Here is a 56313-nt window from a genome sequence, read left to right on the forward strand (position 1 = left end):
CGAGGCCGCGGGACCGGTCGCCGGGACCCGGCCGCGATTGGGGCCGTACCCGCGCCGTGGGCGGCGCGATCCGGCACGGCGGTTCCGGGGTGCGCCGTACGACGGCACACGCCCCACAGCTGCTGGTGCAGTGCTCTCACAGGCACGGCGGCCTCCTCGGGCTGAGGGGTGTCGACTCACGGCAAAAGGGGTGAGCCGACCCGAGTGATGATAGGGCCAACGTCACCCATGTGCGGCAAGTCCGTTACACAGAGCCAAAGTATTTCCGAAAGCCACCCGAACGGGGCGCACAGCTTGTGCGTTGTCAGATGCCTGACAGTGCGGTAGCACGGGCTCTGAGCAGGGAAAATGTGGAGACACGCCAATGCGCGGCGGGCCTTGGGCGTGCCGCCGCGAACGTGTTAGAAGCAGTCGACCGCTCCGGGTCGTCGATATCCGAAACCCGTTACGGTCTGCTGGACGGTACCCCGGGCTCGTGGACAAGTCGAGAGAAGTTCCACGTCGAGGGAAACTTCCACGCCATCGGCGTACGGGCGTACCGGTCGGTCCGAGATGGCCGGTTGTGCGATGGGTGGACGTCCACGTGGCGGTGGAGTGCGCGTCGGGCCCGGCGCTGTGCCAGACTCATCGACCGTGCAGGATGGACCGGACACCTCCACCGAGCCAGCCGTGGTCACCCTGGCCGACCGGGTACGCCTGGCCGCCGCCAGCCGACCCGACCAACCCGCGCTGCTCTGGCCGCACGGGGTACTGAGCTGGGCCGAACTGGACGGTGCGGTGGACCGGGTCGCCGCCGCGCTGCGCGACCGGGCCGGCGAACCGAGCGACGGCCACCCGGCGCGGGTGGCGATCGCCCTGGCCAACTCGCCCGACTTCGCGGTGGCGTTCTTCGGCACCCAGCGGGCCGGCCTGGTCGCGGTGCCGGTGAACCCGGCGCTGACCGGCCCGGAGCTGCGGCACGTGCTGGCCGACTCGGCGGCGAGCATCCTGATCTGCACCGAACAGGTCCGGTCGGCCGTCGACGGGGTACGGGCCGAGCTGCCGGCACTGACCGAACTGCACACCGCACTGTCGAGCCTGACCGAGCCGTCGGCCAGCGAGGTGAAGGTGGGCAGCACCAGACTGAGCGCGGCGGGGCCGGGGGTCGACCCGGCCGACCGGTCGATCCGGACAGACCCGGAGGCGGTGGCGGTGCTGCTCTACACCTCCGGCACCACCGGTGAGCCGAAGGGCGCGATGCTGTCCCACCGGGCGCTGCTCGCCAACCACGAGCAGATCGGCCGGATCTCCCCGCCGGTGGTCGGGCCGGACGACCGGGTCCTGCTCGCCCTGCCGCTCTTCCACGCGTACGGGCTGAACGCCGGGCTGGGCGCGGTGGCGTACCACGGGGCGTGCGGGGTGCTCGTCGAGCGGTTCGACGCGGCCGGCGTACTGGAGGTGGTCGCCCGGCACCGGGTGAGCGTGCTGGTCGGCGTACCGTCGATGTTTCTGGGGTGGACGATGCTGCCGGACGCGCCGGCGGCGGCCGGGGTGCCGGCCGGGGTGCCGGCAGGCTCGGCGTTGCGTGAGGCGATGGCCTCGGTGCGGGTGGCGATCTGCGGCGCCGCCCCGCTGGCCGTCGGCGGCGCGACCCGGTTCGCCGAGGCGACCGGCCGGCAGATCCAGGTCGGCTACGGCCTCACCGAGACCGCCCCGGTGCTCACCACCACACTCTCCGGCCCGGCGGCGAAGCCGAACTCGATCGGCCGGCCGATCCCCGGCGTCGAACTCCGGCTGGTGGCCGGCGACGGCGAGGAGCTGTGGCGGGACGGCTCCACCGTCGAGCCGGCGGACGACGGGGACGACGACGAGCCCGACCTGGAGTTCTCCTCGCCCGGCACCGACCCGGGCGAGATTGTGGTCCGGGGTGCCAACCTCTTCTCCGGGTACTGGCCGGACGGGCGCGGCGGCCCGGACCCGGACGGCTGGTGGCGGACCGGCGACGTCGCGTACGCCGACGCCGACGCGGACCTCTTCCTGGTGGACCGGATCGGCGAACTGATCCTGGTCAACGGCTTCAACGTCTATCCGCAGGAGGTCGAACGGGTACTCGGCGCGCACCCGGAGGTGGTCGAGTCGGTGGTGTTCGGGGTACCGCACCCGGTGGCCGGGGAGGCGGTCACCGCGTACGTGGTGCGGGCCCCGGAGGGTACGGTCTCGACCGCCGAGCTGGCCGCGTACTGCGCCCGCAGCCTGGCCCGGTTCAAGTGCCCGAGCAGGATAGAGTTCGTCGGGTCCCTGCCGCTCTCCGCGATCGGCCGGGTACGCAGATCGGTGATCAGGCAGAGGGGCGCGAGTGACGGCGAGTGAGCCACGGCTGACCTTGATCACCCGGCCCGGCTGTCACCTCTGCGAGGTCGCCAGGGAGGCCGTCGACCGGGTGGTGGCGGTGACCGGGGACCGGTGGACCGAGCTGGACGTCACCGGCGACCTGGAGTTGGAGCGGGAGTACGGCGACCGGCTGCCGGTGGTGCTACTCGACGGCCGCGAGCACGGCTACTGGCGGGTCGAGGAGGAGCGCCTGCTCCGCGACCTGACCGCTCCCCGCGCCTGACCCCTGCGGCACCGCCCGCGCGTCTGACCCCTGCGGCACCGCCCCCGCGCCTGACCCCTGCGGTCGGCCGAGCCCGTCGCCGATGTGACGTCGGCGACTTCCCGTCCCGCCGACCCGGCCGGAGTCGTGAGCCCGGTCGGGGGTGCCGCGTATCGTGCTCGGATGCGTGAGCACCTCGTCTGGGACTGGAACGGCACCCTGCTCGACGACCTGACCCTGGTCGTCGCCGCCACCAACGTGGCCCTGGCCGGTGCCGGCGGCCCGGAGGTGACCGCCGAGGAGCACCGTACGCAGTTCCGTCGGCCGATCGCGGACTACTACGCCGAGGTGCTGGGCCGGGCGGTGGACACCGAGGAGTTCGGCCGGCTGGACCAGTTGTTCCACGAGGCGTACCGGGTCGGGCTGGCAAGCTGCGAGCTGGCCGCCGACGCGACCACCGCGATCCGGACCTGGACCGGTACCCAGTCCCTGCTGTCGATGTGGTTCCACGACGAGCTGGTGCCGGCGGTCGACCGGTACGGGCTGACCGCCCTGTTCCGCCGGGTCGACGGGCTGCGCGGCACCGTCGGCGGCGAGCGTAAGGCCGGTCACCTGGCCCGGCACCTGGCGGCGTTCGGTGTGCGGGGAACGTCGACGGTGCTGATCGGCGACTCGATCGACGACGCCGAGGCGGCCGAGTCGGTGGGCGCCCGATGTGTCCTCTACACCGGCGGTTTCACCGATTCGGCCCGGCTGCGCGCCGCCGGCTGGCCGGTCGCCGACTCGCTCACCGAGGCCGTCGAACTCGCCGCCAAACTGGACTGACTCCCCGTCCGGCTGATCCGTGCCCCGGTGTCGGGGAGGTCGGGTGGGGTGCGAACCCCGACCGGATTCCCGGTAGGCAGGTGCCGGGGCGGGTCAGCCGCGTAGGTAGGCGAGTACGGCGAGGACGCGGCGGTGCTGCTCCTCGTCCGGCGGCAGTTGCAGCTTGGTGAAGATGTTCCGGACGTGCTTCTCCACCGCGCCGTCGCTGACCACCAGGGCCCGGGCGATGGCGGTGTTCGACCGGCCCTCGGCCATCAGCCCGAGCACCTCCCGCTCGCGCGGGGTCAGCTCCCGCAGCGGGTCGTCCCGGCGGCGCCGGACGAGCAACTGGCCGACCACCTCGGGGTCGAGCACCGTGCCGCCGCCGGCCACCCGGCGTAGCGCGTCGAGGAACTCGTCGATCGCCGCCACCCGGTCCTTGAGCAGGTAACCGATGCCACCGCCGCCGACGCCGCCGCTGGGCTTGACGGTGGCGAGCAGGTCGTCGGCGTACGACACCTCGACGTACTGGGAGAGGACGAGGATCGGGGTCCGGGGTACCCGCTGGCGGGCCTCCACCGCCGCCCGCAGCCCCTCGTCGGTGTGCGAGGGCGGCATCCGGACGTCCACGATCGAGACGTCGGGGTGGTGCGTGACGATGGCCTCGACCAGCGCCGTACCGTCGCCGACCGCGGCCACCACGTCGTGGCCGTGCTCGCTCAGCAGGCGGACCAGGCCCTCCCGGAGCAGGACGGCGTCATCGGCGATCACTACGCGCATGGTGTTGTTGTCTACCACTACCGACCCGTCCGGTGGGCATTCGCGTCCGGTTGGCGTGGCTCCGTCGGGTGCCGGTGCGGTGCCGCTCGGGGTGCCGGACGGGGTGTCGGAGCGGCTCAGCACGGCAGCTCGGCCCGGATCTCGGTCGGTCCGCCGACCGGGCTGAGCACGGTCAGGGTGCCGTCGTTGGCGCGTACCCGGTCGGCGAGCCCGGCCAGGCCGTGCCCCTTGGAGAGGTGTGCGCCGCCCTCGCCGTCGTCGATCACCACGATCCGCAGCGCCCGGTCCTCCCGGGTCACCGTCAACCAGCACTCGGTGGCCCGGCTGTGCTTGGCGACGTTGGTCAGCGCCTCGGCCACCACGAAGTACGCCGTCGACTCGATCGCCGGGTCGGGCCGGCCGTCCCGGGTACCGAGCCGGGGGTCGACGGCGAGTTCGACCGGGATCAGCCCGCGACCGGCGAGCGCGGCCAGGGCGCTGGGCAGTCCCCGGTCGACCAGGATCGGCGGGGCGATGCCCCGGGACAGTGCGCGCAGCTCGGCCAGGGTGTCCCGGGTCTGGGCCAGCGCCTCGCCGAGGGTCTGCCGGGCCGCCTCCGGGTCCGAGTCGAGCTGCTGCTGTGCCCGGCTCAGGTCCATGGCCAGCCGGACCAGCCGCTGCTGCGGCCCGTCGTGGATGTCCCGTTCGAGCCGGCGCAGCGCGGTGGCCTCCGCCGAGACCGCGGCCCGCTTCTGCTCCTCCAGCACGGTGATCCGGTTGCGCATCTCCGCCACCCCGGTCAGCAGCGCGCGGCCGAGCCCGGCCTGCATCAGCGCACAGCCCCGCACCACCACCGGCAGGGTGATCAGGAAGAACACCCCGAGTGCGGTGTTCAGCCCGATCCGGGCGGCGGCGGTGTCGCCCAGCCCGAGCAGCTCGTGCAGCCCCTCGTCGCCCGGGCCATACGGGATCGCCCAGTCGTACGCCCAGTAGAGCGAGCCGCCGATCGCACCGGCCCACCAGACCATGGTGATCACGAAGGTGCCGAGCGCCACCACCAGCCGTACCCAGCCGTGCGCGAGGTCGAGCCAGGACTGCGCGTCGGCGATGGGTACGAAGATCCGCCGCCAGGCGCTGGCACCCGGCTCGGCGGTGCGGTAGTTGGGGCGTACCCGGGGTTGCCGGAGTACCGCCGGCATCCGCAGCCGTTCGATGTCGGCGAAGCCCCGGGCGGCGTAGAGCGTACCGGCCAGGATCGGCAACCCGGTCACCGTCACCACCAGCCCGGCACTGAGCGCGACCCCGGTGACGAGTACGACGAAGCTCGCCAGTGCGAGGGGCAGGCCGAGGATCACGTAACCGGAGTCGATGGCGAGTTGGCGTAGCACGCTGCGGCCGGCGCCGGGTTCGGCGTCGGCGGCCACGCTGGTGGCGGTGGTCGTGGTCATGTTCTCGACGCTAGGCATCGGCGCGGTCGGTCCCCATCCCATCGGCTGGCCTCTTCACGGTAGGGCTGTCCCCACCCGGAGCGAAATCGTGCGGTCACCGCTCGGGAAATCCATGGCGTATCGGGATTGCTGGATCGGTCGAAAGAGTCGGCCGATCGGCCGGCGTGGTAGCGGCGAGTTGGTCAGATAAGTCGGACTTAGGTAATAATCGCCCTGACGGCTCCGGTTGGGTCGCGAAACTGATCTTGTATGTGGAGGCCCAGGTGGGGCGTTATCGCGGTCTATCAAGATCGCGATTTGTGCGTGTCTTCACAAGCGCCTACTCTGTTACTCCGACGAGCCCTGCTAGCACAACCGGTCACAGCGGTCGCCAGCGGGTGCCCCGGAACGACCCGCCGGTCCGGCTGGTCGAAGATCGCACGGCACGGAGTCGCATGAGTCAGCACCGCCCCGTAGGCACGCCCGGCCGCGCCGGTGCCGTGCCGGCGCTTCCGGATCTCCCTGAGGCGACGGTCGCCCGGCTCCCCGAATACCTCCGTGCCCTGCACAATCTCGCCGAAACCGGTAACGACACGGTCTCCAGCGAGGAGTTGGCGGCGGCGGCCGGGGTCAACTCGGCCAAGCTACGCAAGGACCTCTCGCAGCTCGGGTCGTACGGCACCCGGGGCGTGGGCTACGACGTCGCCCTGCTGATCGACCAGATCGAGTTCGTGCTCGGGCTCACCCAGAGCCGGGCGGTCGCCCTGGTCGGCGTGGGTAATCTCGGTCACGCCCTCGCCGGGTACGCGGGCTTCGCCGGTCGTGGCTTCCGGATCGCGGCGCTCTTCGACGCCGACCCGGCCCGGCTCGGCGAGGTGATCAACGGGCTGGTCGTCCGGCACATCGACGAGCTGCCGCAGGTGGCCGCCGAGGAGAGCATCGCGATCGGCGTGATCGCCACCCCGGCCACCGCCGCGCAGAGCGTCGCCGACCAACTGGTCGCCGCCGGGGTGACCAGCATCCTCAACTTCGCGCCCTGCGTGCTGGCGGTGCCCGACGGGGTCGACGTCCGCAAGGTCGACCTCGCCATCGAGCTGCAGATCCTCTCCTTCCACGAGCACCGCAAGGCGGCGCTGACCGGGCTGCCGGCGGCCGCCGGCCCGGCCGCCGGGCTCGGCTCGCCGAACGGCACCACACCCAACGGCACCACCCACGGCGGCGCCGCCACGGCAGGGCTGACGGCGCTGCCCGGCGGGCTCGCCGCCACCGGCACCACCGAGGCAACGCCCGCCGGGACACTCCGGTCGACGAACGCGGAGGCGGTCGGCTCATGAATCTGCTCGTCGTCGGTGCGTCGCACCGCACCGCGCCGGTCGCCATCCTGGAGCGGCTGGCCGTCGCCAACACCGAGCTGCCGGAGATCCTCGCCCGGCTGCTCGCCCAGCCGTACGTCGGCGAGGCGGTCGTCGTCTCGACCTGCAACCGGGTCGAGGTCTACGCCGCCGTCACCGGCTTCCACGGCGGGCTGGGCGACATCTGCGCCGTGTTGGCCGGGCACGCCGGGGCCGCCCCGGCCGAGCTGGCCAACCACCTCTACGTGCACTACGACGGCGCGGCGGTGGAGCACGCCTTCCGGGTCGCCGCCGGGCTGGACTCGATGGTGGTCGGCGAGGCGCAGATCCTCGGCCAGCTCCGCGACGCCTACCATGCCGCGAGCGAGGCCGAGGCGCCCGGCCGGCTGCTGCACGAGCTGATGCAGCAGGCCCTCCGGGTGGGGAAGCGGGCGCACGCCGAGACCGACATCGACCGGGCCGGGCAGAACGTGGTCAGCGCCGCGCTCGACCTGGCCGCCACGCACCTCGGCGGCGACATCGCGGGCCGCCCGGTGCTGGTGGTCGGGGCCGGCTCGATGGGCGCGCTGGCCGTGGCCACGCTCTCCCGGCGGGGTGCCGGCCCGGTGCGGATCAGCAACCGGGGGTACGACCGGGCACTGCGGCTGGCCGAGGCGTACGGCGCGACGGCGGTGCCGATCGCCGAACTCCCGACCGCCCTATCCACAGTGGACATAGTAGTCGCCGCCACCGCGTCGATCGAGCCGGTCCTCACCCGGGAGACGGTGGCCCGGGCGCTGCGGAAACGCGCCGCCGACCGGCCCGACCCACTGGTACTGCTCGACCTCGCCGTACCCCGGGACATCGAGCCGGCGGTCACCGAGCTGGCCGGTACGACGGTGATCGACATCGACGGGCTGGCCGCGGCCCAGCCGATCGGCCCGGCCGCCGCCGACACCGCGGCCGTCACCCGGATCGTCGGCTCCGAGGTCGAGGCGTTCCTCACCTGGCTGCGCGGCGCGGACGTCGCGCCGACCGTGGCCGCGCTGCGGGCCCGGGCCGACGAGGTGGTCACCGCCGAACTGCGCCGGCTCGCCCAGCGCCGGCCGGAACTCACCGACGACCAGCGTGCCGAGGTGAGCCACACGGTGCACCGGGTGGTGCAGCGGCTGCTGCACTCGCCGACGGTACGGGTCCGGCAACTCGCCGCCGAGCCCGGCGGTGACCAGTACGCCGCCCTGCTCCGGGAACTCTTCGACCTTGAGGTGCCGGGCACCTCACCGGCGGACACCGTGCCGGAACTGGCCGCCGCCGAACTGGCCGGGGTACCGGCCGGCAACCGGTTGACCGGTCTCGCCGGCCTGCCCGGCCTCGGTGACCTGCCGGCGATCGGCGGTCAGGCCGACCTCGGCGCCGGCCAGGCCCTGCGCGCCCCGGTGCCCCGACAGCAATCCGGAGGAGAACGATGACCGAGGTTCAGGCCGGCGGCGCCGGGTGGACCGACCTCGCCGGGCGGATCGGGGTGTCGGCATGACCGCGCTGCGGCTCGGCACCCGGGGCAGCGCGCTCGCGCTCGCCCAGTCCCGGGCGGTCGCCGAGGCGGTGACGGCGGCGACCGGCCGCCGGGTCGAGCTGGTCGAGGTCGTCACGGCCGGCGACCGGTCCAGCGCCCCGGTGCACCGGTTGGGCGTCGGGGTCTTCGTCTCGGCGCTGCGCGACGCGCTGGTCGGCAACGAGATCGACTTCGCGGTGCACTCCTACAAGGACCTGCCGACGGCCGGTCAGGCCGGGCTGCACATCGCGGCGGTACCGCCCCGGGAGGACCCGCGCGACGCGCTGGTCGCCAAGGACGGCCGTACCCTCGCCGAGCTGGCGCCCGGCGCCACTGTCGGCACCGGTGCGCTGCGCCGGATCGCCCAGTTGCACGCGCTCGGGCTCCAGCTCACGGTGGTGCCGATCCGCGGCAACGTGGACACCCGGGTGCGCCGGGTACGCGGCCCGGAGGCGGATCTCGACGCGGTGGTACTGGCCCGGGCCGGGCTGGTCCGGCTGGGTCGGGCCGAGGAGATCAGCGAAACCCTCGATCCGATGCTGATGTTGCCGGCACCCGCCCAGGGTGCGCTGGCGGTGGAGTGCCGGGTCGACGACTCGGAACTGGTCGAGCTGCTCGGCACGCTCGATCATGCACCGACCCGGGCCGCGGTCACCGCGGAACGGGCGTTCTTGGCCACCCTGGAGGCCGGGTGCAGTGCCCCGGTCGCCGGGTACGCCGAAGTCGCCGAGGGCGACGACGGCGACGAGATCTACCTGCGCGGGGCGGTGATCAGCCCGGACGGCACCCGTGACATCCGGCTGTCCCGCACCGGTACGCCCGCCGAGGCGACGGAGATCGGCAAGGCACTCGCCGCCGAACTCCTCGACCTCGGCGCCGACTCGATCCTCGGGGCGCCCAGGGAAACCGGCGCGAGGACCCAGCATTTTGGAGCTACAGAATGATCGGCACCCGTAAGCCCGCAGGCCGCATCGCGTTCGTCGGGGCTGGACCCGGCGACCCCGGCCTGCTGACCCGCCGGGCGCACGACGCGCTGGTCCACGCCGACCAGGTGGTATACGACCGCAGCGTCCCCGAGGCCCTGCTCACGGCGGTCAAGGCCGAGGCCAAGGCGGACGCGCAGTTCACCCCGGCCGAGGGGGCGCCGGGCGACGTGGCCAAGGTACTGCTCTCGGCGGCCCGGTCCGGGCTGACCGCCGTACACCTGGTCGCCGGTGACCCGTTCGGGCACGACTCGGTGGTCAAGGAGGTGCAGGCGGTGGCGCGTACCGCCGTGCACTTCGAGGTGGTGCCGGGGGTCGGCCAGGCCGAGGGGGTGGCCACCTACGCCGGGGTTCCGCTCTCCGGGGTACGCACCGCCGCCGACGTGGACGACGTCGCCGCGATGGACTTCGAGGCGCTGGCGGCGGCGGTCGGCCGTGGCTCGCTGGCGCTGGCGGTGGACGCCGGTGACCTGGCCGCGGTCCGGGACGGGCTGCTCGCGGTCGGGGTGGACGGCGCCACCGCGGTCGCGGTGACCGGGGACGGCACCGGCGAGACGCAATACACCACCACCTCGACGGTGGACAGCTTCGTCGCCGCCGCGCTCGGCTTCACCGGCCGGGTGGTGCTCACCCTGGGCGCCGGTGTCCCGCACCGGGACAAGCTGAGCTGGTGGGAGAACCGCCCGCTGTACGGCTGGAAGGTGCTCGTCCCGCGCACCAAGGAGCAGGCCGGGGTGATGAGCGCCCGACTGCGCGAATACGGCGCCATCCCGTGCGAGGTGCCGACGATCGCGGTCGAGCCGCCGCGTACCCCGGCCCAGATGGAGCGGGCGGTCAAGGGCCTGGTCGACGGCAGGTACGCCTGGGTGATCTTCACCTCGGTCAACGCCGTACGGGCGGTCTGGGAGAAGTTCGGCGAGCACGGGCTGGACGCCCGGCACTTCGGCGGCGTCAAGATCGCCTGTATCGGCGAGGCCACCGCCGACGCCGTACGCGCCTTCGGCATCCAGCCCGAGCTGATCCCGTCCGGGGAGCAGTCCTCGGAGGGGCTGCTCGCCGAGTTCTCGCCGCACGACGAGATCCTCGACCCGGTCGGCCGGGTACTGCTGCCCCGGGCCGACATCGCCACCGAGACCCTGGCGGCCGGGTTGACCGAGCGCGGCTGGGAGGTCGACGACGTCACCGCCTACCGCACGGTACGGGCGGCGCCGCCGCCGGCCGAGATCCGCGACGCGATCAAGTCCGGCGGCTTCGACGCGGTGCTCTTCACCTCCTCCTCGACCGTGCGCAACCTGGTCGGCATCGCCGGCAAGCCGCACGCCCGGACGGTGGTCGCGGTGATCGGCCCGAAGACGGCGGAGACCGCCACCGAGTTCGGCCTGCGGGTGGACGCCCAGCCGGCGCACGCCTCAGTGCCGGACCTGGTCGAGGCGCTCGCGTCGTACGCGGTGGAGTTGCGGGAGAAGCTGGCCGCGATGCCGGCGAAGCAGCGCCGGGGTTCCAAGGTCCAGGGCCCGACCGCGCTGCGGTTCCGCTAATCTCTGTCGGATTCGCGTAGCACGATCTGTTGTGAGGCACGCTCGGTTCTGAGGCACCATCGGTCCTAGGGCGCCATCGACGGCACAGGGCCGCCGGCGGCCCCGGCGGCCCGGCACCCGCCGGGTCGGGGTGGGTGAGGAGTGGTCATGTCGTACCCAGAGATCCGTCCGCGCCGGCTGCGGCGGTCCCCGGCGATCCGCCGGCTGGTCGAGGAGGCCCGGCTCGCCCCGGCCGAGCTGGTGCTGCCGATGTTCGTCAAGGAGGGGCTGGCCGAGCCGAGGCCGATCGCCTCGATGCCGGGCGTGCTCCAGCACTCCCGGGAGTCGCTGCGCAAGGCGGCGGCCGAGGCGGTGCACGCGGGCATCGGCGGGATCATGCTCTTCGGGGTACCGGTGCACAAGGACGAGACCGGGTCCGGCGGCACCGACCCGGACGGCATCCTCAACGTGGCGATCCGGGACGTGATCGCCGAGGTCGGCGACGCCACGGTGGTGATGAGCGACCTCTGCCTGGACGAGTTCACCTCGCACGGGCACTGCGGGCTGCTCGCCCCGGACGGCACCGTCGACAACGACGCCACCCTGGCCGCGTACGCCGAGCTGGGGGTGGCACAGGCCGAGGCCGGCGCGCACGTGGTCGGTACCTCCGGGATGATGGACGGCCAGGTCGGGGTGGTCCGCCGCGCCCTGGACGCCGCCGGGCACACCGACACGAGCATCCTGGCGTACGCGGTGAAGTACGCCTCCGCGTTCTACGGCCCGTTCCGGGACGCGGTGGAGTCGGCGTTGCAGGGCGACCGGCGCAGCTACCAGCAGGACCCGGCCAACCTGCGCGAGTCGCTCCGGGAGGTACGCCTCGACGTCGCCGAGGGTGCCGACATGGTGATGGTGAAGCCGGCCCTGCCCTACCTCGACGTGCTCGCCGCGGTCCGGGCCGAGGTGGACGTACCGGTCGCCGCCTACCAGATCTCCGGGGAGTACGCGATGGTCGAGGCCGCCGCGGCCAACGGCTGGATCGACCGGGACCGGGCGGTACTGGAGACACTCACCTCGATCCGCCGGGCCGGTGCGCAGATCATCCTCACCTACTGGGCCGTCGAGGCGGCCCGGATGCTCCGCGACCGCCACTGAGCGACCCGCTGTGCCGGGGCTGGGCGTTTCCGCCCTGCCCCCGCCGCGCTCAGTTGCCGGCGTCCAGCCGGTGCACCAGCTCTGCCACGTCGACGCCGTACTCGTACCACTCCCGGTCGGCCGAGAACCCGAGGTCGGCGTTGACGGCCCGCATCGCCTCGTTGGTCCGGGCGTTCCAGGTCTGCACCTCGGCGAGCTTCGGCTCGGCCGAACGCAGCTCGAAGAGCATCCGCGCCTTCATCGCCCGGTCGATGCCGTAGCCCTGGTGCTCCTGGCCGACGATGGTGTCCCACTGATCGGCCCGGGTCGGGTGCTGGGCCGGCACGACGACCTCGGTCAGCCCGGCGACCACCCCGGTCTTCTCCTCGATCGCGAGCACGATGTACGGCTTCATGCCGCGCCGGTGCAGGCAGTTCAGGCTGTCCCGGAGGCGCTGCGGATCATGCGAACTCGGCCGTAGATCCAGGTCACCGTCGTCAATGTCGCGCGTCTCGGCCTTCGCCATGGCGTACGGCTCGATCAACTCGTCCGGCGGGCCGCCCGGGCAGAACTCCAGACGGTATCCGAGGCCGATTCCCTGGGCCATCTCGCCGAGCGCGACCCAGTCGACCGTGCCGAGCCGCAGCACACTGCGGTCCTCCTCGTATTCCCGGGCGAAGCCGAGTGCCTCGTAGAAGCCGACCGCGGGCGTGTCGCCGATGACCTCGACGCCCATCGAGCGGAAACCCTCCTGATAGGTCCGTCGGGCCGCCGTGGCGATCAGCTTGCGGCCGAGCCCGCGACGCCGGGCCGCCGGGTGCACCAGCACCTCCAGCACACCGATGTCACCCAGTAGGAGTACATGGGTGTGCCCGAGGATGCGCCCCGGCTGCCCGTCGGCCGAGGGCTCGTCCTGGATGACCCAGGAGATGCGGCGTTCGCCGGGCATCACCTCGCAGAGGTACTCCCGGACCATGCCGTTCTCCCACAGGGGATCCTCCGGTATGTCGGCCGCGAAAACCGCGTTGATCGCGTCCAGGAAGGACTCGATCTCGGCGGCCGGGGCGGTCCGGGGATCCCACTCGCGCACCATCACCCGTCTAGCTTGCCGTCAACCGCAGCCTGGCGAAAGTGCCCAGTTCTTCAATGTGTCGAGGACATTACGCTAAGTTCGACTGTCCGTGCCGTACTTGTTGGCCGCGTCGAACACCGCTTGGGCATATGGCCGCACGTCATTGTAGGAAAGGATGGCGCTCCACCAGTCCGAGGCGACCGACAGGTTGCGGCCTCCCTTGCACAGATAGTTACCGGCCGCCAGAGCCGCGTCGTCGATGCTGTGCGGGTTCTTCACCCCGTCGCCGTCGGCGTCGGCCCCGATCTCCTCCCAGGTGGTCGGGATGAACTGCATCGGCCCGACCGCGCGGTCGTAGGTGGCGTCCTTGTCGAGCTGGCCGTCCTCGGTGTCCATGATCCGCATCCGGCCGCCGTTGCCGTCGAGCGGCAGGCCGATGATCTCCGGGGCGGCGATGCCGTTCACGCCCAGCACCGCCCCGTTCGCCCGCCCGTGCCCGGATTCCACCTGTCCGATCGCGGCCAGCGTGGTCCAGCGGAGCTGGCAGCCGGGAGTCGTCTGGCCGACCTGCAACTCGGCGTAGCCGTACGCCTGCATCGCGGTCGTGGAGACCCCGACCCGGGGCCCGATCTGCGCGGCCCAGCCGGCGAGTACGTCCGACGGGCGTCCACCGGTCGCGTTCCAGGGCGGCGCCGGCACGCTCGGGGTACCGAACGACGGTGGGCTCGGCAGCCCCGAGGGCAGCCCGCCCGGGCCGACGGGGAACCCGGGAGCGGTCGGCGAGGAGGGTGGCGGGCTCGTCGCGGCATCCGGGTCCGGCTGAGCCTGGCGCGCGGTGGCCGGGATCAGGAACGCACCCGCGGCACCGGTCGCCGCGACCAGGGCGAAGAGCAGCAGCGCCGGCAGGGTGAGCCGGCCGCTCGGCCGCTTGGACCAGGCGCGTACCGCCCGGGGTGACGGCCAGCGGGTGACCGCGTGCGCGAACCGGACCCGGATCCGCCGGTTCCGCCCGGCCGGCACGGTCGTCGGTACGTCGAGGTCGATCACCGTCTCGCCCGGCTTGCCCGTCGAGGTCGACCCCGCCGCAGTCGGCAGTGTCGCCGTGGTCGCGGCCGTGGAGGTCCCGGTCGTGCCGGTCCCGGAGGCGGCGGTAACCCCGGAGGTCGCCTTCGCGCCCAGTTCGGGGGTCGCGTCGGGGCCGGACGCGCCGGCACTGCCGCCCTCGGCCCCGGCCCCGCTCTCGGCCCCGGCGGTCGGCTGCGGCGTCTGCGTCGCGGCGGTGACCGGCTCGGGGCCGGTGGCGGGCTCCGGCTCCACGGTCTTCGCACCAGGGGCGGTGACGCCCCCGCCGTCCGACGTGACGGCCGAACCCGCCTCGGAACCGGCGACCAGATCCGGCCCGGAGCTGGTACCCGGCTCCGCCACGGAACCGGCGACCGGGTCCGGCTCGGTCGCGGCGGCGGGGTCGGACTCCGGCATGTCGGCCACGGAGCCGGCGACCGGGTCCGGCGCGGGGTGACCGGTCGTACCGGCTTCGGTGCCGGTCATCGAGTCAGGCTCGGACGTGTTCACCGAGTCCGGCTCGGAGGTGGTCACCGAGTCGGGCTCGGGACTGGTGGTGGTTGGTTCGGCAGGTCTGGCGACCGGCTCCGACTCGCTGCGCGGGCGCGGTACGGTCACCGCTGGTGGATCGAACTCCGGATCCGGGGCGGCCCCCGAGCTGGCCAACGGCCCGTCGAAGACCGGTGCGGCAGGCCGCAGTGGTCGAGTCGTAGAAGTTTCCTCGCGCTCCGCCACCCGTCGAGTATTACCCATCGACCGTCGAACGTCAGGTCTGGCCGTACGCTGTTGCTATGCCCCGGTACGAGTTCCGTTGCCGCGCCTGCGGCGACACCTTCGAGATGAACCGGCCGATGGCCGAGGCCTCGGCTCCGGCGTCCTGCCCTCAGGGGCACGACGACACGGTCAAGCTACTGTCGACGGTCGCGTTCACCGGTCGCGGCTCGGGCGGTTCCGCCCCGGCACCGGTCGCCCCGGCCGGTGGCGGCTGCTGCGGCGGGAGTTGCGGCTGCTGAGGTCGTAGCCCGGCTGTCCGGACCCGGCCCTCTCCCGTCCCGGACAGTGAACCTTTTTCCACCTGAACGGTGCGGCGTGTTCGCCCGGCTTTCACCTGCGGGCACGGCGCACCCCAACGGGAGGTCGGAAAGGTGCAGTGAGGACAGTTCACGACCGTGATGTCGGTTTCGTGGCACAGTCCCCGGTTAGCACCTTGGTACGGGGTCGCGCCGTCCGTTTCTACGATGGGCCGACCCGTAAATATGCGGCAGCATGAACGCGACTTCCAGGGGGCGGGAGGTTTCAGGCATGTCGGCACGGATCCACCTGCCGAGCGGGTTGGTGACATTCATGTTCACCGATATCGAAGGCTCCACGCGGCTGGCCCAGATGCTCGGTCCGGGCTACCGGCCGGTGCTGAGCGAGCACCGGCGACTGCTGCGGGCGACCCTCGCCGCCAGTGACGGGACCGAACTCTTCACCGAGGGCGACTCGTTCTTCGTCGCGTTCGCCGACGCCTCTTCCGCGCTGGACGCCTCGCTGGCCGCGCAGCGCGCGCTGAGTAAACACGAGTGGCCGACCCCGGAGGCCACCCCGCGGGTCCGGATGGGACTGCACACCGGCCAGGCCGAACCGCGCGACGGCGAGTACGCCAGCGCCGAGGTGCACCGGGCCGCCCGGATCGCCGCCGCCGCACACGGCGGTCAGGTGCTCTGCTCCGGCGCGACGGCCCGGCACGCCGCACCGCTGCCGCCCGGCGCATCCCTGCTCGACCTCGGGCTGCACCGGTTGCGCGGCTTCGACGACCGGGAGCGGCTCTTCCAACTCGTCGCCCCCGGGCTGGAGCGCCAGTTCCCCCGGCCCCGCACCGCCGACGCGATCCCGCACAACCTGCCGACCCAGGTCACCTCGTTCGTGGGGCGGCGGGCGGAGCGGGAGGAGCTGGACCAGCTCATCGACTCCCACCGGCTGGTGACGGTGGTCGGGGCCGGCGGGGCCGGCAAGACCCGGCTGGCGGTCGAGCTGGCCGGCGGCGTGGTCGAGTCGTACCCGGACGGGGTCTGGTTCGTCGACATCGCCACCGTCACGGACCCCGGACTGGTCGCCTTCGCGGTCGCCGCGGTCCTCGGGTTGCGGCCGGAGCCGGGCCGGCCGATGCTGGAGACGCTCGTCGAGTTCGCCGCCTCCCGCCGGATGCTGGTCGTGCTCGACACCTGCGACGCCCAGCCGGCCGCCTGCGCCGAGGTGATCTCACGACTGCTCGCCGGCGGCAGCGGCGTACGGGTGCTGGCCACCAGCCGGGAGTCGCTGGGGCTGCCCGGCGAGGTGATCTGGCGGATTCCGCCGCTCTCCGTCGACCCGGCGCCCGGTGGTGGCCCGAGCGAGGCGGTGATCCTGCTGCTCGACCGGACCGCTGCGGCCCGGGGCGGGCGCCGGTCCGGCCCGGCCGAGTCGGCCGACCTGCAACGGGTGGTGACCCGGCTGGACGGGCTGCCGCTGGCGATCGAGCTCGCCGCCGCCCGGCTGCGGGTACTCTCCGCCAGCCAGCTCGCCGAACGGCTGGACGACGTACTCGGTGCGCTGGACGCGGGCCGGGACGACGTGGAACCCGCCCCGGCGGCGGCCCGGAACTGGGTCGCCAACCAGCAGGACACCGTGGACCTGGCGGCGGCGGCCCGGGGAGTCGCGCCACCCGTCGGTGTCCGCGCGGTGCAGCGCTCGGCCACCCAGCGGCACGTCACCATGCAGGCCACGGTCACCTGGTCGTACCGGACGCTCGGCCCTCGGGCGGCCAGGCTGCTGCGCTGGCTGGCGGTCTTCTCCGGCCCGGTCGACCTGGCCACCGTCGAGTGGCTGCTCAACGACGACCCGCTCGATCCACTGTCGGTGCTGGTCGACAAGTCGATGATCCAGGCCGAGCCGAACGTCTCCGGCAGCACCTACCGGATGCTCGACCCGATCCGGGCGTACGCGGCGCGGCGGCTGGTCGACGCGGGGGAGGAGCAGACCGCCCGGGACCGGCACGTGGCCTGGTCACTGCACGCGTTGCAGCGGGCCTACCTGGGTCCGGACGACCGGCCGGTCACCCTCTCGCTCTACGCCCTCGACCCGCTCGCCGACGAGCTGCGGGCCGCGCTGCGCTGGACGGTCACCGGCGGCAGCGCCCGGCAGGGGCTGCAACTGGCCAGTGGGCTGGACGAGTGGTGGCGGGAGCGAGGGCTGGCCCGGGAGGGGCGGTTGTGGCTGTTCCGGCTCTACGGCCGGATCGCCGAGACCGGCGAGCAGATTCCCGAGGCGGAGCTGGCGGCGGCGTACCACATGCACTCGCAGCATGCCGGCGCGGACGGTGAGTTCGCCGAGGAGCTGCGTTTCTCGCAGCGCGCCGAGTCGGCCGCCCGGCAGGCCGCCGACGCGGGCCTGCTGATCCGGGTACTCGCCGGCCGGGCCGCGCCGCTGATCGACATGGGACAGTTCGCCGAGGCCGAACGGGTGTGCCGGGAGGTGATCGCCGAGGCCGAGGCGGAGGGTGTGGCCGGGGAGGCACTGCTCGCCGTCTACAGCCTGGCCGAGCTGCTCTGGCGCCGGGGTGCCCTGGACGAGGCGGCCGAGCTGCTCGGCGCGGCCCGGCCGGTGGAGGCGGGCCGGCCGACCGACCGTGGCAAGCGCTCTGTCGACATGCTGCTCGGGATGGTGGCGCTGGCCCGGGGCGACCTGGTCGCCGCGCACGACCACCTGGTCGTCGCGCTGCGGTCCCGGATGAGCTACGGCTATCTGGCCAGGGCCTGCGACACGGTGAACGCGATCGCGGTGCGCTGTGCCGGTGGCGGGGACCCGAGATCGGCGGCGCGACTCTTCGGCGCGGCCCAGCTCACCCGCTCGGCGATGCGCTGCACCCCGGGCACGTTCGGGGCGTACTGGCTCCAGGAGCAGACCTCGCTGCGGAACCTGATGGGGGACGCGGCCTTCGACACCGCGTACGCGGACGGCGCCGAACTGACCCTGGAGGAGGCGGCGGCGGTGGCCCTGGAGGTCGAGCATCCCGACCTGGCCGCCGGCTCGATCAGGTTCTCCCAGGTCGAGCCTCCAACGCAGCGCACCCGGGCCCGGGAGAGCGCCGACACGCCTCGGGAGGCCGAGCGCTGACCCGGACCCACGGCATCCCGCGCTGCCGAGCCTGGTGTCGCGGCCACCGCCCGGGCGCGACGATCGAGGCTTCGGCACCGGTGCGGTCGCCCGCAGGACGGCGATGCTCCCGCACCCCGAGGGGCGCGGGAGCATCGGAGCAGGGCGGCGGTCAGAGGTCCTTGGCGAGATCGACGAATGTGCGCCAGGACTCGGGGCGGAACGCCAGGACCGGGCCGGTCGGGTCCTTGCTGTCCCGGACGGCGACCACCTCCGAGAGGTTGTCCGCCACCTCTACGCAGGCACCGCCGTTACCACCGGACCGGGTCGACTTGCGCCACAGCGCCCCAGTTAGGTCCATATCTTCGACACTTCCTTGATCAATTCGAGTGACTGCTTAACGGGAAGGGCATAGTTCCGCACTACCTCCCACATTCGCGCCAGTCTAGCAATATCGCCCAGTTGATCCACAATCTGCGCCTTGAGCTGATTGTCGGCATATCCGATCCGGCTGTCGTCCGGCATCTCGGCGATGATGAACTGCCCGGCCAGCCCGAGATAGATCCCGGTGCTGGCCGGGACGACCTGCACCTGGACGTGGTCCAGTTCGGCTAGCGAGATGATCCGGTCCACCTGTTCGCGCATCAGCCCGGGCTGCTCCGGGGCCGGCCGGCGCAGTACCGCCTCGTCGATCACCGAGATGAGCTGCGGCGGGGCCTCCCGGTTGAGGATCGCCTGCCGAGCCAACCGGGAGGCGACGTGCCGGTCGATCTCCTCGGCGGTGAACCGGCCGCCGGCCAGCGTCGCCCGAGCATACGCCTCGGTCTGCAACAGCCCGGGCACGTACGCCGGCTCGAACCAGCGGAGCAGCACCGCCTCCCGCTCGATCTCGATCCAGTCCCGCAGCCAGATCGGCGCGCTGTCGAAGCTGGCGAGCTTGACCAGGAGCCGGGTGTACGCGCCCCCGGTCTGGAACGCCCGGTCCACGGCGGCCACGTAGTCGCCGGTCGGTGGCCGGTGCCGCGTCTCCACCGAGCTGACGTGGGTCGGAGAGAACTTGACCGTCCGGGCCCACTCCTCCTGGGTCATCGCCCGGGATGTCCGTGCCTCGATCAACTCCTCGACCAGGAGGTCCACAGCCGCGCCCATCACGCACCCTCCACTCGGAATCTGCCGGTATCTACGCGGCCCACTCACGACTACGCATACGCCATGACTTAACTGCGCAAAGGGGCCGTATCACCATCCACAGTAGTTACCTCTACACCAGACTGTCACCGACGGGTCCGCTCCGGGTCGTTTCCGGGGGGAGAGCGGTACCCGCGCGGGGACCGCTCGGAGCCGGCACCGCACGAGCGGTCCCCGCCTCCGGACCGAACGCGGAGGGGGTCGCAAGATGAGCTGGTTACGCCGTACGCGCGATCGACATCGGAGGGACTGGCGCCGACTCTGGCGGTACTGCCGGTGTGGCCACCGATGGAGATGTCCCGACTCGACGGCCCAGGCACGGTCGGCCGGGCCGCCCCTGTCGCCGGCCCGGATCTCCGGGGCCGTCGACCCGCCGCCCGCACCGGCCCGGGTCCGGCCGACGAACCAGCGGCTCACCTGGGACCGCCCCGTCGGTAGCCTGGCCGGCCGCGCCGGGCAGGATCCGGGCGCACGAGCGGGGCAACCCGAGAGTGTGCGCCGGACGGCCCAGTCGGCGGGCCGGTCGCGCCGCCGACAGTTGGCGCGGCGCTCGATCTGACCCGGCCGGTCCCGCCCCGGCCGAACATCCGGGCCGGGACGGGCGTCGGGACCGGCGCCGACGGCAATCGGCGCCGGCCCCGACCGGATCAGTGAATCCTTTTCAACCTGAAACCGCGTGGCGCTCAGGCACCGCGTCCGACCTTGCGGTCCGCCGGACCGCGAGGGGAGGTTGAAAAAGGTTCAGTACCGCGACTGGGGGAGTGGGGACGCGGAGGTCAGCGGGCCGCAGCCGCCCGGCGCTCGCCGTCGGCCTTGAGCTTCGCCGCCTTGTCCAGGTCGGACTGGTTGATGATCACCGAGCCGAACGCGCGTACGGCCTGGTAGTAGGTCCAGGCCAGGCTGTTGCAGGCCGGACGGACGAACGCGTTGTACGTCGCGCAGACCCGACGCAGGTCCTCGTAGAACGCGCTGTCCAGCCGGGCCTTGTTCGGGTCGAACTGGCCGACCGCCTTGTAGTTGCGGTAGCCGAAGTCGTGCCGGTAGCAGGAGAGCTCGAAGTTGAACCCGAGCGGGTTGTCCGGGCTGGACGAGCAGTAGTCGGTGCTCCAGTTGAAGGCGTATTCGGCCCAGGCGGCCTGGTTGGTGCGGGCGGCGTTCCAGGCGTTGTAGCTGCTGGCACTGGTCTGGGTCCAGCTCGACAGCACGGAGAGCTTCTGTTCGGGGGTCACCGCGGCCGAGGCGGGGGCGGCGAACCCGAGGAACGCCAGCACCGCGAGCGTACTGGCGGTCAGGGTGGTGAGCAGACGACGGGACAAGGACGTACCTCCGGATAGGAAGGGCTCCCTCGTGGGGAGGCCCGGGCGGGGACGGAGCTGTCACCGGTAGGTGATCTACGTGGTGACAGTCTCGGGGCATCGTCGCCCGACGATCTCTATCCGACCTTTATTTTCGTTGACTGGTGCCAGAACAGGCGGATGCTCCGAGGTGGCGTACTCCCCGGAGCATCCGCGCTGTCGCTGTCAGTATCGGTCGGACCCGCTCAGCGGAGTACGAACCACGGCGGGCTGGACTGGCTCTCGTTGGCCAGCCGGTCGAGGGCGGTCAGGTAGTAGCTGTACCTCCGGCCCGGCTCGGCGCTGCTGTCCAGCCAGGACTGCACGCCTCCGGCGCTGGCCCGGACGGTGCCGACCAGGTTGCCGGCGTCGGCGAACCCACAGGAGCCCGGCAGGTCGATCCCGTCGAACCGGTAGATCGCGTACGAGGTCGCCCGGCCGAACGGCCCGACCCCGTCAGCCGGCTGCCGCCAGCGCAGTTCCACGCCGCCCGCCTTCCGGGAGGCGCCGGTCAGCACCGGGAACATCAGCGGCTTGGCCGGCAGGTGGGACATGGTCGGGATCAGCGCCGGCCGGGAGTAGTGCTCCGCGGCGTAGACGTCGGTGGCGCCGAGCCGGTTGGCCCGGACCTGCACCGCGCTGAAGTGGACGTTGCCGGCGACCTGCGGATAGTCCCGGTTGAAGGTCAGGTGCCTCGACATCTCGGCCGGGTCCTGCCAGGGCGCCGGCTGCGCCGGGTCGGCGATCTTGTAGTCCGCCTGCCCGATGTAGAGCTGCACCCGGGTACCGGCGACCACCTCGGACCACCAGGGCACCAGCTTGGCGTAGTCGGCCACCGCGAGGCCGATGTTCCAGTAGACCTGCGGCACGATGTAGTCGATCCACTCCTCCTTCACCCACTTGCGGGTGTCGGCGAAGTTCGCGTCGTACGACTGGGTGCCGTTGGTCTCCGAGCCGAGCGGGTCGGCCGCCTTGTTCCGCCAGATGCCGAACGGGCTGACCCCGAACTTCACCCACGGCTTGGTCGCCTTGATCCGTTGACCCATCTCCTGCACCAGCAGGTCGATGTTGTGCCGCCGCCAGTCCGCCTTGCTGGCGAAGCCGGCACCGTACTCCTCGAAGGTGGCCTGGTCGGCGAAGTCCTGCCCGGCCGCCGGGTAGGGGTAGAAGTAGTCGTCGAAGTGCACGCCGTCGATGTCGTACCGCTTGACGGCGTCCAGCATGGCGGTCTGGACGAACTGGCGTACCTCGGGAATGCCCGGGTTGTAGTAGAGCCGCGAGCCGGCCGCGTTGACCGGGTAGGCGACGGCCCAGTCCGGGTTCTGCCGGACGGGGTGTCCCGGCGCCAGCTTGCCGACGTCGGCGCCGGCACCGTCTGGCATGGAGATCCGGTACGGGTTGAACCAGGCGTGGAACTCCAGGTTCCGCTTGTGCGCCTCGGTGACCAGGTACGCCAGCGGATCCCAGCCGGGGTCCTGGCCGCGCACCCCGGTCAGGTACTCCGACCAGGGCTCGTGCGGCGACGGCCAGAACGCGTCGGCGGTCGGCCGGACCTGCACGACCACCGCGTTGTGGTTGAGTCGCTGGGCCAGGTCGAGCCAGCCGGTGTACTCCGCCCGCTGCGCGGCGATCCGGTCCGGCGCGGTGTACGACGCCTTGGTCGGCCAGTCGATGTTGACGACGCTCGCGATCCACATCGCCCGGAGCTGCCGTTTCGGGGTGGCGGGATCGGTCGTGCAGCCGGTGTTGCCGGTCCGGGTGGGTGCGGTGGCGGTGGTGGTGGTCGCGGATGCGGCGTTCGTGGGCGCGGCGGCGACGAGCGAACCGAGCAGCGCGGCGGCCAGCCCGGCGGCTACCAGCCGATATGGCTTCATGCGGTGGTCCCTTCGTTGGGCTCCCCGGGGGCGGGGCGGCACGGCGGCCGGGCATCGGCGGTTAGTACCGCCACGCCTATGCCGCTGGAAGGAAATTTTCACACCGTCGCCACCGGGCGCAAGCCTTCGATCGACCATGGACGCTCCGCCGTACGGTCCGCCGCCGGTGATCCGCCGCGCCGGCCCGGACGACCCCGCATCCGGCCGCGCCAACAGCAGCAGCGGTACGGCCAGCGCGCAACGCCCTGCTCAGCCGCGCTCCGCGAGGGCGGCGACCCTGGCCAGCGCCTCGATCCGGCCCTGCGGCAGGCCGTCCCGGTCGAGCCGTTCGCCGACGATCCAGACCCACTCGTCCTGGTAATAGTGTGAGATGTCGTGCCGGACCTGCTCGACCCGGAGCCGGAGCGGGTAGCCGCCGTACCGCCAGTCCTCCGGGTGGAGCTGGACTATCGTCCCGGCGGCCAGGTCGGGGACTGCGGGCAGCGTGGTCACGGCACCTCCAGGCGACGGGGGAGTGTTGGGCGGCGCGGGGGTTCGGTGGGCGAATGACCGCATCTGACATCACAGCGTGCTAATTCGACGGCACCCAGCGCAACGTATCGCACCAAAATTTCGGCACGATGCATGGCCGGACGCCCGGCCACAACCCGGCTTGTCGGCCCCGATCCGGGTGCCCGGCCAACCCGGTGCGATGATCCCGGCTATGTTGTGGGCGTGCGGGCGGGGGCGGCGATGAGGCGGGATGGGCGATGATCCACTTTCCCGCCATCCGCAGGGGGCCACTGCGGGCGCTGGGCCAGCGGCTCGCCGCCGCGATCGGCCTCGTGCTGCTGATCGTCGCCGTGGTCTACCTCGGCCGCGCCGGCTACCGTGACGTCAACGAGGACGGGATCACCCTTCTCGACTCCTTCTACTATGCGGTGGTCTCCCTCTCCACCACCGGATACGGCGACATCACGCCGGTCACCCCGGGAACCCGGCTGATCAACGTACTGGTGATCACCCCGGCCCGGGTGCTGTTCCTGATCATCCTGGTCGGCACCACCCTGGAAGTCCTGACCGAGCAGTACCGCACCAACCTCCGCTTGACGCGGTGGAGGAGGAAAGTGAAGGACCACGTCATCATCTGCGGCTACGGCACCAAGGGCCGCAGCGCGATCTCCGCACTGCTCGAAACCGGCTTCGACAAGCAGCGGATCCTGGTCGTCGAGCGCAATCCGGCAGCGGTCCGGCAGGCCACCTCGGCCGGACTGGTGGTGGTCGAGGGGAGCGCCACCCGGTCGTCGACGCTGAACGAGGCGCACGTCCGGCACGCGAAGTCCGTGATCATCGCAACCGACAGCGACGAGGTCTCCGTACTTGTCACGCTGACCGTACGCCAGCTCACCGCGGGCCAGGTCCGGATCATCGCCGCCGCCCGGGAGGCGGAGAACGCCCCGCTGCTGCGGCAGAGCGGGGCGCACCACGTCATCGTCTCGTCGGCGACCGCCGGCCGGCTGCTCGGCGTCTCCACCTCGGCCCCGCCGCTGATCGACGTCGTCGAGGACCTGCTCACCCCCGGCCAGGGCATGGCGCTGGCGATGCGCTCGGCCACCCGGGACGAGGTCGGCGTCTCACCGCGCCAACTGGAGGCCCTGGTCATCGCGCTGGTCCGGCGGGGCAAGGTGGTCTCGCTCGCCGACCAGGCCGCCACCGCCATCGAGACCGGCGACATGCTGGTGTACGTCCGCGACGACCGCTCCAGCAGCGGCAACGCCACCGCCGACCAGACCCGCTGACGGCTCGTCCGGCCCTGACGGCTCGGGCAGCCCTGACGGCTCGGGCAGCCCTGACGGCTCGGGCAGCCCTGACGGCTCGGGCAGCCCTGACGGCTCGGGCCCGCCGACCGGCCTTCACCGGTCGACGGGCCCGTGATCGTCGGACGGGTTAGAGGATCGTCCAGGTGTCGCCGCTGCTCAGCAGGCCGGCGAGCTGCTCCTCCGGGGTACCGGTGCTCTTCGCCCGGGCCGCGTCGAGTTGCCCCTGGACCACGCCGTCGTAGCTGGGCCGGTCGACGTTACGGAAGATCCCGATCGGGGTGTTGCGCAGGGCGAAGCCGGGCAGCCGAGAGAGCGCGAAGGCGTACGCCGGCTCGGTCACCGTGGCGTCGTGCACCACGATCTCGTCCGCCGCCACGGAAGCGGTCTCCCGGACCTCCAGCCCGAACCCGCCCGGCGGGTGTACCACGCAGAACTGCCCCTCGGAGCCGAAGGTGATCGGCTGGCCGTGCTCCAGCCGGATCAGGTAGTCGTCCCGGGTGGCCGGCTCCTTCAGCTCGTCGAAGGCGCCGTCGTTGAAGATGTTGCAGTTCTGGTAGATCTCCACGAACGCCGAACCCTGGTGCTCGGCGGCGGCCCGCAGCACCGACTGGAGGTGCTTGCGGTCCGAGTCGATGGTCCGGGCCACGAAGGTCGCCTCGGCGCCGAGGGCCAGCGAGAGCGGGTTGAATGGCGCGTCCGCCGAGCCGACCGGGGTCGACTTGGTGATCTTGCCGACCTCGGAGGTGGGGGAATACTGCCCCTTGGTCAGCCCGTAGATCCGGTTGTTGAAGAGCAGGATCTTGAGGTTGACGTTCCGGCGCAGCGCGTGGATCAGGTGGTTGCCGCCGATCGACAGCGCGTCGCCGTCACCGGTGACCACCCAGACCGACAGGTCCGGCCGGGAGACCGACAGCCCGGTGGCGATCGCCGGAGCCCGACCGTGGATCGAGTGCATCCCGTACGTGTTCATGTAGTAGGGGAAGCGGGACGAGCAGCCGATCCCGGAGACGAAGACGATCCGCTCCCGGGGGATCTGCAACTCGGGCATGAACGACTGCACCGCGGCGAGGATCGCGTAGTCACCGCAGCCGGGGCACCAGCGCACCTCCTGGTCGGACTTGAAGTCCTTGGTGGTGAGCTTGAGGGCGACGGGCTCAGGCATTCTTCACGACCTCTTCCAGCATGGTCTCCAGCTCGGTGGCGGTGAACGGGAGCCCCCGGACCTGGTTGTATCCGATCGCGTCGACCAGGTAGCGGGCCCGGATCACCTGGGCGAGCTGGCCGAGGTTCATCTCCGGGATCACCACCTTCTCGTAGCGGCCCAGCACCTCGCCGAGGTTGGCCGGCAACGGCGAAAGGTGCCGCAGGTGCGCCTGGGCCACCGGCAGGCCGCGCTGGCGCAGCCCACGGCAGGCCGCGCCGATCGGCCCGTACGTCGAGCCCCAGCCGAGCACCAGTACCCGGGCGTCCGAGTCGGGATCCTCCACCTCGACGTCCGGTACCTTGATCGCCTCGATCCGGGCCGCCCTGGTCCGCACCATGAAATCGTGGTTCGCCGGGTCGTACGAGATGTCGCCGGTCTTGTCGGCCTTCTCCAGGCCGCCGATCCGGTGCTCCAGCCCCGGCGTGCCGGGGATCGCCCACGGCCGGGCCAGCGTGGCCGGGTCGCGCAGGTAGGGCAGGAAGGTCTTGCCGTCCTCGCCGTTCGGCGCGGTGGCGAACTCGACCCGCAGGTCCGGCAACGAGTCGACGTCCGGCAACAGCCACGGCTCGGAGCCGTTCGCCACGTAGTTGTCCGAGAGCAGGATCACCGGAGTGCGGTGGGTCAGCGCGATCCGGGCTGCCTCGAGCGCCGCGAAGAAGCAGTCCGACGGCGAACGCGGGGCGACCACCGCGACCGGCGCCTCGCCGTGCCGGCCGAAGAGCGCCATGTTCAGGTCGGCCTGCTCGGTCTTGGTCGGCATCCCGGTGGACGGACCGGCCCGCTGCACGTCGACGATGACCAGCGGCAGCTCCAGGGCCACCGCCAGCGAGATCGTCTCGCCCTTCAGCGCCACACCGGGACCGGAGGTGGTGGTGACGCCGAGCGCACCGCCGTACGACGCGCCGAGCGCCGCCCCGATCGCCGCGATCTCGTCCTCGGCCTGCATCGTGGTGACACCGAACCGCTTGTGCTTGCTCAGCTCGTGCAGGATGTCCGAGGCCGGGGTGATCGGGTACGCCCCGAGGAAGACCGGCAGCCCGGACCGGACACCGGCGGCGACCAGGCCCAGCGATAGGGCGGCGTTGCCGGTGATGTTCCGGTATGTTCCCGGGTCCATCTTCGCCGGCTTGACCTCGTAGCGGACCCCGAAGTCCTCGGTGGTCTCGCCGAAGTTCCAGCCGGCCTTGAAGGCGGCGGTGTTCGCCGCGACCAGCTCCGGACGGGCCGCGAACTTGCGCTCCAGGAACCGGATGGTCGACTCGTACGGCCGGGAGTACATCCAGGAGAGCAGGCCGAGCGCGAACATGTTCTTGGCCCGCTCGGCGTCCTTCTTCGAGACGTCGTGCTCGGCCAGTGCGCCGACGGTCATCGAGGTCAGCGCCACCGGGTGCAGCACGTAGCCGTCCAGCGAGCCGTCGTCGAGCGGACTGACCTGGTAGCCCACCTTGGCCAGGTTGCGCCGGGTGAACTCGTCGGTGTTGACGATGATGTCGGCCCCGCGCGGCAGGTCGGCCAGGTTGGCCTTCAGCGCGGCGGGGTTCATCGCGACCAGGACGTTGGGGGCGTCGCCCGGGGTCAGGATGTCGTAGTCCGCGAAGTGCACCTGGAAGCTCGACACTCCGGGCAGGGTGCCGGCGGGGGCGCGGATCTCCGCGGGGAAGTTCGGCAGCGTCGAGATGTCGTTGCCCAGTTGAGCGGTTTCCGAGGTGAATCGGTCGCCGGTGAGCTGCATGCCGTCGCCGGAGTCACCGGCGAACCGGATGACCACCCGATCCAGTTGTTGGACCTGCTTGCTCACTGCTGCACCTCGCTTCGCTCGGCCCGGTCGGACGGGCTGAGCTCAGGGGTGACCTCGCCTTGCTCGGCCACATGTCCTCCTTGAGCGCCGGTGGCGGGATGGCGGTGGTAAGGGCCGGCCCGCTCCAGTCCTTCATTGCAGAGCCTACGTCGATGGTTAGGTGGTCCTTGCCCAAGGTCCGTCACATGGGACGCTGTAATGGCAGCATTGGCGTGCTTTCGCCCCACCCCGAAAGCACAGTCGTTATCCAGATCACCGAACTCCGCAGGTCGAATTCCGCGGGGCAGAAACCCGACACCGGGCGGTAGGCTGCCGCACATGACCGGATACCTGGGGTCGTACGCGACGCTGGGGCTGCTGCTGCTCGCCAGCGTACTGGTCTTCGTCGGCGCGTTCGCGGCCAACCGGGTGCTCCGGCCGGCCCGCCCCGCCGACCCGCCCGGCAAGCGGACCAGTTACGAATGCGGGCTGGATCCGGTCGGCAGCGACTGGGCGCAGATGCAGATCCGCTACTACGTCTACGCCTACCTCTACGTGCTCTTCGCCGTCGAGGCGGTCTTCCTCTTTCCCTGGGCGGTGGTCTTCGACCGGCCCGGGTTCGGTCTCGTCACGGTGGTCGAGATGGCGATCTTCGTCGCCGTGCTCGCCCTCGGCATCCTCTACGCCTGGCGGAAGAACATCCTCCGCTGGACCTAGTGACGCCCTGACCCGCCCAGATCCGGCCCCGCCGGCTCAGGCCGGTCCGACCCCGGCTGGCTCAGGCCAGCTCGCGGCTGCGGCCCGGCAGGGACGCTCCTATGCCGCGTCAAGTGGTTGGGGTGGGGTTTTCCAGGCGTCGGTAGATCTCGCGGGCGGCGTAGCGTTTGAGGCAGCGTTTGATCTCTCGGTCGGTTTTGCCTTGGGCGCGGCGGCGGTCGGCGTAGGCGCGGGTGCGTTCGTCGCGTTGGAGGCGGGTCAGGACGATGGTGTGTAGGGCGCGGTTGAGTTGGCGGTCGCCTGAGCGGTTGAGGCGGTAGCGGACGGTTTTGCCGGATGAGGCAGGGATCGGCGCGGTGCCGGCGAGCATGGCGAACGCGGCGTCGTTGCGGCAGCGGCCTGGGTGGGACCAAGCGGTGAGGACGGTGGCGGCGACGATCGGTCCGACGCCGGTGAGGTCGAGCAGGTCCGGTCGCCATGATCGGACGATCGTCCGGATCGCTTTCTCATGCTCGGCGGCTTCGGTCTCGAGGAAGCGGACACGGCGGGCAAGGTCCCGTAACACGGTCAGGCTCGTGAACACCTCAACGTCGGCGCTGCTGGTAGGGCGTAGTCGGGTGGCGGTGGTGAGCATGAGACGGGTGCTCTGGCCGCGGAACCGGGCCCGCACCACCTCGGGGGCGGTGATCACCATCGCGTGCAGTTGCCGCTGAGCGTCGGCGCTGGCTGCCACGGCGGCGCGGCGGGCGGTCAGGCGCATCTGTAGCGCGGCCCGTTCGGGGCCGGTCTTGGGCTGCGCCAGCCGGGTCCGGGCCAGGGCGTCGCGGGCGGCGCGTTCGGCGTCGATGGGGTCGGACTTCGCCCCGGCGCGGCGGGCCGGTCGCAACGGCCGGTCCAGCTCGACGACCAGTTCACCGACATCGGCCAGATGCCGGGCCAGGCCGGCGCCGTAGCCGCCGGACCCTTCCAGGGCCCAGGCCCGCAACCCCGAATGCTGTTCGGCCAGGGCCACCAGCTCGGTATAGCCGTCCGGGTCGGCGCTCACCGTGGTTCTGGCCAGGACCCCGCCGGTGCGGGTGTCGAGCAGCGCGGCGGTGTGGGTGTCTTTGTGTGTGTCGACGCCGATGACGACCTCGACCAGTTCTGTCAGCATGGACATGCGTTCTCTCCTCACCCGTGGGGACGTGACGGTCCGGTCCGGTGCGGAGATGGCAGGACTGTGACGGGACACGCCAGCCACTAACTGGCGGTCAAGCTCCTGATCAGGCCAAATATCTCCCGCCGGGCCGGCGCCGGAAGCAGCGGACGGACAAGTCCTGTCAAAGGCACGAAGCCAGTCAGGGCATGAGTCACGCCCGCCACTACCGGCTATCAGCTCACCACTGATGAACCGACCCCGCCATGCTCACAGTCAGGCCAGCCCGCGCCTGCGGTTCAGCAGGCTCGCGCCAGCTCAGGCCAGCCCGCGCCTCCGACTTGGCAGGGTCAGGCCAGCCCGCGCCGGGAGACTGCCGGCGGGCGGTCGCCCCGGATCGAGGCGACCATGTCCAGCAGCCGCCGGGTCGGGCGTACCTGGTGGGCCCGGAAGACCCGGGCACCGAGCCAGGCCGAGATCGCGGTGGCCGCGAGGGTGCCCTCCAGACGCTGGCCCACCGGCAGGTCGAGGGTCTCCCCGACGAAGTCCTTGTTGGAGAGGGCCACCAGCACCGGCCATCCGGTGCCGGTCAACTCGCCGAGCCGCCGGGTGACCTCCAGCGAGTGCCGGGTGTTCTTGCCGAAGTCGTGCGCCGGGTCGATCAGGATGCCGTCGGGGCGTACCCCGAGCCGGACCGCCCGGTCGGCGAGCCCGGTGACCGTGTCGCGCACGTCGGCCAGCAGGTCGGGGAAGGCCGCCCGATGCAGCCGGGTACGCGGCGTCAACCCGCCCGCGTGCGAGCAGACCAGTCCCACCCCGGTCGCGGCGGCCACCTCGGCGAGCGCCGGATCGGCACCGGACCAGGTGTCGTTGAGCAGGTCCGCCCCGGCCGCGACCGCCTCGACGGCCACCTCGGCCCGCCAGGTGTCGATCGAGATCACCACGTCCGGGAACTCGGCCCGGACGGCGGCGATGGTACCGACGGTACGGCGGATCTCCTCGGCGACGTCCACCTCGGCACCGGGCCCGGCCTTCACCCCGCCGATGTCGACGATCTCCGCGCCCTCGGCCACCGCCCGCTGCACGGCCCGCAGCGCACTGTCGGCCGCGAAGGTCGCGCCCCGGTCGAAGAACGAGTCCGGAGTACGGTTCACGATCGCCATCACGGCGAGGTCTCCGGCCGCGAACGTGCGCCGCCCCAGTCGAAGCGCGTCCGCCATCCACTCCTCCTCCACCGGTCCCCGCGCTGATCACGCTAGTCGGCGCCGGACCGTCGTACCCGTGCGGGCGCCCGCGTCGGTCGGCCCTGAGCCGGGGTGCCGGGCCAGCGTCCGGGGTGCCGCTGGGCAGAGTTTCATGTCCGTCGAAGAATGACCGGGGTGGCGGGGTCGCCCGGCCCGGCTCGCCATGCCACCATCGGCGGATGGGTCAGGTTCTGCTCCTCTTGGTCGTCGCGCTGACCGTCGCGGCGGTGGTCTTCGGGGTGACGGTGCTGGTGACCGGCTCCGATTCGGGGCTGGGCACCGCCGAGCCGGACGGTCGGGCGGTGCCGCTGCCCGGCAACCGGCCGCTGCTGGAGACCGACGTCGGGGAGGTCCGGTTCGACCTGGCGCTGCGGGGTTACCGGATGGCCCAGGTCGACCATGCGCTGCGCCGTACCGCGTACGACATCGGTTACAAGGACGAGTTGATCGGGGTGCTCCAGGCGGAGGTCACCGCGCTGCGGGAGGGACGGCTGGACGACGCCGAGGTGCTCCGCCGGGCCCGGGAGGCGGCTCTCGTACCGGTCGGGTCGGCCGGCGCCGCGCCGGACGCGGCGGTCGACGGCTCCTCGGCCCGTACGTTGGCCGCCGCGGCGACGACCGGCGGGATCGGGGTCCACTCGTCGCCGGTACCGTCGGTCAGCGGCTCGGCCGATGTCGCCGATGGTGGCCCGAGCGGCTCCCAGGGCGGATCCGGCCTGGCCGAGCCCGCGCCGCTCGAGTTCCAGCAGGTCGACTTCGGGCCCGAGCCGTCCACCCGACCCGAGCCCGCTGCCGCCGCAGAGTCGGCCGCCCGGCCGCCCACCGCCGCCGAGAGCGCCGCGCCCTCGACGGACGACCGCGCGGACGACCGCGCGGACGATGCCGAGCCGGCCGCCCCGACCCGGTCGGTCCGGTCGGGCGGATCCGTGATCGAGGCCGAGGACGGCGACCTGGCCGAGCCCACCCCACCGATCCGGCCGGCCGTCGGCGCCGGATCGAGCGATCGGACCGGTGGCGACGAGCACGACCAGCCGACCGGGCCGACCCAGGCGGGCGCGTCGGCCGAACCGGGCGAACCGGCGACCGGGAACGTCGAGTCGGGCGAACCGGCGACCGGGCGCCCGGCCGGGTCGGTGGGGCGGCCGGGGCCGGCGGATGCCGCCGACGAGTCCGACGAATCGGCCGGCGAGGCGCCGACCACACGGGTCCGGCCGCCGACGAAGGCGGACGGTGCGGGCGGGCCGAGCGGACCGGCGGAGCAGCCGGAGCGGGCGTGAGCGCCGCCGACCCGGGCGGTGCGGATCCGGACGGCGCCGAGCGACTCCGGGCGGCGGCCCAGCCCGGCGCCGGAGAGGTCACCGCGACGGTCATCGTCGCGGCCCCCGCGTCCCGGGTCTTCGCCGCGCTGACCGCCTGGGAACGGCAGGGCGACTGGATCCCGTTCACCCGGGTCCGGCTGGTCGAGGGGGACGGCGGCGAGGGCAGCCTGGTGGAGGCGGTCACCGCGGTCGGGCCGGCCGTACTCCGCGACGAGATGCGGGTGGTCCGGATGGACCCGCCGTACGAGGTGCGGGTGGTGCACTGCGGGGGCCTGCTGCGCGGTCCCGGGGTGCTCCGCTGTACCCAGATGGCCGAGGACCGGACCCAGGTCGTCTGGCACGAGTGGTTCCACCTGCCCGGTGGCTCGGCCGGCCGGGTCGCCTGGCCGGTGCTCTGGCCCGGCTCCAAGTTCAGCCTCACCCAGGCGCTGAAGCGGTTCGCCCGGCTGGTGGAGCGCGGCCAACTGCCCTGAGCACCGGCAACGGCGCCGCCCGGGCCGGGGTGGTGGTGGCGCTCACCGGCAGGTTGTCGGGCGGTTGGCCTACCGTTGACGCCGTGACTGATCTGGTGACCGGCGCCGACGGGCTGGCCCGCTGCCGCTGGGGCGGGAGCACCCCCGACTATGCCGTCTACCACGACGAGGAGTGGGGCCGGCCGCTGCACGGCGACGACGCGCTCTACGAGCGGCTCACGCTGGAGGCGTTCCAGTCCGGGCTCTCCTGGCTGACCATCCTGCGGAAGCGGCCGGCGTTCCGGCTCGCCTTCGACGGCTTCCGCCTGGAGACCGTGGCCGGCTACGGCGACCCGGAGGTGGCCCGGCTGATGGCCGATGCCGGGATCGTCCGGAACCGGGCGAAGATCGATGCCGCGATCGCCAACGCGCGGGCCGCGCTCGACCTGCCGGACGGGCTGGCGGCACTGCTCTGGTCCTTCGCCCCGGCCGCCAGGGCAGCCCGGCCCCGGTCCTTCGCGGAGGTGCCCGCGATCACCCTGGAGTCGACCGCGATGGCCAAGGCGCTGCGCAAGCGGGGCTTCCGGTTCGTCGGCCCCACCACGGCGTACGCGTTGATGCAGGCGACCGGCATGGTCGACGACCATCTCGACGGCTGCCATGTGAAGCCGCCGGCCGCCGCCGTGATGGGATAGCGGGATGAGCGAGCGCAGCGAGCGAATCATCAAGCTCAGCGCCGCGGTGCCTCATGACGGCACGGAGCGAAGCGGAGTGCCGTCATGAGCGCAGCGGGTCCGGCCAGGACGTGGGCAGTCGTCATCCCGGGCGAGCGCTACGAGGCCGAGCGGCTCTTCCACCACGACACCCTGGAGCTGACCGGGCGCAACGGCGGGCCCCGCCCCGGCCCCGGTGACCCGGTCCTGGTGGTCCGCGACGAGCAGCCGCCGCTGGTGGTGGCGCTCGGCCGGGTGATCGCCGCCGACGGTGTCGAGGAGCGGGATCCGGACGATCCGCAGTCCGGGCCGGGCGAGACCGGCGCGCTCGCGGTGACGTACACCCGGCAGGTCTTCGACGCGCCGGTGCCGGCCGACCGGCTCGCCCTCGACGGCCCGGTCACCCCGGTCGACCCGGCGGTCTACCAGGAGCTGGCCGGGCGGGTCGGCCCGGCGCCGGAGCGCCGGAACTACCTGGTCAGCCTGGACCTGCCGATCGAGGCGGGGTCACCGGCCGAGGCGGTTCGGCTGTTCTGGGCGTACGTCCAGGAGCTGGGCCCCCGCGAGCTGCCGGCGTTCGTCGCGCCGTCGAACGACGAGCTGGCGATGCAGGCGTTCGTGCTCGGCGTCGAGGCCAACCAGGATCCGGAGGAGGACGACGACTGAGCTGTCCCGGCCCTCGGGACACGGGCCGACCCGGCCAGCCTCACAGTCAGGTCAGCACCCCGGAGAGCCGGCCCCGCCAGCCGGCCAGCACCTGCTCCGGGTCGGTGTCGAGGACCCGTTCCAGCAGGCTGGCGTAGACGTCCCGGAAGTCGGTGGTGAACCGCAGGTCGCCGTCGTCGAGCCGGGTCAGGTCGGGCGGTTCGCCGTGCAGGCCGCCGTTCACCCCGGCGCCGAGCAGGAAGACGTCCGACGCGGTGCCGTGGTCGGTGCCGTCCGAGGCGTTGGCCCGGACCCGCCGGCCGAACTCGGAGTACACCGCCACCACCACCTTGCGGCCGGGCTCGGTGCCGGCCATCCGATCCACGAAGCCGGTCAGTGCCTTGTCGACCTGGCCGAGCAGCACCGCCTGGAGTTGCTTCTCGTCGGCGTGCGTGTCGAAGCCGCCCAGCGAGGCCGAGAAGACCCGGCTCGACACCCCGGCCTCGACGCACTGCGCCACCAGGTCGAGCTGGGCGGCGAGCGAACCGCGCGCCCCGCCGGTCGCGGTCGCCGCCGGCTGGTCGTCACCACCCTCGTCGGCCTCCTCGGCCGCGGCGGCGTCGCGTACCTCGGTGATCATCGTGTCGACGGCGCGCAGGTCGGCGAAGCAGGCGGCGGCCCGGGCCTGACCGGCCGGTTCGCCCGGCTCCGGCACCGCGAGCCTGGCCAGCGTCTGGTCGCCGACCGGGCGGCGGGCCTTCCGTTCGGTGACGGGTACGGCGGCACCCGCGCTGTGGGCACCGGCGAGCAGCGGCGGCAGGGTCGGCTCGAACGAGACCGCGAGCCGGGGATCGCCACCCACCCCGTCCAGCCAGCGGCCCAGCCAGCCGGTCTGCTCGGGGCGATCGGGGCGGGCGGTCTGCCAGATGTCCATCGAGCGGAAGTGACTGCGGTCGGGTGTCGGATATCCGACACCACGTACGATGGCGAGCCGGCCGTCGCCGTACAGCCGGTGCAGCCCGGTCAACGCCGGGTTCAGCCCGATCTGGTCGTCCAGCCGCCGCACCTCGTCGGCCGAGTACGCCAGCTCGGGGCGGGCGTCCTGGTAGGCCGGGTCGGAGTACGGGACGACGGTGTTCAGGCCGTCGTTGCCGCCGTACAGGGTGACCAGCACCAGGGTACGGGCCTGCGGGTCGCGGTCACCGGCCGTGTCGAAGAGGTCGGCCAGGCCGTACGCGCTGGCGCCGGCCGCGAGCGCGCCCGCCCCGGCCACACCACTGGCGAGCAGGAACCTGCGTCGGGTGAGGATGTCCATCCGCTCGTCTCCTCCTCGTCAACTGACGGTGTACTCGGGGCTGACCAGCCCGGCGACCAGCAGCCGGCGCGGGTCGTCGGCCAGCGGGGCCAGGGCGGCCCGGGTGCGTGGCGTCCACCGGTCCACCACCAGCAGCCGGGCCAGCGCGTCCGGCCGGTCGCCCGGGGCCGTGCCGGCGAGCCGCCGGGTCACCTCCGGAGCCGCCGCCCCGGCCAGCAGCGCGGCCAGCCGCATCCGGGCCTGCAACGACGAGGTGGTCAGCCAGGCCGGGCCGGCCGGCCAGCCGCCGACGCTCGGCGGTCGCAGCGGCACCTGGTCCATCCCGGCCAACCGGTTGACCAGCTCCCGGCGTTGCTGCTCGGGGAGCTTGCCGGGCCGGATGCCGAGCTGGCGCATCGCCCCGACCGCCCACTCCACCGGCTGCTTCACCAGCCCGCCCCGGGCCTGCCCGAACGCCGCCTGGGTGAGGAGCGCCCGGAGCAGCTCGGTGGTGGTGCCGGCGGCTCCGCCCAGCGCCGCCGGCAGCGGCACGTCGGCGCCGGCGAACCGGGCCCAGAGCCGGGCCGCGACGAACGCGCCGGCCTCGGGGCGGGCGGCCAGCAGCCGGGCGTACGAGTCGGCGTCGAACGCCGCCGTCCGGCCCAGGATCGTCTTCTCGGCCGGGTCGTGCCGGCGCCGGACGAACCGGGCCTGGCCGGTACGCCGGTCGACCTGCCAGCCGGTCAACGCCCGCGCCCCGGCCTTGACGTCCGCCTCGGTGTAGTGCCCGATGCCGAGGGTGAACAACTCCATCAGCTCCCGGGCCAGGTTCTCGTTCGGGGCGGTGCGGGTGTTCCGCTGCCCGTCCAGCCAGAGGATCAGCGCCGGATCCCGCACCATCGCCCGGACCAGGTCCTCGAACGGCCCCCGGCCGTACGCCCGGAAGGTGTCGAGCTGCCCGAGCATGAGCTGGGCGGACCTGACCTTGCGTACGCTGGTCGCCCAGTGCCCGTGCCAGAAGAAGACCAGTTTCTCGGTGAGCTGGTGCTCGGCGACGACCATCCGGTCGAGCCACCAGTCGACCAGTCCACGCGCCTGTTCCGCCCGCTTCTTCTGGGCCTGCTGCCGCTGCTCCCGGCTGGACTCCTTGCTGATCCCGGCGTACGGGTCGGCGCCGAGGTCGGGTGCGGGGGTGGCCGCCGCGCCGGGGTCGGCGCCGACCGGGCTGAGCAACCGGTCCAGGGTCGCCGCCAGCCCGGCGCGTCCGGCCGCCTCCACCTCGGCGGCCGTCGGCCCGAAGGTGGCACGGCGCAGCAGATGTACGACGGCGTCCTGATCGACCATGCCACCGACCCTAGGCCCGCTGTCCAGCAGCCCAGGGAGGCCGGCGATCGAACCCGGTCCGCGCTGTCGGCGGCCCGGCCACCTGCCCGGACGGGGACGGTCAGCGGCCGTCGAACGTCGGCCGGCGCTTCTCCACGATCGCGGTGGGGCGCCCGGTGGTCGACGGTGGCGCCGCTGGACGGTCAGCGGCCGTCGAACGTCGGGCGGCGCTTCTCGACGAAGGCGGTGGTGGCGGCCCGGTGGTCGGCGGTGGCGCCGCAGATCGCCTGCGCCTGGGCCTCGGCGGCCAGCGCCTCGGAGAGGGTACCGGCGTCGCCGACCGAGAGCTGCCGCTTGATCGCCCCGTACGCCACCGTCGGTCCGGCGGCCAGCCGAACGGCCAGCTCCTGCGCGGTCGCCAGTACCTGCTCGTCGTCGACCAGCCGGTTCAGCAGCCCGAGCCGGTACGCCTCGTCGGCCGGCACCGGCTCGGCGAGCATCAGCAGCTCGACCGCCTTGGCGTGCCCGACGAGCCGGGGCAGTGACCAGGAGGCACCGGTGTCGCCGGCCAGCCCGACCTTGGCGAAGGCGAGCAGGAAGGTCGTACCGGGGCCGCCGATCCGGAAGTCGGCGAGGAAGGCGAGCGAGGCTCCGGCGCCGGCCGCCGTGCCGCGTACCGCCGCGATCACCGGCTTGGGCAGGCTGGCCAGCCGGGAGGCGATCGGGTTGTAGTGGGTCCGGACGGTACCGAGCGGATCGGTGCCGCCCCCGGCCAGCGTGGCGGCGTGTTCCCGCAGGTCCTGGCCGGCGCAGAAGGCCGAGCCGGCACCGGTGAGCACCACCGCGCGGCAGGAGCGGTCGTGCTCCAACTCGGCCAGGGTGTCCCGCAGCGCCTCCTTCAGCGCCACGTCCAGCGCGTTCATCGCGGTCGGCCGGTTCAGGGTCAGCGTGACCACGGAGTCGGAGCGGTCGATGAGCAACGGCTCGGTCACGGGTGTTGGCCCTTCTGTCGGGTGATCCGGTGGGAACCGTCGAGGCACTGCTCGACGAAGCGGTCGGCGGCCGGGCGCAGCCGTGCGGCGTGCCGGTCGAAGAAGGCCGCCGCGCTGGTCCCCGGCCACCGTTCGGGCAGTAGCGCGGGAGGCAGCTGCGGGTCCCGGAAGAGGAAGGTACGCCATGCGTGCACGAGCCGGAACCGGGCGGCGTACGCGTCCTCGTCACAACTCCGTACGGTCACCGTGGCGAGCAGCGGCCGTTGCGCGGAGACGAACTCCTGGTACGCGTTGGCGATCTCGTCGAGGTCCCAGGCCCGCCGGACCACCCCCATCGCCCCCGGGGTGCCGGCGGCGTGCGCGGCGGTGAACCGCTCGTAGCGCACCCCGGCCTCGGCCAGCAGGCCGTCCACGTCCTCGCCGGGCCGGGTGGCGACCCAGTTCTGCTCGTCGAGCATGCCGTAGCCCAGATAGCTCAGGTTGGCGGCGAGACGCTGCCGGTCCCGCCGGTTCGTGCCCGCTTCAAGCACGATCAGGTCGAATCGGCCGTCCCATCCGATCTTGCCGGTTCGGTAGATCCGGGCCGCCGCCTCGTCGAGTCGTCGGGCCGCTCTGGGGGTGAGCAGATAGCCCGGTCCGGCGGCCAGTCGGAGCGGGTGCAGCCAGCCCTGCCGGACCATCCGGGAGACCGCGGTACGGACCGCGGGTGCGGCGATGCCAAGCGGGGATAGTAGTTTGACCAGCGCGGACACTGGTGCGCGTCCACCCCGGGAGCGGAGGTAGTCGCCATACAGGTCGAAGAGTGCCGACCGTGCCTGCATGACCGCACATTGTGACACCCCTTCTCAAGATATGCTAGATGCTGTTACATCAACGCTGGTTCGGTTTGGGTCCGGCGGTGTTCATCAGGGAAAATCGTTGGTCGGCACCGCGGCCTTGGGCGGTGATGCTGACCAAATGGATGTGGGGTAACCCACCGACCCTGATGAAGGTCTGAGGGGAGACAACATGGCGGCGATGAAGCCGCGGACGGGCGACGGTCCGCTGGAAGTCACCAAGGAGGGCCGGGGCATCGTCATGCGGGTTCCGCTGGAGGGTGGTGGCCGGCTCGTCGTCGAGATGACTCCCGACGAGGCCAACGCGCTCGGTGACGCGCTGAAGGCCGCCGCCGGCTAAGTGAACGCCGACTCCTCCGGGCGACACGTCTCGTCCGGCGGGGTTTCTCACCCTGGGCCACCGGCGGCGCCGCCGGTGGCCCAGGGTCGTGATGCCGGGCGGGATATCTTCCTCCCGCCCACCCAAGATCGTCTGGAGGTAACGTCGGCGTGCTGTCGATCCGTCTGGTAGTCGACCCGACCGGGTTCGAGACCCTGGCCCTGCCGGTCGCGCCCGTGGCGGCGCCGGGCCAGCCCGCCGGGCCGGACCAGGCCGATCCGGACCCGGCCGACCAGCCCGATCCGGACCCGGCCGACCAGCCCGGATCGGGTACGCAGGACGGCGCCGAGCCGAGCGGTCGACTGCTGCCCACCTTCCTCGCCCTCCCCGGTGAGCTGGGTGTCGAGGCGAGCGCGCTGCTGCCGTACCTCGACCAGCCCGGAGGCGCGGGCGCGCTGCACCGGTCGATCCGGCCGCAGGGCAACCCGACCCGGCTGCTGCTGGCCGGGGTGGGTACCGGCGACGAGGCCGGCTGGCGATCCGCCGGGGCGGCGGTGGTCCGGGCGGCCACCCGTGAGAGTTCGATCACTATAGCGATTCCGGTCGATGCTGACCCGGGTGCCGTACGTGGGCTGGCCGAGGGGATCTGGCTGGCGTCGTACCGGTTCCGGATGCCGGACGCCGACGGATCCGCCGGCGACCCGCCCACGCTGACCGAGGTGCTGCTCGCGGTCGCCGACCCCGAGCCCTACCGGGCGCCGCTCGACACCGCCCGGGTGGTCGCCGAGGCGACCCGGTTCGCCCGGGACCTGACCAACACCCCCTCCTCGCTGAAGACCCCGGCCTGGTTCGCCGACCGGGTGGTCGAGGCGACCGCCGGGCGGCCCGGGCTGACCGTCGAGGTACGCGAGCCGGACCGGCTCGCCGCCGAGGGGTTCGGCGGCATCCTCGCGGTCGGCGGGGGATCGGCGCAGGGGCCCCGGCTGGTCGAGCTGAGCTGGCGGCCCGAGGGCGCGGACCGGCACGTGGTACTCGTCGGCAAGGGCATCACCTTCGACACCGGCGGCGTCTCGATCAAGCCCCGGGACGGCATGAAGCTGATGCGCAAGGACATGGGCGGTGCCGCGGCCGTGATCGCCGCCACCGTCGGTGCCGCCGCGCTCGGCCTGCCGGTCCGGGTAACCGCGCTCGCCCCGCTCGCCGAGAACATGGTCAGCGGCTCGGCGTACCGGCCGGGCGACATCGTGCGGCACTACAACGGGCTGACCAGCGAGAGCACCAACACCGACGCCGAGGGCCGGCTGGTGCTGGCCGACGCGCTCGGCTACGCCGTGGCACGGCTCGCGCCGGACCTGCTGGTCGACCTCGCCACGCTGACCGGGGCGAACGCGGTCGCGCTCGGCAAGCGGACCGCCGCCCTCTACAGCGACACCGACGAACTGGCCGAGGCGGTACTGGCGGCTGCCGAGGCGGCCGGCGAGCGGGCCTGGCGGATGCCGCTTCCCGCCGACTACGCCGAATACCTCGGCAGCGACCTCGCCGACCTCTACAGCGCCCCGAACCACGGCGCCGGATCGGTCACCGCCGCGCTCTACCTCCGCGAGTTCGCCGGTGACCTGCGGGACCGCTGGCTGCATGTGGACATGTCGGCGCCGTCCTGGTCCGACGGCAACGACGGCGAACTGGTCAAGGGCGCCACCGGCTGGGGCGTACGCACCCTGCTGCGCTGGCTGTCCACCCAGCCGTAGCCGTAGTCGGTGCGGGGGTGGTCCGGCCGGGGTTCGACCGGGTCGGTCAGCGCTTGACCGCGACGAGTAGTCCCTCGCCGGTGGGCAGCAGCGCCGGGGTCCACTCCTCCGACTCGCGTACCGCCTTGACCACCTCCCGGACGGTCACCGTCTCCACGTCCCGGGCGGCCGGGTCGCCGATCCGGCCGGCGGCCAGCGCACCGTGCAGCGCGAGTACCCCGCCGGGGCGGAGCAGTCGCAGCGCCGCCTCGACACAGGCGCTGTATTCCGCGACCTCCGAGTCGACGAAGATCAGATCGTAGACCCCGTCGGCGAGCCGGGGCAGCACGTCCAGCGCCCGGCCGGTGATGATCCGGGTACGCCCGGAGGCGAAGCCCGCCTCCTGGAAGATCCGTCGGGCGATCCGCTGGTGTTCCGTCTCCACGTCGATCGTGGTCAGGATGCCGTCGGGGCGCATGCCGCGGAGCAGCCAGAGCCCGCTGACCCCGGTACCGGTGCCGATCTCCACGACGGCCCGCGCACTGCCGGCCGCGGCCAACAGCCGGAGCGTCGCACCGGTACCCGGCGTGACGGCGTCGAGCCCGACCTCCCTGGCCAGGCTACGGGCGGTACGCAGGACCAGGTCCTCGGCGACGTACGCTTCGGCGAACTGGAGTGCTTGGGCGGTCGTCGTACTGACTGACCGGGCGACCGTGGCGATGGGGCACCTCCGGGCGGCGAGGGACTCGGCTGGCGGGATGGAACTCGGGGATGGAACTCGATCGGCGGTACGTCTCGGGGTGTGCGTGGATTTCCGCTGGGCGGAGCTTGCGGACGGCGGGTTCGCGGGGCGACGGTGGAACGGCGGCGGCGGGGTCGGCGGACCGGGGCGGGGTTGCGGGTATGAGCCTAAGGGTGGCGGTACGTGATCGGCATGCGCGTACCTCGGACGGCGAGCTGCCTCGGCCCAACCGATGACCGGTATTCGGCCATCCGTGCGATCCTGGATACGGAACCCGGACGCCGCGGCCGGAACCGGTCGCCCCGGCCCGCGCGGCGCCCGGCTTCAGGGACGGACTGGGAGGCAGCGAACGTGACGGACGGCTGGAACTGGCGCCAGCCCGATGGGACAGCGACGCCGGGGAATCCCCCGCCGCCGACGCCCTCGACGCTCGGTGGGCCGGCGGTGGCCGGGTCGGCCGCCGCCGGCCCGGGATCGTCCCCGTGGTGGTCCGATGCGCTGCACGACCCGTGGCGCAATCCGGGGACTCCGGCGGCCGTGGTGGTGCAGGCGGCGCCGACCTCGGGCACGGGCGCCGAACCCGAGCCGGTGACCGACCCGGACGCCGCCCGGCGGCGGGGACTGGCCCCGGTCTTCCTGGTCTCGCTGATCACCGCGCTGCTGGCCGGCGCGTTGGGCGGGTCGCTCGGGTACGCCTTCGCGGTGCGCGGTGGTGCCGCCGGTACGACCACGCTCGGCTCGACCGCCGCGGAGCCGCCCGCCACGGCCCGCCGTCCGCCCGACTCGCTGGCCGGGGTCGCGGAGCGGCTGCTGCCCAGCGTCGTCACGGTACGGGTCAGCGGCAACGGCGGCATCGGGCTCGGTTCCGGGTTCGTGGTCACCCAGGACGGTTACGTGATCACCAACGACCACGTGGTCGGGGTCGGCACCGACACCGCGACGGTGGTGTTCAACGACGGCTCCACCGCACCGGCCGAGGTGGTCGGCAAGGATCCCGAGGCGGACATCGCCGTGATCAAGGTCTCCCGGACCGGCCTCAAGCCGGTGGAGTTCGGCGACTCCGAAGGCGTGGCGGTCGGCGACCCGGTACTCGCCTTCGGTACGCCGCTGTCGCTGGCCAACACCGTCACCGCTGGCATCGTCAGCGCGCTTGACCGGACGTTCCGGCAGGGTGAGGCGGGTGGGCAGGTGCGCTACTACGCCGCCATCCAGACCGACGCCGCCGTGAACCGCGGCAACTCCGGCGGACCGCTGGTCGACGGCGGCGGGCGGGTGATCGGGGTGAACTCGGTGATCCAGACGCCGGCCGCCGACGAGGAGACCGCCGGCAACGTCGGGCTGGCCTTCGCGATCCCGATCAACCAGGCCAAACGGTTGGCCCAGGAGATCATCGACACCGGCAGGGCGCGCCGGACCGTGATCGGCGCGACGGTCGGCGGCACCCGCTCCGGCGGGTCGGCCGGGGTACGGATCTCCGCCATCGAGCCGTCCGGGCCGGCCGCCGCCGCCGGGCTGCGCGCCGGTGACGTGGTACTCAAGCTCGACGGCAAACCGCTGGAGGACCCGAGCGACCTGATCGCGCTGGTCCGCAAGTACGCACCCGGCTCGGTGGTGAACGTCGAGTACCGGCGCGGGTCGGAGCGGCAGTCCGCCTCGGTGACCCTGGTCGCCGACGCGAAGTGACGCGGCTCTGACCAGGAGGTGACCCGGCCCTGAACGTTGAACCGACCCGGTCGGGCGGGGAAGAGACGGTGGCGGCGGGCCGGAAGTAGCCGCCCGCTCCCCCTCCCACCGCCCGCCATGACGTGCGTACTCTTGCCAGAGGCGGGGACGAGGAGGCAGGCGTGTTCGAGAACCTGAACTGGTGGGAGATCGGTGCGCTGCTGCTGGTGGCGCTGCTGATCTTCGGTGACCGGCTGCCGGCCGTGATCAGCGACGGCCTGCGGATGCTGCGCAACCTGCGCAACATGGCCCGCAACGCCACCGGCGACCTGAGCCGCGAGTTGGGCACCGACATCCAGCTCGAAGACCTGCACCCCAAAGCGTTCATCCGCAAGCACCTGCTGAGCGAGGAAGACGAGCAGGCGATCCGGAAGCCGCTGGAGGGGACGCTCGAGAAGCTCCGCTCGGACCTGACCGACGTACGCCGCGAGGTCGACGACGTGGCGGCCTCGGTCGACATCCGCTCGTCGAAAGGCTCGACGGGCGGCGCCACCGCCGCCAGTTCGGGTGCCGGCACCGAGGTGACACCGGCCCAGCGCCGCGTCTTCGACGTCGACGCCACCTGACCCGACCCGCCGCCCCCATCCTTGACCCGGCGTCAGCGTCGGCGCCGAGCGGATGGCCGCAGTTGACCGCCCCGGATCAGCGACCGGCGGGGCGTAGCCCGAGGGGCTTGCCGAGCAGCGACTCGCGGCGTACGGCGAGCCGGTCCGCGACCGCGTTCAGCGCCTTGGCCGCCGGCGCCTCCGGCTCGGCGAGTACGACCGGGTCACCGGCGTCGCCGGCCTCGCGTACCCGGGTGTCCAGCGGGATCTGGCCCAGCAGCGGCACCTGGGCGCCGATCACCCTGGTCAGCGACTCGGCGACCATCGCGCCGCCGCCGGAGCCGAAGACCTCCATCCGGGAGCCGTCCGGCAGGTCCAGCCACGACATGTTCTCCACCACCCCGACCAGCCGCTGGTGGGTCTGTAGGGCGATCCCGCCGGCCCGCTCGGCCACCTCGGCCGCCGCCGTCTGCGGGGTGGTCACCACCAGGATCTCGGCGTTGGGCAGCAACTGGGCCAGCGAGATGGCCACGTCGCCGGTGCCCGGCGGGAGGTCCAGCAGCAGGACGTCGAGGTCGCCCCAGTAGACGTCGGCGAGGAACTGCTGCAACGCGCGGTGCAGCATCGGGCCCCGCCAGACCACCGCCGCGTTGCCGTCGGTGAACATGCCGATCGAGATCACCTTCACCCCGTGCGCCTGGGGCGGCATGATCATGTCTTCGACCCGGGTCGGCCGGCCGTCCACGCCGAGCATCCGGGGTACGGAGTGGCCGTAGATGTCCGCGTCGACGACGCCCACCGCGAGCCCTCTCGCGGCGAGCGCGGCGGCCAGGTTGACCGTGACACTCGACTTGCCGACCCCGCCCTTGCCGCTGGCCACCGCGTAGACCCGCGTCCGGGAGCCGGGCTGGGCGAACGGGATCACCGGCTCCTGGCTCTGCCCGCCGCCGCGCAGCCGGGTCTGGAGCGCCTGCCGCTGCTCCGGGCTCATCACGCCGAAGTCGATGGTGACTCCGGTCACGCCGGGCACCGCGCCGACCGCCGCGGTGATGTCGGTACGCAGCTTGTCCCGCAGCGGGCAGCCGGCGACGGTGAGCAGCAGTTCCACCCGTACCGTGCCGTCGTCGGCGACCACGGCGGAGCGCACCATGCCGAGTTCGGTGATCGGCCGGCGGATCTCCGGGTCGTCGACGGTGGCGAGCGCGGCGTGCACCGCCTCCTCGACGGCGTTCGTGGGCCCGACGGCGGAGCCGGTGCCGGAGGCGGCGGCCTCGTGGCCGGGAACGGCTGGAGCAGACATGTTCGCCATGCTACGTCGCCGGCCGGTCCGACTGGCCGGCCGCACCGGGACAGCGGGGACCGAAGCAGCACCTCGACCGACGAGAGTGAATCGGTACGCCGTGGGCGGCAAGTCGGTCGTTCAGCTATGGGTGGGGAAATTGGCGATTTGACGGTAGACGCCGTACCCGTCGGGGTGCGACGATCGTTGAAGTCCGCCGCGCGCCTAGCCCCTTGAGGCGCGCGGCGCTTTCTTGCGCCGTCAAGCCGATCCGCGCCGCCTTACCCGGCCCGGCGGATCTGCTTCAGCCGGACCCGCTCAGGCAGCCCGCTTCGGCCGGACCCGCTCAGCCAGCCCGCTTCAGCCGGACCCGGTCAACCAGCCCGGTCAACCAGGCCCGCCCAGCCAGGCCCGGTCAGCGAGCCCGCTCAGCCAGGCCGGATCAGCGGCGTCGGACGCGGTGCAGTCGGAACGGCCGGCGGGTCTGTCGGACCGCGGTGGCCTCGCGGGGCGGGGCGGCGAGTGAGTCGTCCGGCAGGGTCTGCCCGGCGGCCAGCGGCGGCCCGGCCGGGGCCAGCCGGCTCAGCACAGCGCTGGCCCGCCACCGCTCGGCCAGGTCCGCCGGGCTGCCCGAGGCGTTGAGCCGCTTGGCCGCCACCTGGGGGGCCACCGTCGCCCACCGCTCGTCGTCCGGCGCGATCCGGGTCACCTCGGCCGGCCAGGTGACGATCCGTCCGCCGTGGTCGCCGCGCAGCGTCACGCTCGCGGTCTCCGTCTCGGCCAGCCCCGGCGCGGACTGCTCGCCGGGGCCGCTCACCACGTACAGTCCGCCGTCCAGCGGAACGCACCAGAGCGCGACCGGCGGTCGCTCGCCGACCGCCACCCACGCCACGGCGGCCTTCTTCATCGCCTCCGCCACCAGCGGCGAGACCGGGGCCTGCTGCTCGTCCGTCACACCCCGAATCCTGCCCCACCCCGGACCGGCACGGAACCCGCCGGCTCCGATCCGGGCCGGCTTGGCGCGGGTACGTCGAGCAGCCCGGGTACCTCGGTCAGCGAGGTGAGTGCCGGACCGGTCCAGCCACGGTCCGGGTTGAAGACGAGGTGACCGTCGAGGTCGGCTGCGGCCAGCCGGATGGCGGTCATCCCGGCCCGGGCGGCGCCGGTGAGTTCCTGACTGCCGCCGTCGCCGACGTAGAGGCAGTCTGCCGGGGCGACGCCCAGCCGGTGGCAGGCGGCGAGATAGATCGCCGGATCGGGCTTGCAGCGACCCACCTGCACCGAGAAGACCCGTGCGTCGAGCAGGGGCGCGACCGGCAGGTGCGGCAGGAAGGCGGGAAGTTCGTGGGTACAGTCGCTGACCAGTGCGGTACGCGCGCCACGACGCCGTACGGCCCGCAGCACCGTCACCGCCTCGGGGCGGAGTCGGGTGTCGGCGCGTACCGCCTCGACTCGGGCCTCGACGGCGGCGCGCAGGTCGGCGGCGGACGGTCGGGCGCCAGCCTGCGCGCAGATCCACCGCATGGTGTCGGTGGCATCCCCGAGCGCTCCGCTGGCGCGCAGGTAGAAGGACCGGTCGAGTATCTCGACCAGCGCCTCCACCGCACAGCCGAGCAGTGCGGCGACCACCGCGTGCTGCTGGCCCCGCCGGCTGGCGCAGGTGAGGGTGCCGAAGAAGTCGAAGATCACCGCCCGGTACGCGGGTGACCGCCGCCCGGCCCGCTCCGACCACTCGGCATCGGGGCGATACGCCGACCACTCGGCATCGGGACGGTACGCCGACCGCGCGGGGCCGGTCGGGTGTGCTGGCTGGTCGTCGGGGGTGGGACAGCGGTCGGTCGGGGAGGGGAACCGGTATGTGGGCATGGGGGAGCAGGCCTCCAGAACCGGATGGAGCCAGGAGCGATCGGACGATCGTAACGGCTAGTCGATCAGATGGTGGCCCGCAGTGACATGTGAGGATTTTTCCGTGCCTGCCGCCGTACCACCGTCCCGGACCTCGATCGACCCGCTGAGCGTCGGCGCGGTCGCGGTCGCCATCGCGGCGGTGTCGTCGTCGGCGCCGCTGATCGCGTTCGCCGCCGCGCCCGCGCTGGCCATCGCCTTCTGGCGCAACTTCCTCGCGGTCGGCGTGCTCGGGCCGGTCGCGCTGTTCCGGCGCCGGGCCGAGTTCCGGGCGCTGACCAGGGGCGCCGGCCGCCGGGACGCGGGCTACTGCGTACTCGCCGGTCTCGCCCTCGCGGTGCACTTCGCCACCTGGATGCCGAGCGCCCAGTTGACCTCGGTGGCCGCCGCCACCGCGCTGGTGGTCACCCAGCCGGTCTGGCAGGGACTGATCGCGCTCGGCCAGGGCCGACGGCTCTCCCCGCTCGCCTGGGTCGGCATCGGGCTGGCGGTGGTCGGCGCGATCTGGGCGGTCGGCGCAGACTTCGGGGTCTCCGGCCGAGCCGTCGTCGGTGACCTGCTCGCGGTCGCCGGTGGGATGGCGGCGGCGGTCTACACCGCCCTGGGTGAACGGGTCCGGAGCACGATCAGCACCGTCGGCTACACCACCATCTGCTACGGGGTCTGCGCGGCGGCGCTACTGGTGGTCTGCCTGGCCGGTGGCGTACGCCTCGGCGGCTACGACACCGCCACCTGGCTGGCCGTACTGGGGCTGGTGGTGGGGGCCCAACTGCTCGGGCACTCGATGTTCAACTACGCGCTGCGCCGGATCTCGGCGACCACGATCAGCGTGCTCTTCCTGCTCGAAGCGCCCGGCGCCGCGCTGCTCGCCTGGGTCTGGCTGGGCCAGGTACCCCGGACGGCCGCGCTGCCCGGACTGGTCCTGCTGCTGGCCGGCGTCGCCGTCGTGCTGCACGGCGAGGCGCGGGCCGCCCGGCGCCCCGGCACCACCCCAGCACATCCGGATCCGCCACCCGCCCCGCCGGAGGCGGGCCCGGACGGCGACCCGCGTTCCGGAGCGGCCCACCGAACCGGCTGACCACACGCCCCGCCGCTCGGCAGCGTTGGCCCGCCGGTCGGGAGGGTTGGCCCGCCGGTCGGGAGGGTCGGTCGGCCGGTCGGGAGGGTCGGTCGGCAGGGTCGGCCCGCTGGTCGGGATCAGCCCGAGGTGCTCGACGTGGTGGCGAAGAGCACGCCGATGAAGCCCAGGTAGGCGAGGAAGAAGAGCAGGCCGAGGGCGACCATCCCGAGGGAGACCCAGCCGAGCACGAGGCCGGCGGTGGCGAAGCCGCTGCCCTCCTCGCCGCTCGCCTGGATCTCGGTACGTGCCTTCTTCGCCAGGTAGACCGCGACCGCGCCGACCAACTGGCAGCTGAACAGGGCGACGATCCCGGTGACCATGGCCGCGATCGCCATCCCGTTCGTCGGGCGGCGCACCACGTACGGGTAGCCGGGGTAGCCCGGTGTCCAGCCCGGCTGTGGCGCTTCGCCGGCCGGTCCCGGGTACTGCCCCGCGTCGAGGGGCGGCGGCGCGACGGCACCCGGGTCGCTGGTGGGCTCGGACGGGTTACCGGTGCTGCTGCCTGGGTTCACGGCGCCTCCTGCTGGTCCGGATGCTCAGTAGCCGGTGTCGTACGTCGACGGCTGGTTGGCCAACCAGACGAAGAAGATGACGATGGCGATGGTGGACAGGACCGCGATGGCGGTGGATATCCAGCCGACGATGATGCCGGCCTTGGCGAATCCCGAGCCGCCCTCGCCGCGCTCGCGGATCTGCTTGCTGGCGACGTGTCCCATGATCGCCCCGACGGCGCCGAGGTAGCCGCCCAGCCCGTACCCGCAGAGCCCGAGCGCGCCCACGATGGCGACCACCATGGCCGCGATCGACAGACCGTTGGTCGACGGACCCGGGGTGACCACCGGGTAGCCCGCTGGCGGGTAGCCGGCCGGCGGATAGCCCGGAGCCATCACCGGCTGGCCGCTGATCGGATCTGTGCCGGCCGGGTATGCCTGGGTCGGATAGCCGGGGTCGGCCGGATATCCCGGCTGGTAGGGCTGGGCGGGGGCGGCGGCCTGCACCGTCGGATCCTGGTACATGGGCTGGTAGCCCGGATCCTGGTAGCCACCGGGTTGGGCCGGTGGCTGCGCCTGCCAGGACGGATCGCCGGAGTAGCCGCTCTGCTGGGGGTCGGTCATTCGAGGTCTCTCACTTCGTCCGTTCGGATGCGTCGCCAGGGTAGTCGGCGTTCGCCATCTCGGTGTCCCCATATCCGGCCGACCGGGCGTCGGCCGACGAGCGGGGCCGGTCCCGGTCGACCTGCCGGGCCGGTCCCGGTCGACGTGCGGTCGGCGGTGCCCCGGCGGTGCGGCGTTGCCCGTATCGCCTGGACCGGGCAGGATCGCGGGCATGGTATTCGACGCGCGCGCCGGGGACAGATCCGGTAATCGGCCTCGTCGGGACGCCACGCGCCCCGCGCTGGCCCGCCGGCCCCGTAACGGCTCGCAGGGCACCGTCTCGCAGAGCATCGACCCCGGCCGGCCGGGAGCGCCGGCCGGCGACGCCGAGCCGGTGACAATGCGGCTGGACGGGCGGGTGGCGCTGGTCACCGGTGCCGGCAGTCCGGACGGGATCGGGTACGCGACCGCCCGCCGGCTCTGCGCGCTCGGTGCCCGGGTGGCGATCGTCTCGACCACCCGCCGCATCCACGAGCGGGCCACCGAGCTGGGCGCGACGGGTTTCGTCGCCGACCTCACCGACGAGGCCGAGGTCGGCGCGCTGGCGGACGCCATCGTCGAGCAGTTCGGCGAGGTGGAGGTACTCGTCAACAACGCCGGACTGGCGAGCCGGGCGAGTCCCGAGGTGCTCCGGCCGGTCGCCCAGTTGAGTTATGACGAGTGGCACCGGGAGATCGAGCGCAACCTGAGTACGGCGTTCCTGTGCAGCCGGGCGTTCAGCGGCGGCATGGCCGAACGTGGTTGGGGGCGGATCGTCAACCTCGCTGCCACCGCCGGCCCGGTCAACGCCCTGCCCACCGAGGCGGCGTACGCGGCGGCGAAGGCCGGTGTCGTCGGGCTGACCAGGGCACTCGCGATGGAGATGATCGCCGACGGGGTGACCGTCAACGCGGTGGCGCCGGGGACCATCTACACCGCAGCCTCCACCATGGCCGAACTGAAGCAGGGTCTCGGTACCCCTGTCGGCCGCCCCGGCACCCCGGACGAGGTCGCCGCCGCGATCGCCTTCCTCTGCTCGCCGGCCGCCTCGTACATCACCGGTCAGATGCTGGTGGTGGACGGCGGCAACAGTGTGCGGGAGGCGGAGTACCGCTGACCCGGAAGCCGTTCGCTACCGGTCGGGCGGGCGGTTCCGGCGGGCCCGACGAGCCGCCGCGACACCCCGCCCGACCGGATCAGTAGGAGCCGCCGTCGCCCTCCGAGCCGGCCCAGCCCACCAGGGCCAGCCAGCCGCAGCAGCCGATCAGGTAGAGCGCGGTGAAGACGTAGCTGAGCACCAGCCCCCAGGTGGCCAACTGGCCGCCCTGTTCGCCGGTACGGCGGATCTGGCGTCGGGCCAGGTGCCCGAGCACGATGCCGGCCGGCGCGAAGACGAAGGCGAAGACCAGGGAGAGGATCGCCAGCAGGTTGAACCCGGACTGCCGGCCGGGCTGACCGTAGTAGCCGGGCTCGCCCTGCGCACCGGGCTGTCCCGGCTGCCCGTAGTAGCCGGGCTGGTCCTGGTAGCCGTACTGGCCGGGCTGGTCCTGGTAGCCGGGCTGGCCGTAGTAGCCGGGCTGCTCGGGTTGGCCGGGGTAGCCGTACTGGCCGGGTTGGCCGTACTGCCCGGGCTGGTCGGAGTAGCCGGGCTGGCCCGGGTGGCCGCCGTACTGGCCGGGCTGGTCGGGGCGTCCGCCGGAGCCGGGTGGGGGCTGCGCCGGAGATCCCTGCGGATCCTGCGGCTCACCCGGCCCTGGGTAGCTCATAGCCTCGCCTCCTCACCCGGAAACGCTACCCGTCACCGCCGACTTTCACGGCAAATGTCCGGGATGACACGCCCTGTGGTGGAGGAGAGTTCGCCGAGTTCGGTGGGCCGGTCAGTTCCGCCGGGACAGGCCGGCGGTGGCGCGTTCCACCGCGAGGCAGCGGTCCTCGACGCAGTCGATGCCGGCCTCCTCGGCGATCCGCCTGGCCTCGGCCGAGACGATGCCGAGTTGCAGCCAGACCGCCGGGGCGCCGATCGCGACCGCCTCGCGGACCACCTGCACGGCGTCCTCGGCCGGCCGGAACACGTCGACCAGGTCGACCGGATGCGGGATCTCGGCGAGGGAGCGGTAGACCCGCTCCCCGAAGAGTTCGTCCGCCACCGGGTTGACCGGGATGATCCGCCAGCCGTACCGCTGCATCAGCGCGGGGACGCTGTGGGCCGGCTTGTCCGGGTCGCGGGACGCCCCGACCACGGCGATCACCCCGGCCTCGGCCAGGATTTGCTGAGGGCTACGCACCCCGCGACTGTAGCCCGGGTTCCGGCACTGTCAGCCCCGCTCGACTCCGAGCTGGATCCGGTACGCCGTCGGCCGGTCGATCTCGTCGAGCAGCGCGATGGCGAAGTCGGCGTACGAGATCCGGCTGCCCGCCTCGGCCGATGCCGTACGGTACCGGCCGGTCCGTGCCCCGCCGTGGTCGAAGTCGCCGGCCGGGCTGAGTACCACCCAGTCCAGCCCGCTCTCGGCCCGCAGCACCGCCATCCCGGCGGCGTGCCCGAGGGAGAAGGAGCGGTACTCCTGCGGGTAGCCGGCGGTGTCCATCAGCGGTGTCCCGTCGGCGGTCTCCAGTACCGAGGCGAGCCCGACCACCACCAGCCTCGGTACGCCGGCCCGGGGCAGCCCGGCCAGCAGCGCCCGGGCGGCGGCGGTGAAGAAGACGTCCGGTGCCGTCCCGGGGTCGTAGACGCTGCTGATCGCGGCCTGGTGGCCGGCGGCGATCCGGGCGACGTCGGCGGCCTCGGTCACGTCCCCGGCGACCAGCCGCACCCCGTCCGAGCCGAGGTCCGGGTGGCGGTCCGGATCCCGGACGACGGCGGTGACCTGGTGTCCCCGTCGGCGCGCCTCGTCGACGGCGGCCCGGCCACCCCGGCCACCCGCACCGAAGACCACGATCCTGCTCATCCTGTTCGCCTCCCGAATCCCGGCCGGAACCCGGTTGCCCGGCCGGTCCGGACGGTATCCAGCCGGCTGGTTACCGCCGGGATACCAACTACCGTGGAGGCATGGCCGCGCCTCTCGACCCGGACATGTTCGACCCGGTATGCCCCACCGACCTGATGCCGATCCGCACCGGGGACAAATGGGCAGGCATGATCATCCGCTGCCTCGAAGGCGGCCCGCGCCGCTTCTCCGAACTCCGGGTGCCGTTGCGCGGCATCACCGCCAAGGTGCTCACCCAGTCGCTGCGGGCGCTGGAGCGCGACGGCTACGTCACGCGTACCGCCCAGACCCACCCGGTACGCCGCACCGAGTACGCGCTGACCCCGCTCGGCGCCAGCCTGCTCGGACCGCTGGCCGCGCTCTGCGCCTGGGCGGAGGAGCACTGGGACGAACTGCTCGACGCCCGGGAGGCCGGTACGGCAGCGCTGGCCGGTGGGAAGCCGTTCAGCGCAGGGTGAGCTGCTCGACTGTCAGAAGGGTGAGCTGCTCGACTGTCAGAGCAGGGTGAGCTGTTCGACGGCGGGTGCCGGGGCGGGTGCCGGCACCTGGCGAGCCTCGCCCGGCTCGGGGCGGTGCAGGCCGTGCCGGCGGGCCGCCATCCGGACCCGGGCGGTCAGCTCGCGCTGGTATGCCTGCGGCAGGTAGGAGCCCCGGCCGAAGAGGGTCCGGTAGCGCGGCACCAGGTGCGGGAACTCCCGGGCCAGCCAGCTCGCATACCACTCCCGGGCACCGGGACGCAGGTGCAGCGGCAGCGGGGTGACGCTCACCGCGCCGGCCGCCGCGATCGCGGCCACCGTCTCCTCGATCGACTCGTCGCCGTCGGTCAGCCCGGGCAGGATCGGGGCCATCAGCACCCCGACCGGAAAGCCGGCGTCGGTCAGCCGGCGTACCGCGTCGAGCCGGCGCGCCGGGCTGGGCGTACCCGACTCGACGGACCGCCACATCCGCTCGTCGACGAAGCCGATCGACATCGAGACGCCGACCCGGGTGACCGTGGCCGCCTCCTGGAGCAGTGGCAGGTCGCGCAGGATCAGGGTGCCCTTGGTCAGGATCGAGAACGGGTTGGCGAAGTCGCGCAGCGCCGTCAGGATCGGCGGCATCAGCCGGTAGCGCCCCTCGGCCCGCTGGTAGCAGTCGACGTTGCTGCCCATCGCGATGTGTTCGCCGGACCACTTCGGCGCCGCCAGCTCGCGGCGGACCAGCTCGCCCGCGTTGACCTTGACGACCACCTTGCTGTCGAAGTCGCGGCCCGCGTCGAGGTCGAGATAGGTGTGCGTGCCCCGGGCGAAGCAGTTGTGGCTGACCACCCCGTTGGCGACGAAGTCGCCGGTGCCGGTGGTGATGTCGTAGAGCTGGAGCTGCTGGTCGAGCGGCTCGATCCGGCGGATCCGCAGCGCCGCCCGGCCGCCGAGGATCGTCCCGTCGAGGCCGCCGGCGGGCAGGTCCGCGGGACCGGGCATGGCCCGACCGGTGCCGACCAGGCTGTCGGTGATCGCCAGGTAGGGCCGGGGCGGCTCGCCGGGCAGCGCGCCGACGACGTGCTTCCAGCCGCGCGGGGTGAGGAACCTGTGGTCGCCGCTGGCGGTCAGCTCGGTGCCGTCCGCCAGGACGATCCGGTATGCCGGCTTCACCGTCGACCAGTGCGCCAGCACCTCGGTCCGGACGTAGCGCCGGTGGTTGCCCTGCGCGACGGTGCCGTAGATCTGGTCGCCGATCCGCAGCTCGGCCAGCGGTCGGGTGCGCCCGTCGGCGAGCAGGATCGCCGTGTCGCCGGCCAGGCAGTAGGCGCAGGCGTGGCTGCACCCCCGGTAGGGGTTGATCGTCCACTGGAACGGCACCCGCGAGGCGCCCGGCACCCGGTTGATGATCGACTTGGCCCGTACCTCGTAGAACGTCATGCCGGCGAAGCCGGGGGTGTCGAAGGTGCGGACGGTCGCGCCGGGCAGCGCCAGCGGCAGGGGTGGAGCCGCTGGCGCTGCCCCCAAAGGGGTCCCGGTGTCGGGGGGAGCCGACGTCAGGTTTTCCCAGCGCATGGCCATCATTCGAACATACGTTCGAGGCGCCGCGCAACCCGCCACCCCAGGGCGCGCCGAAAGGGCGGCGATGGTGGGATCGCGGCTACCGGCCGCCAACTAGCGGGCGTCGGCTAGCGGGCGTCGGCTAGCGGGCGTCGGAGGGTGGGCCGCTGCTCTCCCGGCGGACCAACTCCGCGGCGACGTGTTCGATCTGCGGGGTGTTCAGCGGTTCGGGAGGTTGCAGCGCGAGGGTCATCGCCCGGGCTCCCATGTCGGCCAGGGGCAGCCGGATCGTGGTGAGCGCGGGTGTCACGTCCTGGGCGATCGGCATGTCGTCGAAGCCGACCACACTGATCTGGCCCGGTACGTCGATGCCCCGGGAGCGCAGCAGCGCGAGGGCGCCGATCGCCATCGAGTCGTTCAGCGCGGCGATGGCGGTGACCCCGGGATGGGTGTCCAGCAGCGTGGCGGTGGCGGTGGCGCCGCCCGAGCGGTCGAAGTCGGCGTAGACGATCTGCCGGGGGGTGAGTTTGTGGCCGTGTTCCCGGGCGGCCCGACGCAGCCCGGCGAGCCGATCGGTGGTGGTGGTCAGGTGTCGCGGCCCGGCGACGACCCCGATCCGGGTGTGCCCGAGGCCGTAGAGTTCGGCGCCGACCAGATGCCCACCCGCCTCGTTGGCCGGGATGACCGCGTGCCCGCTGTGCTCGTGCCGGCCGATCACCGCCACGTGCCCGCCGGTGGACTGGTAGACCCGCAACTTGGCGTCGAGGGTGTTGGTGAACTGCTCGTCGTGGTAGCCGGAGCCGGCCAGGATGATCGCGGCGGCCTGGTTGGCCCGGAGCAGCTCGACGTACTCCAGCTCCTTGTCCGGGTCGCGGTAGGTGTTGCAGATGATGACCAGTCGGCCGTGCTCGGTGGCCACCCGTTGCAGTCCCCGGGTGATCTCCGCGAAGTACGGGTCGGAGACGTCGTGCACGATCACCCCGACCGCGCTGCGGTGGTTGCGGGCGAGCTGCTGGGCGTGCGCGTTCGGGACGTACTGCAACTCCTCGACCGCCGCCAGCACCCGTTCGCGGAGCGCGTCGGTCACCGGTTTCGGGCTGCCGTTGATGATCCGCGACGCGGTGGCGGGTGACACGCCGGCCCGCCGCGCGACATCCGCCAGAGTGGCCATCGACCCGTCCTTCCCCGGCCGCCCGGTGGCCGGTTGCAGGTGAGGATATCGCGGGGCGGTCCGGGGCATTCATGGCCGTCGCGGGCCGGGTGGCCCGGGCAACTGGAGATCACCGGGGTGCCGGCAGGCTCTTGCCCGAATCGGAACGGAGTCGGTAGCGTAATCGGGAAAGCGCTTACCGACGTACGGCGTGCTCCACCGCGACCATCGCGCGCCAGGACGAATCCCACCGCTCCACGTACCCCCGCGCGCTCGACGAGTGGCACCCGCGGATCAGCCAGCCTGAGGAGGCGACGTACATGGGCCGTACCACGATCGGCATCGTGCTCAACGGCGTGACCGGCCGGATGGGCTACCGGCAGCACCTGGTCCGGTCACTGCTCGCGATCCGGGAGCAGGGCGGGCTGGCGCTGCCCGACGGCCGCCGACTCTGGCCCGAACCGATCCTGGTCGGCCGCAGCGAAGCCAAACTCCGGGAGATCGCCGAGCGGCACGGGCTGACCGAGTGGACCACCGACCTGCGCGCCGCGCTGGCCCGCCCGGACGTGCAGATCTACTTCGACTCGCAGGTCACCGCCCAGCGGGAGAAGGCGCTGAAGCTGGCGATCGAGGCCGGCAAGCACATCTACACCGAGAAGCCGACCGCCGAGGACCTCTCCGGCGCGATCGAGCTGGCCCGGCTCGCCGACGAGGCCGGCATCAAGCACGGCGCGGTGCAGGACAAGCTCTTCCTGCCCGGCCTGCGCAAGCTCGACCGGCTGGTCAAGGCCGGCTTCTTCGGCCGCATCCTCTCGGTACGCGGCGAGTTCGGCTACTGGGTCTTCGAGGGTGACTGGCAGGCGGCGCAGCGGCCGTCCTGGAACTACCGGGCCGCCGACGGCGGCGGCATCACCGTCGACATGTTCCCGCACTGGCACTACGTGCTGGAGCAGATCTTCGGCCGGGTGGCGGCGGTGACCGCGCACGTCACCACGCATATCCCGCAGCGGTGGGACGAGGCCGGCGAGCGCTACGACGCCACCGCCGACGACGCCGCGTACGGCATCTTCGAGATCGAGCGGCCGGGCCAGTCGGGCCGGATCGTGGCCCAGATCAACTCCTCCTGGTCGGTTCGGGTCTACCGGGACGAGCTGGTCGAGTTCCAGGTCGACGGCACCGAGGGCAGTGCGGTGGCCGGGCTGCGCAACTGCCGGATCCAGCACCGCGCCGCCACCCCCAAGCCGGTGTGGAACCCGGACCTGCCGGCGACCGAGGACTTCCGGTCACAGTGGCAGGTCGTACCGGACAACGAGGAGTTCGACAACGCCTTCAAGGCGCAGTGGGAGCTGTTCCTCCGGCACGTGGTCGCCGACGAGCCGTACAGCTGGGACCTGTGGTCGGGTGCCCGGGGCGTACAGCTTGCCGAGCTTGGCCTCGCCTCCGCCCGGGACGGCCGGCGCATCGAGATCCCCGCCCTCGACGGCGAGCCGGCCC

The 56313-nt window shown here is 72.7% G+C and carries 50 protein-coding genes and 2 pseudogenes (1 of these 52 running past the window's edge); 24 read left to right on the top strand and 28 right to left on the bottom strand.

Translation table 11 applies throughout. The features are described 5' to 3' along the window. Positions 1 to 633: 633 nt before the first annotated feature. The 3 genes from Pma05_RS14790 to Pma05_RS14800 all read left to right on the top strand — a co-directional run bounded on the left by Pma05_RS14790 (position 634) and on the right by Pma05_RS14800 (position 3397). Entirely contained in the window at positions 634 to 2349 is a 1716-nt protein-coding gene (locus tag Pma05_RS14790; RefSeq protein ID WP_239312365.1) for an AMP-binding protein, read from the top strand. Next, complete coding sequence (locus tag Pma05_RS14795; protein ID WP_203857954.1) at positions 2336 to 2593, top strand: glutaredoxin family protein; 258 nt, start codon at positions 2336 to 2338, stop codon at positions 2591 to 2593. Before Pma05_RS14790 ends, Pma05_RS14795 begins: the two co-directional genes overlap by 14 nt. Before the next feature lie 162 nt (positions 2594 to 2755). Beyond that, positions 2756 to 3397: an HAD family hydrolase gene (locus tag Pma05_RS14800; RefSeq protein WP_203857955.1), complete on the top strand. Its 642-nt coding sequence runs from the start codon at positions 2756 to 2758 to the stop codon at positions 3395 to 3397. A gap of 93 nt (positions 3398 to 3490) precedes the next feature. Here Pma05_RS14800 and Pma05_RS14805 read toward each other — a convergent pair whose 3' ends face one another. Beyond that, complete coding sequence (locus Pma05_RS14805) at positions 3491 to 4156, bottom strand: response regulator transcription factor (protein WP_203857956.1); 666 nt, start codon at positions 4154 to 4156, stop codon at positions 3491 to 3493. Between the two features lie 116 nt (positions 4157 to 4272). After that, a complete protein-coding gene (locus Pma05_RS14810) occupies positions 4273 to 5583 on the bottom strand; it encodes a sensor histidine kinase (RefSeq protein WP_239312367.1) in 1311 nt (436 codons plus the stop codon). A 434-nt stretch (positions 5584 to 6017) separates the two neighbouring features. Between Pma05_RS14810 and Pma05_RS14815 the strand changes: the two genes are divergently transcribed. From Pma05_RS14815 to hemB, 5 genes and pseudogenes are all read left to right on the top strand, one after another. Next, the gene (locus Pma05_RS14815; RefSeq protein ID WP_203857958.1) at positions 6018 to 6896 is read left to right on the top strand and encodes a redox-sensing transcriptional repressor Rex; all 879 of its coding nucleotides are present in this window, start codon (positions 6018 to 6020) and stop codon (positions 6894 to 6896) included. Beyond that, positions 6893 to 8212, top strand: a pseudogene (locus Pma05_RS14820) (glutamyl-tRNA reductase); the annotation flags it as partial. The gene Pma05_RS14815 and the pseudogene Pma05_RS14820, both read left to right, overlap by 4 nt. Before the next feature lie 211 nt (positions 8213 to 8423). Further along, positions 8424 to 9389 (top strand): hydroxymethylbilane synthase, encoded by a 966-nt coding sequence (gene hemC, locus Pma05_RS14825; RefSeq protein WP_203857960.1) that lies wholly within the window; start codon positions 8424 to 8426, stop codon positions 9387 to 9389. Further along, positions 9386 to 10966, top strand: coding sequence for a bifunctional uroporphyrinogen-III C-methyltransferase/uroporphyrinogen-III synthase (locus tag Pma05_RS14830; RefSeq protein ID WP_203857961.1), 1581 nt, complete (start codon positions 9386 to 9388; stop codon positions 10964 to 10966). The genes hemC and Pma05_RS14830 overlap by 4 nt, the downstream gene beginning before the upstream one ends. Positions 10967 to 11113: 147 nt before the next feature. After that, a complete protein-coding gene (gene hemB / locus Pma05_RS14835; protein WP_203857962.1) occupies positions 11114 to 12097 on the top strand; it encodes a porphobilinogen synthase in 984 nt (327 codons plus the stop codon). Positions 12098 to 12146: 49 nt separating this feature from the next. On the opposite strand, the gene Pma05_RS14840 is transcribed toward hemB, so the two are convergent. Next, entirely contained in the window at positions 12147 to 13169 is a 1023-nt protein-coding gene (locus tag Pma05_RS14840; RefSeq protein WP_203858070.1) for a GNAT family N-acetyltransferase, read from the bottom strand. A gap of 72 nt (positions 13170 to 13241) precedes the next feature. Beyond that, positions 13242 to 14696, bottom strand: coding sequence for a lytic transglycosylase domain-containing protein (locus Pma05_RS14845; protein WP_239312369.1), 1455 nt, complete (start codon positions 14694 to 14696; stop codon positions 13242 to 13244). Positions 14697 to 15001: 305 nt separating this feature from the next. On the opposite strand from Pma05_RS14845, the gene Pma05_RS14850 reads away from it, so the two are divergent. Then, entirely contained in the window at positions 15002 to 15223 is a 222-nt protein-coding gene (locus Pma05_RS14850) for an FmdB family zinc ribbon protein (protein ID WP_203857963.1), read from the top strand. A 289-nt stretch (positions 15224 to 15512) separates the two neighbouring features. Next, positions 15513 to 18347 (top strand): ATP-binding protein, encoded by a 2835-nt coding sequence (locus Pma05_RS14855; protein WP_203857964.1) that lies wholly within the window; start codon positions 15513 to 15515, stop codon positions 18345 to 18347. 151 nt (positions 18348 to 18498) lie between these two features. Here Pma05_RS14855 and Pma05_RS14860 read toward each other — a convergent pair whose 3' ends face one another. The 5 genes from Pma05_RS14860 to Pma05_RS14880 form a co-directional block, all read right to left on the bottom strand. Then, positions 18499 to 18687, bottom strand: coding sequence for a DUF397 domain-containing protein (locus Pma05_RS14860; protein ID WP_203857965.1), 189 nt, complete (start codon positions 18685 to 18687; stop codon positions 18499 to 18501). Continuing rightward, positions 18678 to 19475, bottom strand: coding sequence for a helix-turn-helix domain-containing protein (locus Pma05_RS14865; RefSeq protein ID WP_203857966.1), 798 nt, complete (start codon positions 19473 to 19475; stop codon positions 18678 to 18680). Before Pma05_RS14865 ends, Pma05_RS14860 begins: the two co-directional genes overlap by 10 nt. A gap of 815 nt (positions 19476 to 20290) precedes the next feature. After that, positions 20291 to 20830 carry a phospholipase gene (locus Pma05_RS14870; protein ID WP_203857967.1) on the bottom strand — a complete coding sequence of 180 codons (540 nt, stop codon included), beginning with the start codon at positions 20828 to 20830 and terminating at the stop codon, positions 20291 to 20293. A gap of 224 nt (positions 20831 to 21054) precedes the next feature. After that, positions 21055 to 22722 carry a glycoside hydrolase family 10-like protein gene (locus Pma05_RS14875; protein ID WP_203857968.1) on the bottom strand — a complete coding sequence of 556 codons (1668 nt, stop codon included), beginning with the start codon at positions 22720 to 22722 and terminating at the stop codon, positions 21055 to 21057. 249 nt (positions 22723 to 22971) lie between these two features. Continuing rightward, positions 22972 to 23214 (bottom strand): hypothetical protein, encoded by a 243-nt coding sequence (locus tag Pma05_RS14880; RefSeq protein WP_203857969.1) that lies wholly within the window; start codon positions 23212 to 23214, stop codon positions 22972 to 22974. A gap of 257 nt (positions 23215 to 23471) precedes the next feature. On the opposite strand from Pma05_RS14880, the gene Pma05_RS14885 reads away from it, so the two are divergent. Then, complete coding sequence (locus Pma05_RS14885; protein WP_203857970.1) at positions 23472 to 24500, top strand: potassium channel family protein; 1029 nt, start codon at positions 23472 to 23474, stop codon at positions 24498 to 24500. A 148-nt stretch (positions 24501 to 24648) separates the two neighbouring features. On the opposite strand, the gene Pma05_RS14890 is transcribed toward Pma05_RS14885, so the two are convergent. Beyond that, the gene (locus Pma05_RS14890; RefSeq protein WP_203857971.1) at positions 24649 to 25683 is read right to left on the bottom strand and encodes a 2-oxoacid:ferredoxin oxidoreductase subunit beta; all 1035 of its coding nucleotides are present in this window, start codon (positions 25681 to 25683) and stop codon (positions 24649 to 24651) included. Then, on the bottom strand, positions 25676 to 27523 hold the full coding sequence (locus Pma05_RS14895; RefSeq protein WP_203857972.1) for a 2-oxoacid:acceptor oxidoreductase subunit alpha: 1848 nt from the start codon (positions 27521 to 27523) through the stop codon (positions 25676 to 25678). Before Pma05_RS14895 ends, Pma05_RS14890 begins: the two co-directional genes overlap by 8 nt. A 318-nt stretch (positions 27524 to 27841) precedes the next feature. Here Pma05_RS14895 and ndhC point away from each other — a divergent pair, with 318 nt between their 5' ends. Continuing rightward, the gene (gene ndhC / locus Pma05_RS14900; RefSeq protein ID WP_203857973.1) at positions 27842 to 28219 is read left to right on the top strand and encodes an NADH-quinone oxidoreductase subunit A; all 378 of its coding nucleotides are present in this window, start codon (positions 27842 to 27844) and stop codon (positions 28217 to 28219) included. A 109-nt stretch (positions 28220 to 28328) separates the two neighbouring features. Here ndhC and Pma05_RS14905 read toward each other — a convergent pair whose 3' ends face one another. Both Pma05_RS14905 and folP read right to left on the bottom strand, forming a co-directional pair. Further along, positions 28329 to 29378 carry an IS110 family RNA-guided transposase gene (locus Pma05_RS14905; protein ID WP_203857974.1) on the bottom strand — a complete coding sequence of 350 codons (1050 nt, stop codon included), beginning with the start codon at positions 29376 to 29378 and terminating at the stop codon, positions 28329 to 28331. Positions 29379 to 29704: 326 nt separating this feature from the next. Beyond that, positions 29705 to 30574, bottom strand: a complete 870-nt coding sequence (gene folP / locus Pma05_RS14910) for a dihydropteroate synthase (RefSeq protein WP_203857975.1) — start codon at positions 30572 to 30574, stop codon at positions 29705 to 29707. 203 nt (positions 30575 to 30777) lie between these two features. Here folP and Pma05_RS44005 point away from each other — a divergent pair. The 4 genes and pseudogenes from Pma05_RS44005 to Pma05_RS14930 all read left to right on the top strand — a co-directional run. Beyond that, a pseudogene (locus tag Pma05_RS44005) lies at positions 30778 to 31389 on the top strand (DivIVA domain-containing protein); the annotation flags it as partial. A 482-nt stretch (positions 31390 to 31871) separates the two neighbouring features. Next, complete coding sequence (locus tag Pma05_RS14920; RefSeq protein WP_203857976.1) at positions 31872 to 32390, top strand: SRPBCC family protein; 519 nt, start codon at positions 31872 to 31874, stop codon at positions 32388 to 32390. Between the two features lie 83 nt (positions 32391 to 32473). Further along, a complete protein-coding gene (locus tag Pma05_RS14925; RefSeq protein WP_203857977.1) occupies positions 32474 to 33064 on the top strand; it encodes a DNA-3-methyladenine glycosylase I in 591 nt (196 codons plus the stop codon). An 84-nt stretch (positions 33065 to 33148) separates the two neighbouring features. Then, on the top strand, positions 33149 to 33748 hold the full coding sequence (locus Pma05_RS14930; RefSeq protein ID WP_203857978.1) for a hypothetical protein: 600 nt from the start codon (positions 33149 to 33151) through the stop codon (positions 33746 to 33748). A gap of 46 nt (positions 33749 to 33794) precedes the next feature. On the opposite strand, the gene Pma05_RS14935 is transcribed toward Pma05_RS14930, so the two are convergent. The 4 genes from Pma05_RS14935 to Pma05_RS14950 all read right to left on the bottom strand — a co-directional run bounded on the left by Pma05_RS14935 (position 33795) and on the right by Pma05_RS14950 (position 38157). After that, entirely contained in the window at positions 33795 to 35042 is a 1248-nt protein-coding gene (locus Pma05_RS14935; protein ID WP_203857979.1) for a DUF1501 domain-containing protein, read from the bottom strand. Between the two features lie 18 nt (positions 35043 to 35060). Next, positions 35061 to 36365, bottom strand: a complete 1305-nt coding sequence (locus tag Pma05_RS14940) for a DUF1800 domain-containing protein (protein WP_203857980.1) — start codon at positions 36363 to 36365, stop codon at positions 35061 to 35063. A gap of 182 nt (positions 36366 to 36547) precedes the next feature. Continuing rightward, positions 36548 to 37336 carry an enoyl-CoA hydratase-related protein gene (locus tag Pma05_RS14945; protein WP_203857981.1) on the bottom strand — a complete coding sequence of 263 codons (789 nt, stop codon included), beginning with the start codon at positions 37334 to 37336 and terminating at the stop codon, positions 36548 to 36550. Next, positions 37333 to 38157 carry a PaaX family transcriptional regulator gene (locus tag Pma05_RS14950; RefSeq protein WP_203857982.1) on the bottom strand — a complete coding sequence of 275 codons (825 nt, stop codon included), beginning with the start codon at positions 38155 to 38157 and terminating at the stop codon, positions 37333 to 37335. The genes Pma05_RS14945 and Pma05_RS14950 overlap by 4 nt, the downstream gene beginning before the upstream one ends. Before the next feature lie 187 nt (positions 38158 to 38344). On the opposite strand from Pma05_RS14950, the gene Pma05_RS14955 reads away from it, so the two are divergent. Together Pma05_RS14955 and Pma05_RS14960 are read left to right on the top strand one after the other, a co-directional pair. Further along, complete coding sequence (locus Pma05_RS14955; protein WP_007455245.1) at positions 38345 to 38512, top strand: DUF3117 domain-containing protein; 168 nt, start codon at positions 38345 to 38347, stop codon at positions 38510 to 38512. Positions 38513 to 38661: 149 nt separating this feature from the next. After that, positions 38662 to 40239, top strand: coding sequence for a leucyl aminopeptidase family protein (locus Pma05_RS14960; protein ID WP_203857983.1), 1578 nt, complete (start codon positions 38662 to 38664; stop codon positions 40237 to 40239). A 46-nt stretch (positions 40240 to 40285) separates the two neighbouring features. Here Pma05_RS14960 and Pma05_RS14965 read toward each other — a convergent pair whose 3' ends face one another. After that, positions 40286 to 40861 (bottom strand): O-methyltransferase, encoded by a 576-nt coding sequence (locus Pma05_RS14965; protein ID WP_239312401.1) that lies wholly within the window; start codon positions 40859 to 40861, stop codon positions 40286 to 40288. Positions 40862 to 41311: 450 nt separating this feature from the next. Between Pma05_RS14965 and Pma05_RS14970 the strand changes: the two genes are divergently transcribed. Together Pma05_RS14970 and Pma05_RS14975 are read left to right on the top strand one after the other, a co-directional pair. After that, on the top strand, positions 41312 to 42643 hold the full coding sequence (locus Pma05_RS14970; protein ID WP_372441476.1) for a S1C family serine protease: 1332 nt from the start codon (positions 41312 to 41314) through the stop codon (positions 42641 to 42643). A gap of 161 nt (positions 42644 to 42804) precedes the next feature. After that, entirely contained in the window at positions 42805 to 43248 is a 444-nt protein-coding gene (locus Pma05_RS14975) for a twin-arginine translocase TatA/TatE family subunit (RefSeq protein ID WP_203857985.1), read from the top strand. Between the two features lie 76 nt (positions 43249 to 43324). On the opposite strand, the gene Pma05_RS14980 is transcribed toward Pma05_RS14975, so the two are convergent. From Pma05_RS14980 to Pma05_RS14990, 3 genes are all read right to left on the bottom strand, one after another. Beyond that, positions 43325 to 44527 (bottom strand): Mrp/NBP35 family ATP-binding protein, encoded by a 1203-nt coding sequence (locus Pma05_RS14980; protein WP_203857986.1) that lies wholly within the window; start codon positions 44525 to 44527, stop codon positions 43325 to 43327. A 421-nt stretch (positions 44528 to 44948) separates the two neighbouring features. Continuing rightward, positions 44949 to 45413, bottom strand: a complete 465-nt coding sequence (locus tag Pma05_RS14985; RefSeq protein ID WP_203858073.1) for a hypothetical protein — start codon at positions 45411 to 45413, stop codon at positions 44949 to 44951. A 44-nt stretch (positions 45414 to 45457) separates the two neighbouring features. Then, positions 45458 to 46372, bottom strand: coding sequence for an HAD family hydrolase (locus tag Pma05_RS14990; RefSeq protein ID WP_203857987.1), 915 nt, complete (start codon positions 46370 to 46372; stop codon positions 45458 to 45460). A gap of 103 nt (positions 46373 to 46475) precedes the next feature. Here Pma05_RS14990 and Pma05_RS14995 point away from each other — a divergent pair, with 103 nt between their 5' ends. Continuing rightward, positions 46476 to 47489 carry a DMT family transporter gene (locus Pma05_RS14995; RefSeq protein ID WP_203857988.1) on the top strand — a complete coding sequence of 338 codons (1014 nt, stop codon included), beginning with the start codon at positions 46476 to 46478 and terminating at the stop codon, positions 47487 to 47489. Between the two features lie 119 nt (positions 47490 to 47608). Here the strand turns inward: Pma05_RS14995 and Pma05_RS15000 are convergent, their stop codons facing one another. Together Pma05_RS15000 and Pma05_RS15005 are read right to left on the bottom strand one after the other, a co-directional pair. Continuing rightward, positions 47609 to 48043 (bottom strand): DUF4190 domain-containing protein, encoded by a 435-nt coding sequence (locus tag Pma05_RS15000; protein ID WP_203857989.1) that lies wholly within the window; start codon positions 48041 to 48043, stop codon positions 47609 to 47611. A 24-nt stretch (positions 48044 to 48067) separates the two neighbouring features. Next, complete coding sequence (locus tag Pma05_RS15005) at positions 48068 to 48646, bottom strand: DUF4190 domain-containing protein (RefSeq protein WP_203857990.1); 579 nt, start codon at positions 48644 to 48646, stop codon at positions 48068 to 48070. Positions 48647 to 48926: 280 nt separating this feature from the next. On the opposite strand from Pma05_RS15005, the gene Pma05_RS15010 reads away from it, so the two are divergent. After that, a complete protein-coding gene (locus Pma05_RS15010) occupies positions 48927 to 49781 on the top strand; it encodes an SDR family NAD(P)-dependent oxidoreductase (RefSeq protein ID WP_372441481.1) in 855 nt (284 codons plus the stop codon). Between the two features lie 79 nt (positions 49782 to 49860). Here the strand turns inward: Pma05_RS15010 and Pma05_RS15015 are convergent, their stop codons facing one another. The 3 genes from Pma05_RS15015 to Pma05_RS15025 form a co-directional block, all read right to left on the bottom strand. Next, positions 49861 to 50430 (bottom strand): DUF4190 domain-containing protein, encoded by a 570-nt coding sequence (locus Pma05_RS15015; RefSeq protein ID WP_203857992.1) that lies wholly within the window; start codon positions 50428 to 50430, stop codon positions 49861 to 49863. 111 nt (positions 50431 to 50541) lie between these two features. After that, on the bottom strand, positions 50542 to 50949 hold the full coding sequence (locus Pma05_RS15020) for a CoA-binding protein (RefSeq protein WP_203857993.1): 408 nt from the start codon (positions 50947 to 50949) through the stop codon (positions 50542 to 50544). Between the two features lie 30 nt (positions 50950 to 50979). After that, positions 50980 to 51612, bottom strand: a complete 633-nt coding sequence (locus Pma05_RS15025; RefSeq protein ID WP_203857994.1) for an NAD(P)-dependent oxidoreductase — start codon at positions 51610 to 51612, stop codon at positions 50980 to 50982. 101 nt (positions 51613 to 51713) lie between these two features. Here Pma05_RS15025 and Pma05_RS15030 point away from each other — a divergent pair, with 101 nt between their 5' ends. Beyond that, positions 51714 to 52109, top strand: coding sequence for a winged helix-turn-helix transcriptional regulator (locus Pma05_RS15030; protein WP_239312371.1), 396 nt, complete (start codon positions 51714 to 51716; stop codon positions 52107 to 52109). Between the two features lie 36 nt (positions 52110 to 52145). Here the strand turns inward: Pma05_RS15030 and Pma05_RS15035 are convergent, their stop codons facing one another. Together Pma05_RS15035 and Pma05_RS15040 are read right to left on the bottom strand one after the other, a co-directional pair. Next, the gene (locus Pma05_RS15035; RefSeq protein WP_307836851.1) at positions 52146 to 53693 is read right to left on the bottom strand and encodes an Rv2578c family radical SAM protein; all 1548 of its coding nucleotides are present in this window, start codon (positions 53691 to 53693) and stop codon (positions 52146 to 52148) included. A 118-nt stretch (positions 53694 to 53811) separates the two neighbouring features. Next, positions 53812 to 54840, bottom strand: a complete 1029-nt coding sequence (locus Pma05_RS15040; RefSeq protein WP_203857996.1) for a LacI family DNA-binding transcriptional regulator — start codon at positions 54838 to 54840, stop codon at positions 53812 to 53814. A 299-nt stretch (positions 54841 to 55139) separates the two neighbouring features. On the opposite strand from Pma05_RS15040, the gene Pma05_RS15045 reads away from it, so the two are divergent. Next, positions 55140 to 56313 carry the 5' portion of a Gfo/Idh/MocA family protein gene (locus Pma05_RS15045; RefSeq protein ID WP_203857997.1) on the top strand. Its footprint extends 5 nt past the window's final position, so only the first 1174 of its 1179 coding nucleotides appear in the window; its start codon is at positions 55140 to 55142; its stop codon lies off the right edge, out of view.

The sequence above is a fragment of the Plantactinospora mayteni genome, assembly GCF_016862935.1.
In the GTDB taxonomy this organism is placed as follows: domain Bacteria; phylum Actinomycetota; class Actinomycetes; order Mycobacteriales; family Micromonosporaceae; genus Plantactinospora; species Plantactinospora mayteni.

Coding starts and splice junctions, on each gene's coding strand:
- Pma05_RS14990 (WP_203857987.1), bottom strand. CDS start 46,372: ATGCCCACATACCGGTTCCCCTCCCCGACCGACCGCTGTCCCACCCCC.
- Pma05_RS14875 (WP_203857968.1), bottom strand. CDS start 22,722: ATGAAGCCATATCGGCTGGTAGCCGCCGGGCTGGCCGCCGCGCTGCTC.
- Pma05_RS15015 (WP_203857992.1), bottom strand. CDS start 50,430: ATGAGCTACCCAGGGCCGGGTGAGCCGCAGGATCCGCAGGGATCTCCG.
- Pma05_RS14885 (WP_203857970.1), top strand. CDS start 23,472: ATGATCCACTTTCCCGCCATCCGCAGGGGGCCACTGCGGGCGCTGGGC.
- Pma05_RS14935 (WP_203857979.1), bottom strand. CDS start 35,042: ATGGACATCCTCACCCGACGCAGGTTCCTGCTCGCCAGTGGTGTGGCC.
- Pma05_RS14830 (WP_203857961.1), top strand. CDS start 9,386: ATGATCGGCACCCGTAAGCCCGCAGGCCGCATCGCGTTCGTCGGGGCT.
- hemC (WP_203857960.1), top strand. CDS start 8,424: ATGACCGCGCTGCGGCTCGGCACCCGGGGCAGCGCGCTCGCGCTCGCC.
- Pma05_RS14845 (WP_239312369.1), bottom strand. CDS start 14,696: ATGACCGGCACCGAAGCCGGTACGACCGGTCACCCCGCGCCGGACCCG.
- Pma05_RS14905 (WP_203857974.1), bottom strand. CDS start 29,378: ATGTCCATGCTGACAGAACTGGTCGAGGTCGTCATCGGCGTCGACACA.
- Pma05_RS14930 (WP_203857978.1), top strand. CDS start 33,149: ATGAGCGCAGCGGGTCCGGCCAGGACGTGGGCAGTCGTCATCCCGGGC.
- Pma05_RS14985 (WP_203858073.1), bottom strand. CDS start 45,413: ATGAAGAAGGCCGCCGTGGCGTGGGTGGCGGTCGGCGAGCGACCGCCG.
- Pma05_RS14940 (WP_203857980.1), bottom strand. CDS start 36,365: ATGGTCGATCAGGACGCCGTCGTACATCTGCTGCGCCGTGCCACCTTC.
- Pma05_RS14855 (WP_203857964.1), top strand. CDS start 15,513: ATGTCGGCACGGATCCACCTGCCGAGCGGGTTGGTGACATTCATGTTC.
- Pma05_RS14955 (WP_007455245.1), top strand. CDS start 38,345: ATGGCGGCGATGAAGCCGCGGACGGGCGACGGTCCGCTGGAAGTCACC.
- Pma05_RS14860 (WP_203857965.1), bottom strand. CDS start 18,687: ATGGACCTAACTGGGGCGCTGTGGCGCAAGTCGACCCGGTCCGGTGGT.
- Pma05_RS14805 (WP_203857956.1), bottom strand. CDS start 4,156: ATGCGCGTAGTGATCGCCGATGACGCCGTCCTGCTCCGGGAGGGCCTG.
- Pma05_RS14840 (WP_203858070.1), bottom strand. CDS start 13,169: ATGGTGCGCGAGTGGGATCCCCGGACCGCCCCGGCCGCCGAGATCGAG.
- Pma05_RS15005 (WP_203857990.1), bottom strand. CDS start 48,646: ATGACCGACCCCCAGCAGAGCGGCTACTCCGGCGATCCGTCCTGGCAG.
- Pma05_RS15040 (WP_203857996.1), bottom strand. CDS start 54,840: ATGGCCACTCTGGCGGATGTCGCGCGGCGGGCCGGCGTGTCACCCGCC.
- Pma05_RS14800 (WP_203857955.1), top strand. CDS start 2,756: ATGCGTGAGCACCTCGTCTGGGACTGGAACGGCACCCTGCTCGACGAC.
- Pma05_RS15030 (WP_239312371.1), top strand. CDS start 51,714: ATGGCCGCGCCTCTCGACCCGGACATGTTCGACCCGGTATGCCCCACC.
- Pma05_RS14980 (WP_203857986.1), bottom strand. CDS start 44,527: ATGTCTGCTCCAGCCGTTCCCGGCCACGAGGCCGCCGCCTCCGGCACC.
- hemB (WP_203857962.1), top strand. CDS start 11,114: ATGTCGTACCCAGAGATCCGTCCGCGCCGGCTGCGGCGGTCCCCGGCG.
- Pma05_RS14810 (WP_239312367.1), bottom strand. CDS start 5,583: ATGACCACGACCACCGCCACCAGCGTGGCCGCCGACGCCGAACCCGGC.
- Pma05_RS15025 (WP_203857994.1), bottom strand. CDS start 51,612: ATGAGCAGGATCGTGGTCTTCGGTGCGGGTGGCCGGGGTGGCCGGGCC.
- Pma05_RS14950 (WP_203857982.1), bottom strand. CDS start 38,157: ATGCAGGCACGGTCGGCACTCTTCGACCTGTATGGCGACTACCTCCGC.
- Pma05_RS14815 (WP_203857958.1), top strand. CDS start 6,018: ATGAGTCAGCACCGCCCCGTAGGCACGCCCGGCCGCGCCGGTGCCGTG.
- Pma05_RS14865 (WP_203857966.1), bottom strand. CDS start 19,475: ATGGGCGCGGCTGTGGACCTCCTGGTCGAGGAGTTGATCGAGGCACGG.
- folP (WP_203857975.1), bottom strand. CDS start 30,574: ATGGCGGACGCGCTTCGACTGGGGCGGCGCACGTTCGCGGCCGGAGAC.
- ndhC (WP_203857973.1), top strand. CDS start 27,842: ATGACCGGATACCTGGGGTCGTACGCGACGCTGGGGCTGCTGCTGCTC.
- Pma05_RS15035 (WP_307836851.1), bottom strand. CDS start 53,693: ATGATGGCCATGCGCTGGGAAAACCTGACGTCGGCTCCCCCCGACACC.
- Pma05_RS14850 (WP_203857963.1), top strand. CDS start 15,002: ATGCCCCGGTACGAGTTCCGTTGCCGCGCCTGCGGCGACACCTTCGAG.
- Pma05_RS14890 (WP_203857971.1), bottom strand. CDS start 25,683: ATGCCTGAGCCCGTCGCCCTCAAGCTCACCACCAAGGACTTCAAGTCC.